Below are 57,671 nucleotides of genomic sequence, written 5' to 3'. Positions count from 1 at the left end.
CTCGGCCGCGCGCAGGCCCAGCAGGTCGCAGGCCACGGGGTTGGCCAGAATGATGGTGCGGTGCTCATCAAGCAGCAGCAGGCCTTCGTCGAGGCTGCGCACCAGGCTGTCCATGCGGTTGCGCTCGGCGAAGAGGGCGGCCAGCGTGGCGCGGCGCTCGTTCTGGGCCTGGCTGAGTACCCGGTTCACGGCGGTGGCCACGGAGCCCACCTCGTCGCGCCGGCCCACGCCCACGCGGGTGGCGGGGCCGGGGCCGGCCACGCGCTCCACGTCGGAGGTAAGGCGGCGCAGCGGGCGCACCACAATGCGCGGCAGCCGCACCATCATCACCACGCCCACGGCCGTGCCGGCCGCCAGAAACGCCAACACCGTGGAGCGGGCCAGGTTGAAATCGGCCTGCTCGATGCCGTGGGCGCCGTGCTCGAGGTAGCTGATGGTGAGAAAGGCGTAGCCGCCCAGCCCCAGCAGCAGCAGCAGGAGCACGAAGACGCTAAGGCGGATTTTGAGTTTGAGGGACATGAGCAAGCAGCTGGAATCAGAAAGCCCGCGCAAAAGCGCGGCGGCCAGCCCGGCCGCGAAGCTAGCGCCGGCGCGGGCCCGCACCAGCAATGGCTTCGCGCCGGCCACGGCCGCCGGGCAGGAAGAGTGCCCGCAAATGATAAATAGCACCACGGCTAAAAATATTACAGTTGGTTATCTCTGCTTGGGGTTTGACCTTTGTCGAACTGCCGGGCCTGCTCCGACGTGGGCGCTAGCTGGGAGTTGCCCGCGCCGCAGGCTGCCGGCACCACACGCGGCGTATTCCACGTTCTGGCCATGAAAACAACCCCTTCTGCCGTTGCTGCCGAGTGGGCCGCCCGCGTGGAGCAAGAACGCGCCGGCCGCGAGCAGGCCCAGGCCGCGCTGGTCGAAGCGCAGGCCCGCGTGGCCGCCCTGGAGCAGCAGCTCGCCGCCTCGGCAGAGCGCGCGCGCCGCGAGCACGCCCAGCACCAGGCCCTGGTGCAAAACCTGCGCCTGGGCCTGGTGCTGGTAGGCCCCGACGGCCAGATTCAGTTCGTGAGCCAGCACTTCTGGGAGCTGTTTGGCCTGCCACCCGTGTCCGGCCCCGCGGCGGGAGGGCCGCCCATTTCCTACCAAGCCGTGCACATCGACGAGGCGTTTGCCGACCCGGCGGCCTTTCGGGCGCGGGCCGTTGCGCTGCACCGCGCCGGCCGCACCGTGCTACAGGAGGAATTTGTGCTCGTCGACGGCCGGGTGGTGGAGCTGGACTACCTGGTGCTGGACACGGTGGGCGCCGGGCGCCTGATTTGCTACCGCGACGTGACCGAGCGCCACCGCCGCGACGAGGAAATCCGCACCCTGTCCTACATCCCGGCCCAGAACCCCAACCCCATCCTGCGCGTCACGCCTGCTGGCGAAGTTGTGTACGCCAACCCCGCCGCCGCTCCACTGTTGCGGGCCCTGCGGGCCGACGCCCCGCGCGCCGTGCCCGCGGAGCTGCTGGCTCTGGTGCAAGAGGCCCTGCGCACGGCCGAGCAGCGGCAGCAGGCCTTGGCCCTGGGCGGCCAGCATTACCTGTCCACGGCGGTGGCCGTGCCGGGGCAGCCTTTTGTGTCGCTCTACCTCACCGACGTGACCGAGCGCTACCTGGCCGAGCAGCAGCTCTTCGCGCAGCGGGCTTTTTACGAAGGCGTGCTGGAGCAGGTGCCCTCGGCCGTGGCCGTATTCGACGCGGAGCACCGCTATTTGTTTGTGAACCCCGCCGTGGAGCCTGACCCCGCCACGCGCGCCTGGATGCTGGGCCGTACCAGCGCCGAGGCCTGCGCCCACCGGCAGCGGCCGGCGGCCGTCAGCCTGCGCCGCGACGCGGCCTTTGCCACTGCCTTGCGCACCCAGCAGGAGCAAGCCTGGGAGGAAACCCGGCCCGGTCCCGACGGGCCGGTGCACCTGCTGCTGCGCTACCGGCCGGTGCGCCTCGCCGACGGCTCGGTCCGGGTCATCAGCTCCGGCGTCGACATCACGGCGCGCACGCGAGCCGAAGAAATGCTCTCGCGGCAGCAGGCCTTCTACGAGTCCATTCTGAACCTGCTGCCCGTCGACGTGGCCGTGTTCGACGCCGAGCATAGGTTCTTGTTTGTAAATCCGGCTTCGATTTCGGACCCCGCCGTGCGCCGGCAAGTCATCGGCCTCACCAACGACGAATACTTCGCCCTGCGCAAAACGCAGCAGCCCGCGGGCATCCGCCAGCAGCGGGAACAGTACTTTGACCTGGCCGTGCGCACCCGCACCGACGTGACCTGGGAAGAAATGCGCCTCGACAAAAAGCAGCGCCCGCAGCTCATGCTGCGCCACCTGCGGCCTGTGTTCGAGGCCGACGGCACCCTGCGCGTGGTGGTAGGAGCGGGCATCGACATTACGGCCCGCTACAACGCCGAAAAGCTGCAACAGGAAGTGCAGGTAATGCTGCGGGCCCAGGAAAACTTTGTGCGTCAGATTATTGATGCCCTGCCCAACGTCATCTACATGAGCGACCCCGACGGCAGTGTGTCTTTCGGCAACGAGGCTTTCCGGACCCTATCGGCCCAAACCAAACACCAGCAAGCGCTGGCCCGCAACCCCGTGGTGGCCGAAGAGGCGCGACAGCTCCAGGAGCTGACCACGCTGGTACGCACCACCCGCCGGCCCCAGTCCCGGGAGCTGCCCTGCACCCTCAACAGCGGGGAAACCCGCTTCTTTCAGGTGGAGAAACGGCCAATGCAGCGCCCCGACGGCCAGCTGGGCGTGCTTACCATCGGCACCGACGTCACGGCCGTCAACCAGGCCCGCCAAGAGCTGGAGCGCCGCCAGAAACAGTACCACGACCTGGTGTACTACTCGCAGGCCCTGATTTGCACCCACGACCTGCAGGGCCGCATTTTGTCGGTGAATCCGGCCATTGAACGCCTGATGGGCCGGCCCGCCGAGCAGTTGGTGGGCAGCAACCTGCGCGAGGCCGTGCCCCCCGGCTACCACGCCGAGCTGGCGGCCTACTTCGCCGGCGAAACGCTCCAGGAAGGGACCGACCGCGTGATTACCGTGCAAACCAAGGCCGGCGAGCGCCGCTACCTGCGCTACTACACCTACCGCGTGACCGAGGAGGGCTACCCGCCCTACGTGGTGGCCTCGGGCTACGACGTGACGCAGGAGGTTCTCGCGCAGCGCGCCCTGCAGCAGGCCAAGCGCGAAGCCGAGGAAAATGCCCAGGCCAAAGAAGCCTTCCTGGCCCGCATGAGCCACGAAATCAGGACGCCCCTCAACGGGGTGCTGGGCATGGCCGCCCTGTTGCAGAAAACGTCGCTCACCGACCCGCAGCGTGAGTACCTCACCACCATGCAGCACGCCGGCCGGCACCTGCTGGCCCTGCTGAACGATGTGCTCGACATGGCCAAAATCACCACGCGCAACCTGGAGCTCAACCACGCCCCCTTCGACCTGGCCGTGGCCCTGCAGGGCGCCGGGCAAACCGTGGCCGCCCTGGCGGCCGAAAAAGGCCTGCACCTCGAAATTGAGCTGCCGGCCCCCACCGGGCCCCGCGTGCTGGGCGACGCCTACCGCCTGCACCAGGTGCTGCTCAACCTGCTCTCGAACGCCATCAAGTTCACGGAGCGCGGCAGCGTGCAACTGGGCGCGGCCGTGCTGCACGAAACGGAACAAGAACTGCTGCTCAAGTTTTGGGTGCAGGACACGGGCATCGGCATCGCCCCCAACCAGCAGGCCCACATTTTTGAGGCCTTTGCCCAGGCCAGCGCCGAAACCAGCCTGCGCTTTGGCGGCACCGGGCTGGGCCTGGCCATCAGCCGGCAGCTGGTGGAGCAAATGGGCGGCCGCCTGCAGCTCTACAGCGAGCCCGGCCTGGGCACCACGTTTTCTTTCCAGGTGGTGCTGCCCCGCGTCGCCGAAGCCCCGGCCATTCAGCCGCCCACGCCCGCCGAGGTGTCGTACGAGGGCCTGCGCGGCCTGCGCGTGCTGCTGGCCGAAGACAACGCCGTGAGCCAGCGCATAGCCGTGGCCGTGCTGGAGCACTGGGGCGTGCAGGTGCAGGCCGTGGGCAACGGCCTCGACGCGCTGGCCCAGCTGCTGCAGCAGCCCTTCGATGCCGTGCTGCTCGACATCCGCATGCCGGGGTTGAGCGGGCTGCAGGTCACGACCGCCTTTCGTCGGCACCCCGACCCGGCCCGCGCCAACGTGCCCATCATCGCCCTCACCGCCAATGCCTTCGAAGCCGACCGCGCCGCCTACCTGGCCGCCGGCATGAACGCCTGCCTCACCAAGCCCTACGAGGAAGCCGCCCTCTGCCAGCTGCTGCTCGAATTGACGAAAGCACCCCCCGGGTTGACCGCGCCGGGCGCTCTGCCCGCTTGAAGCAAGCACCGCGAGAGCACCTACGACATCCGGCCTGCCGTCACCCGTCCAGCCCGTACTCCTGCAGCTTGCGGTAGAGCGTGGTGAGGCCGATGCCCAGGCGCTTGGCTACGTCGGGCTTGTTGCCGTCCAGCTCGCGCATCAGTTTCTCGATGTGGCGGGCTTCCAGCGCCCGCAGGCTGTCGTCGGCCGCGTCGGCGCCGGGGCGGGCGGCCTGGCCCAGGGCGTGAAACTCATCGGGCAGAAAATCGCCCGTCAAGGGTTCGCCGTTCGGGGCCAGAATGGCGGCGCGTTCGAGCACGTTTTTCAGCTCGCGCACATTGCCGGGCCAGGGGTAGCGCTGCAGCAGGGCCAGGCACTCGGGCTCCAGGCCGGGCAGGCGCTTGCTGAGGCGGGCGGCGAAGTAGTGCAGGAAGTGCTGGGCCAACGGGGGCACGTCGGCGGGCCGGTCTTTGAGGGCCGGAATGCGGATGGTGAACACCGAGAGGCGGTAGTAGAGGTCGGGGCGGAAGCGGCCTTCGTCGGCTTCGAGCTTGAGGTTGCGGTTGGTGGCGGCCACCAGGCGGAGGTTGACCTTGGTGGGCTTGGTGTCGCCGAGCTTGGTGAAGGTCTGGCTTTCGAGCACGCGCAGGAACTTGGCCTGCACGTTGAGCTCCAGCTCGCCGATTTCGTCCAGAAACAGGGTGCCGCCGTTGGCTTCTTCCAGCAGGCCTTTCTTGTCGGCCAGCGCGCCGGTGAAGGCGCCTTTCTTATAGCCAAACAGCTCGGATTCGAGCAAATCCTTCGGGAAGGCGCTGCAGTTGACGGCCACGAAGGCCTTGCCCCGCCGCCCGCTGGCCTGGTGAATGGCCTGGGCAAAGAGCTCCTTGCCGCTGCCGGTGGGCCCTTCGAGCAGCACGGTGCTGTCGGTGGGCGCCACTTGCCGGGCCAGTTGCTGCACCCGCTGCAGCTCGGCCGAGGCGCCTATCATGGACTCGAAGCGGTACTGCTCGCCCACGCGGCGCTCCAGCTCGGCCACGCGCTGGCGCAGGCGGGCTTTTTCGGCGGCGCGCTCCACCACCACCACCAGCTGCTGCTCAAAATCGCCCTTGGTGAGGTAGTCGAAGGCGCCGAGCTTCATGGCCTTCACGCCGTCGGGGATGGTGCCGAAGGCGGTAAGCAGCACCACTTCGGCGTCGGGGGCGGCGGCTTTGTAGCGGGGCAGCAGGTCCACGCCGTGGCCGTCGGGCAGCTTCACGTCGCTCAGCACCAGGAGCACGTCGGCGGCGTGTTGCTGAAGCAGCTCCAGGCCGCGGCGGGCGTCGGGGGCTTGCAGCACGGTGTAGCCTTCCAGCTCCAGCACCTGGGCCAGCAGCTGGCGCAAGCGCGCTTCGTCGTCGATGATGAGGAGGGTTCCGGTGGGCATTTGTTTCGTTAGAAGGTTGCGGCGACAAAGAACGGTCAGCTTCGGCAGCTACTTTTGAAGCGGTTTACCCAAACACTAATTAGATGAGCGAAGAAAGCAAACGCGTAGAATGCAGCACGCATGGCGACCGATACCCGGCCTACGTTTGCCAGCACCTGAACCTGAAAAAGCCCGTGGGTTTTTACGAGCCCTTCGCTTCTGACCCAAGTGTGGTTTATTCGGACGATGAACTCAACGCTTGGTGTGATGCCTGCGATGAAGTGCTGACGCGAGTTGGCGAATGGAACGAAGAATCGGAAAGCTTCGCGAGAATCAAACTCGTTTGTGACGTGTGTTTCTTCGATATGAAGCAATTAAATACTGGCAGTAGAAACGGATAAATCTGCTGTGCCTATCCATTCAATTACTGTATTTTTATGATGAAAAATCTGGCTGTTGTAGTGATTATTCTGCTTGTAGCTTTTTCTAAAGTGACTGCTCAGACTTCTGTGCCAAAAGAAACTGTCGCAACTACAAGTGTCAAATTGATAAAGACAGATTCAATGTTTGGAGAATGGACAAGATGCTCCTTTACATGGACAGAGCACAAACGTATTTCCAAATTTAAGTTTGTTGATACAGAACACAGAGTGACAGCTAATGAATGCCCAAGAATCACCTTTAATGCTGATTATACAGGTTATTTCAAATTTGCCGATGGAAGCTTGAAACAGTTTAAATGGCAATTAGAAACCAATAAGCTGGCAATTTTAAATAGCGGTTTCCAAAATAATGGCGATGGAGTTGTCAGTATTTTAAAAGATGGAATTTATAAAGTGACAGCGCATCCTGAAGAGTTACGCTATAACAAAATCGTATTGACGGATAGTCAAGGAGTAAGTCACACTTTAGGTAAATAGTCTCGCCTAACTCCCCCGAATCTCATTCTTGATGTGCTCGACGAACTGGGCGAATTCGGGTTCGGCTTCGACGTTTTCGTGCCAGGCGAGGCCCATTTCGGCCAGGTTGTATTGGTGCTGGGGGCTGATGGTGGCGCCCGGCACGAGGGCCCCGGCCGCGTCGTGCTCGTAGCCAAGCAGCCAGAGGCGGTCGGCCAGGGCGGTGGTGGCCACGATGTCGTGCGAGACGATGATGACGGTGTTCAGCTCGTCCATGGTGGTCACTTCCACTATTATTCGTTTCAACTCGTCAATCATGGCCACGTCGAGGCCGGAGAAGGGCTCATCGAGCAGGATGAGGTGGTCGGAGCAGAGCAGTTGCTGGGCGATGGCCGCCCGCTGGCGCTGCCCGCCCGAGAGCAGGGCCGGATATTTGCGCCGGTGCGGGGCCAGGCCGAAGCGTTCGAGGTAGGCGTCGACGTGCTGGCGTGCTTCCGTGGGGGCGTGCTTGCGCTGGGCGGCCACCAGCAGGTTGTCGTGCAGGGTGCGGTGGTCGAACAGCGGGTAGCGCTGCTGCACGAAGCCCACCATGCCGGGCGCCACGGGCTGCTGGGCGAGGCCCACTTCCACGGTGCCGGCGCTGGGGGCGATGAGGCCCGCCATGATGCGACAAAGGACCGACTTGCCGATGCCCGAGCGGCCGTAGAAGCCCACGACTTGGCCCTGGCGCATGTTGGGCCGGGTCACGTCGAGGATTTGGGCGTTGATGTCGCGCAGCACGGGCTCGCCGTGGAAGGACATAGAGATGTTTTCCAGGGTGAGGATGGGGTCGCGGTAGTTGAAGGGGAGAGCAGTCATGGTCGTTCTGGTGGGCGCCTCACCCCCCGGCCCCCTCTCCCAAAGGAGAGGGGGTGCCACGGCGGCGCGGGCGAGCTAATTCGGGTTGGAGGGATGACGAGAAGTCGGCAGGCACCCCCTCGCCTTTGGGAGAGGGGGCCGGGGGGTGAGGCGCCCGCTAGGCGGATGTTCCTAAAGAAGAATATGGAAAAAACACTTTCCGCAGCAGCACAAATACATAGTCCTGCGCCGCCCCGGTCGCCAAAATCACCAGCTGAATGGCCAGCACGCCATCCAAATGCAGGTAGCGGTTCTGCTTGTAAAGCAGCAGGCCGATGCCGCCTTCGGACTGGTAGAGCGTTTCCACCAGCGTAATCATGGTCCAGATGATGGCGAAGTTCTGGCGCACCACTTCGAGCATGTCGTCGAGTTTGCCCAGCACCACCACTTCGTAGAAGCTGCGCCACTCGCCCATGCCCAGGGTACGGGCGTGGTCCATTTCCTCCTGCGTGGTGGTCAGAATCACGCTCGTCATGCCCGTGACCAAGTACACCGTGGCGCCAAAAATGAGCACCGACAGCTTCACCTGGTGGCCGGAGCTCACCATCAGGGCCATGAAGAAGGTGAGGCCGGTGAGGGTGAGGTAGCGCATCTTGCTGGCCGCGTAGGCAATGGGCCGGAAGAAAGGCAGCGCCGTGAGGTAGGAAATGCCCAACGCCAGCACCGTGGCCACGGCCAGGGCTTCGAGGGCCGTGGTCATGCTGGCCCACAGCTCCTGAATGAGGCCCTGCGTGGTAATAAGGTCACCGAGCGCGCGGAAGACCTCTCCCAGGCTGGGGAACAGCTGCAGGGGGTAAAACAGCCATAGCAGCAGCAAAACGGCGGCCTGGCCGATGACCATCGTGGTGAACACGAGGCGGGCGGGCTGGGCGTTGGGGGCGAAAAGTGATTTCATGGGGAAGTAGGTTTTTGTCATTGCGAGCGCAACGAAGCAATCCGTCCTGTTCTCAGCGCTAAGCCTTCTAATGTGATGAAGCCTTTTTATTATACAGCTGGGGCTTGTCGCGAAAGAAAGTGTCTGGTTTTGACAGGACGGATTGCCGCGTTTCGCTGCGCTTCACTCGCAATGACAGGCGGGATTTAATTGCCCAGCACTACCTCCACGCGGCGGTTTTTGGCTTTACCGTCCGGCGTGGCGTTGCTGGCTACCGGCTCGGTGGCGCCGTGGGCGTACACCTGCACGCGGCCATCGGGGAAGGCGCTACGGCTTTTGGTTTCGAGCCAGTGCTGCACAGCCATGGCGCGGTCTTCGGAGAGCTGCTGGTTTTTGGCGGGGTCGCCGGTGTTGTCGGTGTGGCCGTGCACGGCCACTTTCAGGCGGCCGGCCACCACTAGGTCGTTGAAGAGCTGGTTGAGGTCGCGCTCGGCGGCGGGGGTGAAGGTGCTCTGGCCGCTGTTGAAGGCGATGTTCCAGGCCCGCTTGCTCACGCTCTGGCGGATTTCATCGTCGGCGGCAAACTGCTGGTTTTCGGCCGGGGCCACGGTTTTGCCTTTGTATTGGGCCTGCAGCTTTTTGAGGGGCGTCAGGTCCAGCATCTGGTCGAGGGGCACGTAGTTGGGCAGCTCCTTGGGGTACAGCTTCTTCTGCACGTCGCCGAAAGTTTTGTACACGGCGGCGTACACGTTGGTGCCGCCTTCGTCGAGGCCAAACAAGCTCAGGTTGTCGCTGAAGTTGAAGGCTTTGCTCCCGCCCAGTTCCACCACTTCGCCGTTGCGGTCGGCTTCGCTCACGCCCTTGTAGTACTTCAGCCAGTAGGCGCCGGGCTTGTCCTGGTCGCCGTACACGGTGGCCGAAATATCGGCGGCGCGGGTCAGGGCTTCGGGGTGGGCTTTCACCTGGTCGCCGGCCACGGCAAAGGCCGTCATCAAACCCAGCACTTCTTTCGGGTGGGCATCGTACCAGCGCTTGGTCGTCACCATGATGTTGGGCATCTGGTTGGAGTAGTCCTTCGTGCTCACAATGTTGACGAGGCCACCGCGCTGCTTGGCGATGTTCACGTCGCCGGGCGTCCAGGTGGCCACGGCGTCGGCCACCACGTCCACTTTCACGCCGGTGTTTTTGCCGTTCACCACTTTGGTGCGGGCCTCGGGCTTGCCGAGGATGTACTTCTCGGCGGCTACCAGGAAGTCGCTGGCGGCCATGAAGTTCACGGCTTCGGGGTCGTAGGTGGTTTCGTCGGGGTTCACTTTCAGGCCGTTGTCGGCGCACCATTTCAGGGCGATGTTCTGGTCGCCGTCGCGCAGGTAGCAGGCAATGGTTTTGCCCAGCGCGGTTTTGGGGTTATCCAGCCACTCCTTCGGGCCCATCAGCTTGTCTTCGCCAAAGGATTTGCCCACCGAATACGGGATGAGTTGCAGCTGCGTGCCGGTCTTCTGCAGCTCGGCTTGCACGGCCGAGAAGGCCGGCAGGCCGTCGCCCATGATGCTCACAATCAGGCCGGGCGTGGCGGGGTTGCTTTGCAGGTCCACGGCGTTTTTCACCAGGTCGGCCTGCATCTTGCTCACGTCGTCCTGGCGCACAATCTGCAGGTCGAGGCCGTTGGCGGCCAGGGCCGAGCCCATGGTGGTGCGCGGGCCGCCGTTGGCCAGCATGCCAGCCATCTGGCTGTTCCAGGCCATCACCTCCCACACCACGGGCGTGCCCTTGTCGGCGGGAGCGGTGCCGGGCAGCGGCGCCAGGGGCACCACCACGGTGGCGCGGTTGCCGCCGGTGACGGCCGGCAGCTCGATGGAGTTGAGAAGTACCGATTCGGTTTCGGCTTTCTTGAAGATGGCACCGCTGGCAATCAGCTTGTTGATGCCGAAGTAAAGAGCCGCCACAATGAGCAGGCCGATTACGATTTTACCACGTGTTGTCATTTGAGTAAAGGCAAAGGAGGGGTGAGGCGCCTGTTGAGGCGCGTTGATTTTGGGGTTGTTGTGGGGGCAGGCGTCTACCTCACCCCCTGACCCCCTCTCCAAAAGAGAGGGGGCACCGGCTATGCGCTGGCGTTAGGCTCCCCCTCTTTTTGGGAGAGGGGGCCGGGGGGGGAGGTGCCGGGCGAGCGAGATGCCTTGGCTGTGCTCGGCATGACGTTCGACCGAAGCGGCATGAGGCACCACCGTCACCGGCGCCGGCTGGCCCAGCAGGCCCACCAGGCCGCAGGCCAGCAAAAAGCTAATCAAGCAGGCTAGAATAGGCATCGTCGGAGGCTTTTTTGGTGGCGGCGAAGGATTGTTGAGCTTGCGGTTTTTCGTTGAGCACGGCGTTGAAATCGCCGTTCTGGTACTTGGTGAGTAGGGCCTGTCCCTTCTCGCTCATCACGCCGTTCTGGATGTCCATCTCTTTCACGAACTCCTGCGAGTAGCGCATGGCCTGCTTGATTTGGCCAAGCTGCTGGGCCATGTCCTGGGCCACGCGGTCGGTGGCCAGGTCGAAGAAGTACTTCTTGTCCGGGTCGCCGCGCAGGATGTTCATGGCGGCGCGCATGCCGGAGCTGGTGCGTTTCACTAGCTCGTATTCGTCTTTCAGCAGGTTGACCTTGAACTTGCTGCCGTCAATCTGGCGCAAGGCGGCTTTCAGAATCTGGCGCATTACCACGCTCACGTTGGCGGTGGTGGTGGCCATGGGCTGCAGGCGCTTATTGTAGTCTTCGAGCTGGGCAGCGCGGCTGGCGTAGCTCTCGGCCATGTCCTTTTCGTTTTGGCGGGTGGCGGAGCTGGCCAGGGCCAGGTACTCTTTCATCTGGGCGGTGTTGGCGGCCAGCTTGCGCTTCACCAGCTCGTGCGCGCCTTCGATGTTGGTCACTTCGGCGTCCATCTTGCGGGCTTCCTGCTCGGTGTTCTTGATGTAGTCCTGCATGATGCCGATGGGGTCGGTGTTCACGAAAATCCCGGCCACGGAGCGCAGCACCCGCTGCCCGGCGTACCACAGCCCGGCCTGAATGCGCTTGTTCGTGACCAGCAAAAACAGCACGAACAGTGCCCCCAGCCCGATGCCCAGCTTCACGCTGTTGAACACCATGTCGACCAGGAAGGGCAGAATCACGCCCCAGTAGTACACGGCCGCGCCGGCCAGGCCCAGCAGCACCACGCGGCCGGCTATTTTCTCCGGCTTCTGCCACTTGGGCAGGCCGGTGTCGGTATCAGAAGTAGTTGTGAGCAACGTGTTCATGGGGTTAGGCGTTTGAAGAAGGGGTGGAAGGAGAGGGATTAAGGAAGTTTTGGGCGGCCTGGCGGTGGGCCTGCAGCTCGGCCGCGGCGGCGGCGTTGGCCAGCTCGTAGGAGGCCAGCGCGGCCTGCGTTTTCTGCTTTTCGGCCTGGGCCTGCTGCTGGATTTCGCGCAACTGTTGGCTTTTCTGCGTCAGCTGCTCCGTGAGGGAGGCCACCTCCGCTTGCAGCTGCGTTTCGCGCTGGTGCAGCAGGGCCAAGGGGCCGGGCGGGGCTTTGGTGTCCGGGCTTTCGCCCATCTTCTCGCGGTGGCGCTGCAGCACCCGGGCCCGGTCCTCGGCCAGCTTGTGGGCCAGCTGCTCGGCCGAGGCCAGCAGCGCCGCCTGGTTGGTGCCGGTGAGGGCGGCGAAGGCGTTGAAAGCCGTTTGGTAGAGCAGCGGGCCGGTGAGGCCGCTGCCGGCCATGCTGTTCACCATCTTGGTGTAGGCCCCGAAGTCCTTGCCGTCGCCGGCCAGCAGGCTGGCAATGTGGTCGAGGTGGCGCTGCTCGGCCTGGGTGACGGCGGGCGCCGGATTGGCGGCCGGCGGCCCAGCCTGGGCGGGTTGCGCCGCGGCAAGCGGGGCCGGAGCGGGCGCTTGGCGGGCCGCGCCATCGTCTTCGATGAAGAAATCCTTCGCGGCTTTGGTGAGGTTATCAAGAATGGCCATGGTGGCGTGCGTTTGGTGACTCGCACCTACTGCCAATACCAGTGCCGACTCGCCGGGCTTTTTTGAGAAAAGTGCTCTTATTGTTGATTGATAGAAAGTTAAATAAAAATGCCCTGCCGCGCACGAAGCGCAGCAGGGCTATATTTTTTCAAAATGGAAAGCCTATTTTTTCAATTCAACAATGCAAAAGGCGCCGCACAGCTTGGGGCGCCACCTGCCTAGATGCTCAGCCGGAACAAGTCGCCTTCGCCTTTCAGCGACGACTGCCGAATAATCAAATCGCCGGCAATGACGAAGGTGCGGGGCTGAAAATTCTCTTTCTGCTGCACCTGCTCCAGAAACAGGCGGGCCGCCTGCTGGCCGATGCGGTAGGGGTGGAGGTCGACGGTGGTGAGGCCGGGCTCAATCATGGCGGCCATGAACTCGTCGCCGTAGCCTACCACGGCCATTTGCTGGGGCACGCGCACGCCGCGTTTCTTCAAGGCCACCAGCAGGTCGAAGGCGTTGGTGTAGTTGATGGCGAAAATGGCGTCGGGCGGCTCGGGCAAGGCCAGCCAGGCGTCGAGGGTGGCCTCGGCTTCCTCGGTGCGGAAGTCGATGTGCACCTCGTACTCCGGCCGCAGCGGCAGCTGGTAGCGCCGGAGGGCATGCTGGTAGCCGGCCAGGCGGTTGCGGCTGATGAGCAGCGACTCGGGCCCGGCCAGGATGGCAATGCGGCGGGCGCCCTGCTGAATGAGGTGCTCGGTCACGTTGTAGGCGCCGTTCCAGTCGTCGAGGATGACCTTGGCGCTGTCCACTTCGTTGCTCACGCGGTCGAAGTGCACCACCGGAATGCCGCGGCAGGCCGCGGGCTTCACGTGGTCGAAGTTCTCGGTTTCGCGCGAGTGGCAGATGAGCAGGCCGTCGACCTGGCTGGCCACCAGCGCCTGCACGTTGCTGACTTCGGTGCGGTACGACTCCTTCGACTGGCAAATCATCACGCGGTAGCCGGCCTCGGTGGCCACCGCCTGAATGCCGCTCACGGCCGTGGCAAAAAACGGCCGTTCCAGGTCTGGGATGAGCACGCCTAAGGTGTGGGTTTCACGGCTTTTGAGGCTCTGGGCCAACAGGTTGGGCTGGTAGTCGAGCTGCCGGGCCGCGTCGAGAATGGCTTGCCGCGTGACGGGGCTGATGTCGGTGTGCCCGTTCAGGGCCCGCGACACCGTCGACGAAGCCACGCCCACGGCCTTGGCCACGTCGCCGATGGTGGTTTGGGTGCGGCGGCGGTCCGGGCTGGGGCCGGTTTTCTCCTCCGTGAAGTGGTAGTCGCAGGTTTTACAGAGGTAGCGCTGCTTTCCTCGCACAAATCCGGCCTTCAACACCGTATCAGAAAGCTTGCATTTGATGCAGGTAGCCATTGAGAATTGTATTTAGTGGAGAAAAACGGCTTTGGATGCGTGAGGGAGACGCGCCGCTGTGAGTACTCACTCAAATATAACGCACAAAAAAAATTTTCGGCGAAAGAAATGCAAAGTTATCTATCGGCATCGTTTCCGGAAACGATGCCGATAGTTTTGTTGCCAATGCACGAAAATTTGGCCGATTTTGGCAGAATCAATTTGAGGTTTCTCGTTCTACATTCGGGGGTAAGTCAGCCAAACGACCTATCTGCCGCATTTACGGTAATCGCGGAGGTAGATTAGTCTGGGTATAACACAAATTGTATTTTACCTAACAGTTGCCATGCTGCACACCATGCGCTGGTTCGGTCCGCACGACCCCGTTTCGCTCTTCGACATCCGGCAGGCCGGGTGCGCCGGCGTGGTGACGGCGCTGCACCAGCTGCCGGTGGGCGCCGTGTGGCCGGTGAGCGAAATCCGGGCGCGCCAGCAGCTCATCGAGGCCGACAACGCCACCCACGCGCCCCTGCACTGGGCCGTGGTGGAAAGCCTGCCGGTGCACGAAGACATCAAGAAGGGCCGCCCCTCGCGCGAGCTGTATATAGACCACTACAAGGCCTCGTTGCGCAACCTGGCCGCCTGCGGCATTCGCACGGTGTGCTACAACTTCATGCCCGTGCTGGACTGGTCGCGCACCAACCTCCGCTACGAAATGCCCGATGGCTCGCGGGCCCTGCGCTTTGTGTGGCAGGACTTCGCCCTGTTCGACCTCTGCATTCTGAAGCGGCCCGGCGCCGCGGCCGACTACGAGCCCGCCGTGGCCGAAGCCGCCCGCCAGCAGTTTGCGGCCATGAGCGCCGCCGAAGTGGCCGCCCTCACCAATACCGTGCTGCTGGGCCTGCCCGGCTCTGAAGAGGCGTTTGAGCTAACCAGCTTCCAACGCCTGCTCGACGAGTACGCGGCCATCGATGCGGCTGCGCTGCGCGAAAACCTGCACTACTTCATTCAGCAGGTAGCGCCGGTGGCTCAGGAGCTGGGCATGGGCCTCTGCATTCACCCCGACGACCCGCCCTATCCGCTGCTGGGCCTGCCCCGCGTGGTGAGCACCGCCGACGACCTCGCCCTGCTGTTTGGGGCCTGCGACGTGCCGGCCAACGGCCTCACGTTCTGCACGGGCTCCTTGGGCGTGCGGGCCGACAACGACCTGCCGGCCATTGCCCGGCGCTTTGCCGCGCGCATCCACTTCATCCACCTGCGGGCCACCAAGCGCGAAGAAAACCCGCGCAACTTCCACGAGGCCGACCACCTGACCGGCGACGTGGACATGTACGCCGTGGTGCGCGAACTGGTGCTGGAAGAACAGCGCCGCGCCGCCAGCGGCGAAGGCGTCGGCGCCATTCCCATGCGCCCCGACCACGGCCACCAGATGCTCGACGACCTCAAGAAGAAAACCTACCCCGGCTACTCGGCCATTGGCCGCCTGCGGGGGCTGGCCGAGCTGCGGGGCCTGGAATACGGCATCCGACGCGGCCTGGCGGCCGAGTCGCCGCCCCGGGCGCGGCACGCCGAAGCCCCGCAACTCGCCTAAGTCCTCACCCTCCCTCCCCAATCCCACCCATGTTGCTCCGGTCGCTTTTGTTGTTGCTAGCCGTGGTTGCCGCCGCGCCCCAGTGCGTGGCCGACGACGGCTACCGGCTGTGGCTGAAGTACGACCGGGTGGCCGATGCCGCGCGGCTGGCGCAGTACCGCGCCGCGGCCCAGTTTGTGGCCGCCGGTGGGGGAGACGCGGTGCTGACAACCGCCGCGGCCGAGCTGCAGCGCGGCCTACAGGGCCTGCTGGGTCAGGCCGTGCCGCGGCTGGCGGCGCCGGCCAGCACTAAGCGCGGCATCCTGCTTGCGATTGACCCATCTGCAAACGTTCCCGGTAGCCCGACCAGCCGCGACGGCTACCAGATTTCGACGCAGGGCAAGAACCTGGTAGTGAAGGGCAGGAGCGGGGCCGGTGTGCTCTATGGGGTGTTTGCCTTGCTGCGGCAGTTGCAAACGGGGCAGTCCGTGGCCAACCTGTCGCTGACCAGCAGCCCCCGCATTCAGTACCGCCTGCTCAACCATTGGGACAACCCCAACGGCACCGTGGAGCGGGGCTACGCGGGCAGCAGCATCTGGAAGTGGAACGAGCTGCCCCAGCGCCTCGACCCGCGCTACACCGACTACGCCCGCGCCAACGCCTCCATCGGCATCAACGGCGTGGCCATTAACAACGTGAACGCCAGCGCGCGCTACCTCACGGCCGAATACCTCGACAAGGTGAAGGCGCTGGCGGGCGTGATGCGGCCCTACGGCATCCGGGTGTACTTGTCGGTGTTTTGGGCCGCGCCCAAAGTCATTGGCGGCCTGAAAACGGCCGACCCGCTCGACCCCCAGGTGCAGCAGTGGTGGAAGGCCAAAACCGATGAGATTTACCAGGCCATTCCGGACTTTGGCGGCTTTCTGGTGAAGGCTAACTCGGAGGGGGAGCCCGGCCCGCAGGACTACGGCCGCAACCACGCCGACGGCGCCAACATGCTGGCCACGGCCCTGGGCACCCACGACGGCATTGTGATGTGGCGCGCTTTCGTGTACAAAGCCGGCAGCGACGACCGGTTCAAGCAGGCCTACGAGGAGTTCAAGCCGCTCGATGGGAAGTTCTCGCCCAAGGTGCTGGTGCAGGTGAAAAACGGGCCCATCGACTTTCAGGCCCGCGAGCCCTTCCACCCGCTGTTTGGGGCCATGCCGCGCACCCCGCTGGTACTGGAAGTGCAGATTACGCAGGAATACCTGGGCATGGCCACGCACCTGGTGTACCTGGCGCCCATGTTCAAAGAGTGCCTCGACGCTGATACCCAGACCAAGGGCCCCGGCTCGACGGTGGCCCGGGTGGTCGACGGCAGCCTCGACCAACACCGCCTCAGCGGCATTGCCGGCGTGGCCAACATCGGCACCGACCGCAACTGGACCGGCCACCCCATGGGCCAGGCCAACTGGTACGCCTTCGGCCGCCTGGCCTGGGACTATACCTTGCCCTCGGCCGCCATTGCCAAAGAATGGACTCAGATGACCCTGACCCGCGAGCCCAAGGCCGTGGCCACCATTGTGGAACTGATGGACCGGTCGCGCGACGTGTACGTGCGCTACACCACGCCGCTGGGCCTGCACCACATCATGGGCCAGAACATTCACTACGGCCCCGAGCCCTGGCTGGCCCAGGCCGGCCGCGCCGACTGGACGGCCGTGTACTACCACAAGGCCGACTCGCTGGGCCTGGGCTTCAACCGCACGGCCACCGGCTCGAACGCCCTGGCCCTGTACTCGGCCGGCGTGCAGCAGCAGTGGGGTACCCCAGCTACCTGCCCGCTCAACTACCTGCTCTGGTTTCACCACGTGGGCTGGAAACAGCCGCTGCGCACCGGCCGCACGCTCTGGAACGAGCTGGTGACGCGCTACTACACCGGCGCCGACTCGGTGACCTGGATGCAGCAGCGCTGGGCCAGCGTGCAGCCCGCCGTGGACCCCGCCCTGCACGCCGACGTGGCCGCCCGTCTCGCCATTCAGCGGCGGGAGGCCCTGTGGTGGCGCGACGCCTGCGTGCTCTACTTCCAGACCTTCTCCAAGCAACCCATTCCGGCCCCCTTTTCAACTCCCACGCGCACGCTGGCCGATGTCAAGACCCTGGTGGACCTCTACCAGCTCAAGTAATTCTTCCCCGCTAATGCCCTCGACATGAACAAGCTGTCGCACTCCCCCGGTCATTCCACTTCTTCCAACGGCGTCGTCACGGCCGCGCAGCAGCGCCACGCCGACGTGTTTTCGCTCGACGGCAAGCTGGCGCTGATTACCGGCGGCGGCACCGGCATCGGGCTCGAAATAGCCCGCTGCATGGCCGAAGCGGGCGCCACGGTGGTCATCACCGGCCGGCGCGAAGCGGTGCTGCAGGACGCCGTGGCCGACCTCGGCGACTCGGTGGAGTACCTCGTCAACGACATCACCGACCTGGGTTCCATCGACGGGATGGTGGCGCACGTGGAAGCCACCTACGGACCCCTCGACATCTTGGTGAACAACGCCGGTATCAATCTCAAAAAGCCGGCCCTGGAAGTCACGGACGAGGAATTCAGCCGCATCCTGCACACCAACCTGCACTCGGTGTTTGCCCTCACGCGGGCCTGTGCCGCCCGCATGGTGGCCCGCCGCAAGGGCGTCATCCTCATGATTTCGTCGATGGCGGCCTACTACGGCATCGACCGCGTGGTGGCCTACGCGGCCTCCAAGTCGGCGGTGGAGGGCATGGTGAAGGTGCTGGCCTCGGAGTTTTCGGGCCGTAACGTGCGCGTGAACGCCATTGCGCCGGGCTTCATCGAAACCGAGATGAGCCGCACGGCCATGAACTCCGACCCCGACCGCCGCGACCGCGCCATGCGCCGCACGCCCATGGGCAGCTTCGGCAAGCCCGAGGACATCGGGCACGCGGCCGTGTTCCTGGCGTCTGACGCCGCCCGCTACATCACCGGCGCCTCGCTGCCCGTCGACGGCGGCAACTCCATCGGCTTTTAGGCGGCGCCAGGGCCCGCCTCCCGCTTTTCACTTAACGCAACCACTTACCCACCAAAAACCCACTCAAATCCATGCAACTACTTTTATCAAACGCTGCGCCGCGCCCAGTCCGGCGCTGGGCGCAACTCTTCGGAGCCGCGGCGCTGCTGCTGGGCGGCATGATGCCGGCCGAGGCCTGGGCCCAGGCCGGCCGCACGGTGACGGGCACGGTCACGTCGGACAACGGCGAGCCGCTGCCGGGCGTGACGGTTATTGTGAAAGGCACTACCGTGGGTGCCACCACCAACGCGGCCGGCGAATACACGCTGACCGTGCCCGAAGGGGGCAACACGCTGGTCATTAGCTCCATTGGCTACGAGAAGAAGGAGGTGCCGGTGGGTGCTTCCGGGGCCGTGAATGCCCGCTTGGCCACCGAGGCCCAGGCCCTGAACGAGGTGCAGGTGGTGGGCTACGGCGTGCAGAAGAAAAGCCAGGTGACGGGCGCCATCTCGTCGGTTGACGAGCAGGCCCTGCGCGACGTGCCCGTGGCCAACGTGGGCCAGGCCCTGCAGGGCCGCGCGGCCGGCGTCAACATTTCGAGCAACGGCACGGCGCCGGGCCAGGCGCCCACCATCCGCATCCGGGGCAACCGTTCGCTTTCGGGCAGCAACGACCCCCTGCTGGTGGTGGACGGCGTGCCCTACGACGGCAGCCTGAACGACTTGAACCCCGACGACCTGACCGGCGTGGAAGTGCTGAAAGACGCCTCCTCGACGGCCATTTACGGCGCCCGCGGCGCCAACGGCGTGATTTTGATTACGACCAAGCGCGGCAAGAACGGCGCCGCCAAAGCCACCTACAGCGGCTACTACGGCCAGAAGCGGATTTACGACCGGTTTGACCTGCAAAACGGCGAGCAGTACTACAACTACCGCCTGGAGGCGTTCCGGGCGCAAACCCCCACCTTCAACCCAGCCACCGCAACCACGTTCCTGACCAACGACGAGCGGGCCAACTACGCCGCCGGCAAAACCACCGACTACCAGAGCCTGCTGTTCCAGAACGGCCACATCCAGAACCACACGCTGGGCCTGACCGGGGGCACCGAGCAAACGCAGTACTCGGCCTCGCTGGGCTACTACGACGAAACCGGCATTGTGCCGGTGCAGCGCTTCCGGCGCTACTCGGTGCGTGGCACGCTCGACCAGAAAATCGGGGGCCGCGTGAGGGTGGGGGTGAATAGCCTGAACACCTTCACCGACGAAAATGACCCGAACGTGAACGTGCTGTACCAGATTCTGACAACCAGCCCCCTGGCGTCGACCACCGGCCCCGACGGCCAACTTGTGCTGTACCCCAACGGCGACCAACTTTCCAACCCCCTGACGCTGTACGCGCCGAACGCCCACCTGGACCGTCGCCGTCGCTTGCGCAGCTTCAACAGCCTCTACGGCCAGGTGAACATCGCAAAAGGCCTGGACTACCGCCTCAACGTGGGCCTTGACGGCCGCACGCAGGCCGACGACAGCTTCTACGCCTCGGTAACGCCGAACAACAACGCCGGCCTCAACACGGCCAGCAGTTCGTCGAGCATTGCCTACAACCTGCTGGCCGAGAACATCCTGACATACAACCGCACCTTCGCCGACAAGCACGACTTAAACGTGACGGCGCTCTACAGCCGTCAGACGTATCATGCCGATGGCTTTGGCGGTTCGGTGCAGGGCACCCTGGCCGACTACCAGCTCAACACCAACCTGGGCGCCGGCACCCCCAACTCGGTGCGCAACACCACCCAGCCCATCGATTGGGCTCTGGAGTCGTACATGGCCCGCATCAACTATTCGTTCGATAACCGCTACTCGGTGACGCTGACCGCGCGCAACGACGGGTCGTCGCGCCTGGCGCCCGGCAACAAGTACAAGTGGTTCCCCTCAGCCGCCGTGGCCTGGAACATTGCCAACGAGTCGTTCCTGAAAGGCCAGGACTGGCTGAGCGTGCTGAAGCTGCGCGCCAGCTTGGGCCGCGTGGGCAGCACCGCCATCAACCCCTACCAGACGCAGGGCTCGCTGGGCGCCGGCCTGGGCAACGGCTACTACAACTGGGGCGCCACCGGGGCCGTGGGCGTGGTGCCCAACAACATTCCGAACCCGGCTCTGGGCTGGGAATACACCACCACCACCAACGTGGGCCTGGATTTCGGCTTCTTTAATAACCGCCTGACGGGTAGCGTGGAAGTGTACCAGCAGCGCACCAGCGACCTGCTGCTGCCCGATGCCCTGCCCCAGGCCAGCGGCTACGGCTCGTTCATCCGCAACGCCGGCCAGACCCAGAACCGCGGCATCGAGATTTCGCTGACCACGGCCAACGTGCGCTCGGCCAATGTCAACGACTTTGAGTGGAGCACCGACTGGAACTTCACCGTGAACCGCGAGAAGCTGCTCGACCTGAACCTCTACGACGCCAACGGCAACCCCCGCGATGACATTGGCAACCAGCGCTTCATTGGCCAGCCGCTGTATGTGTTCTACGACTTCAAGAAAGTGGGCATCTGGCAAACCTCTGAGGCCGACGAGGCGCGGAAATACGGCACCAAGCCGGGCCAGATTAAGGTAGAGGACGTGAACAGTGACGGCAAGATTGACGCCGCCGACCGCCAGGTGATTGGCTCGCGCCAGCCCCGGTTTGAGGCCGGCCTCACCAACCGCTTCCGCTTCAAGGGCTTCGACCTGAACATTGTGGCCCTCACCCGCGTGGGCGCCACGGTGGTCGACCCGTATTCCTTCGGCCCCAGCTACTACGCCACCAACACCGGCCGCCGCAACCAGCTGAACTTCGACTACTGGACGCCCACCAACCCCACCAACGAATACCCCCAGCCCGACCAGACGGCCCGCGCCAACGAGTGGCCCACCTACGGCTCGACCCTGGGCTACCACAGCGGCACGTTCATCAAAATCCGCAGCATCGACCTGGGCTACACCATTCCGGCCGCCTGGGCCAAGTCGGCCTTCCTGAGCTCGGCCCGCATCTACCTGCAGGTGCAGAACCCCTACATCTGGGCGGCCGACAAGTTCTACCAGCGCAACAAGGCCATCGACCCCGATGCCCTCTCGTACTCGACGCGCTTCAGCAACACGGGCACGGCGTCGGCCAACCTCGATTTCCAGGGCGGCAGCAACTACCCCGTTACGCGCGCCTTCATCGCGGGTGTTAACCTGGGCTTCTAGGAGCAAGCTCCTTATCGGTTGACCGGGCGGCAAGCTCGAGGGCAGTGCCCCCAACCGATGAACAAGCGCCCCTTCCCATTCCCTTCAAATCAGCAATCAACATGAAAAAGATAGTTCTAACGCTGGGTGCCGCGCTGTTTCTGGCAACCACCGGCTGCCAGAAAGACATTCTGGAAGAAAACCCGCAATCGGTGCTCACCCCCAGCTTCCTCAAAACCGCCCAAGGCGTAGAGGCCGGCGTGACGGGCGTGTACTCGGGCCTGCGCCAGCTCTATGGCAACGACTCGGGCTTCTTCACCACCGAGGCCGGCACCGACCTGTTCACCAACGGCATTGCCAACAGCAGCGGCCTGAGCGACTACGGCCCCAACGACCTGACCCCGCTCAACGACGGCTCGCATTCGTTTATCTGGACGGTGTGCTACACCCAGATTAACAACGCCAACGGGGTGCTGCAGTACGGCCCGCAGGCCCAGGGCATTGCCCCGGCCCGCCAAACCCAACTCCTGGCCGAAGCCAAGCTGCTGCGTGCCAACTATTACTTCCGGCTGGTGCAGGACTTCGGCGACGTGCCGCTCATGCTCACCTTCGTCGATTCGCCCACCAAGGACATTGTGCGCGCGCCCATGGCCAGCGTGTATGAGCAGATTATCAAGGACCTGACCGAGTCCCTGGCGGCCATTGCCGACAAGCCCGCCCAGCCCGGCCGCGTGACGCGTGCCACGGCCCTGCACCTGCTGGCCAAAGTGTACCTGACCCGCGCCACCGCCATTCCGGCCGGGGCCACCGCCGACTACACGCTGGCCGCGCAGTACGCCAAAGAACTCATCGACAACCAGACCCGCTACGGCCTGGGCCTGGAAGCCACCCCTGGCGCCGTGTTTGCCAACGGCAACGAAAACGGCAAAGAGGTGATTATGAACGCCCAGTTCAACGGCGATGCCACGTTCTCGCGCATCGATGGCTTTACCTTCGGCGGCGAAAACGTGGGCGCCTTCCAGTTCCGCAGCCGCTACGACCTACTGCCCAACATGGCCCGCGACATTGCCAACGGCCGTCCGTTTGCCCGCCACTCGCCCACGTACTTCCTGCTGGATTCCTACATTCTGCGCGATGCCAGCGGCGCCCCGCTGGAAGCCGACGCAGCGCTCCGCACCACCGACACGCGCTACAACAGCTGGTTCACCTCGGTGTACCGGGTAAACAACCCCGGCGGCAACGGCGGCACGACCCGGGCCGTGGTGGGCGACACCTCCATTTGGTACTCGGGTCGGCAGTTGTCGGCCGCGCGCCTGGCGCAGATTGCCAACCGCACGCCCGCTCCTTACCGGGTGTTCCAGCCCAACCAGATTACCACCGAGTTCTTCCCCACGCTCAACAAATACGACTCGCCCACCCGCACCTCGGTGAACGGCTTTTCCATTCGGCCCAACATCGTCTACCGCTTGGCCGAAACCTATCTGATTGCGGCCGAGGCGTATTTCTACCTAGGCAACTCCGCCCAGGCCCGCGACTACATCAACGTAGTACGCCGCCGCGCCGCCGCGCCCGGCCGGACCACGCAAATGGAAATCACGTCGGCTCAAGTCACCATCGACTTCATCCTCGACGAGCGGGCCCGCGAGCTGGCGGGCGAAATGCACCGCTGGCACGACCTGAAGCGTACCCGGACGGCCACCGGCGCCAGCGAGCTGCTGACGCGCGTGCGGAACACCAACTACGCCCCCGCGCTGCGGAGCCAGGGCGGCGGAGTGTACGGCTCCAACGCGGCCATCAACATCAAGGATTTCCACGTGCTGCGGCCCATTCCGCAGACGGAGATTGACCGCACCAGCGGCAAAATCACCCAGAACCCCGGCTACTAACAGCCTGCGATTTTGCCACCTGAACAAGCCCCGATTTCGCTCCGAAATCGGGGCTTATTTATGAGAGGGTACCGGTTTTGGCCTTCTTCGCCCTTACTCAGTTGCTATGTCTATGAAAGCTAATACGTTTGCCCTTGCACTGCTGCTAAGCTTGCCGGTTGCGCGCCAGGCGGCCGCCCAGGTGCGCCTGCCCCGCTTGGTGAGCGACGGCATGGTGCTGCAGCGCGACGCCGACGTGGCCGTGTGGGGCTGGGCCAAGCCCGGCGAAGCGGTATCGGTGGCTTTCCTGGGCAAAACCTACAAGGCCACCACCGGCCCCGACGGCCGCTGGCGCGTGCAACTGCCCCGCCTGAAAGCGGGCGGCCCGTTTGAGATGAACATCAAGGCCAGCAACCAGGTGGCCGTGAAAGACATCATGGTGGGCGACGTGTGGCTGTGCTCGGGCCAGTCGAACATGGAAACGCCCATGAGCCGCCTGCGCGACAAGTACCCCGACGTGGTGGCCCAGGCCGCCAACCCCAACATCCGCCAATACGAAGTACCCCTGACCTACAACTTCCAGCGCCCCCAGCAAGACCTAACGGGCGGCAAATGGATTGCGGCCGACCCGCAAACGGTGCTGAAGTTTTCGGCGGTGGCGTACTTCTTCGCCAAGGAAATCAACGCCAAATACAAGGTGCCCGTGGGCATCATCAAAGACGCCGTGGGCGGTTCGCCGGCCGAAGCCTGGCTGAGCGCCGAGGGACTGAAGCAGTTCCCGACCTACGAGCAGCAGCTGGCCAAGTACAAAGACAGCACGGTGGTGTTGGGCATCCGGCAGCGCGAGGGCGCCGCGGTGGCCAACTGGTACCAAACCCTCTACAAAACCGACCAAGGCGAGGCCAGGGGCCAGCTGAAATGGTCGGCGCCTGACTACGACGCCAGCAGCTGGCCCACCATGCCGGTGCCCGGCTTCTGGGCCAACCAAACCCCGCTGGGCCCCGTGAACGGCGTGGTGTGGTTCCGCAAGGAAGTAGACGTGCCGGCCGCCATGGTGGGCCAGCCCGCCCGTCTGGAGCTGGGCACGCTGGTCGATGCCGACTCGACCTATATCAATGGGCAATTAGTAGGCAGCACCGGCTACCAGTACCCGCCCCGCAAGTACGACGTGAAGGCCGGCGTGCTGCGGCCCGGCAAAAACGTGGTGGTGGTGCGCCTCATCAGCAACGGCGGGCGCGGCGGCTTCACGATGGACAAGAAATACGAGCTGACGGCCGGCGGCCAGACGCTCGACCTGCGCGGGCCCTGGCAGTACAAACTGGGCGCCACCATGCCGCCCACACCCGGTACCACTACCTTTCAGTACACGCCGGGCGGCTTGTTTAACGGCATGATTGCCCCGGTGCTGCCCTACGCCATCAAGGGCGTGCTGTGGTACCAGGGCGAGAGCAACGCCGGCCGCACCGGCGACTACCAGGCCCTGTTCAACGGCATGATTGCCGACTGGCGCCAGCAGTTCAAGCAGCCCAACCTGCCGTTCCTGTACGCGCAGCTGCCCAATTTCATGGCCGCGAAAAAAGAGCCCTCGGAAAGCGGCTGGGCCGTGGTGCGCGACGTGCAGCGCCGCGGGCTGGCGCTGCCCCACACCGGCATGGCCGTGATTCTGGACGCCGGCGAGTGGAACGACATTCACCCGCTGGACAAGCAGACCCCTGGCCACCGCCTGGCCCTGGCGGCCCAAAAAGTGGCCTACGGCGATGCCAAAGTGGTTTCCTCCGGCCCGCTCTACCAGAGCATGCAAACCAATGGTAACAAAGTCACGCTGAGCTTCACGGGCATTGGCAGTGGCCTGGTGGCCAAGGGCGGCGAGCCGCTGAAGGGCTTCGCCATCGCGGGGGCCGACAAGAAGTTTGTGTGGGCCCAGGCCCGAATTGAGGGCAACAAGGTGGTGGTCTGGAACGACCAGGTGCCCAACCCCGCCGTGGTGCGCTACGCTTGGGCCGACAACCCCGAAGGCGTAAACCTGTACAACAAAGAAGGCCTGCCGGCCTCCACCTTCACCACCGAGCCGGAGGTGCCCGGCGCCACCAGCCGCCTCTGATGCCCGTTCGACTATAGCAAGTCCGTTGATTATTCTATTTCCATGAAATACCTCCTTGGCTACGACATCGGTAGCTCTTCCATAAAAGCCTCCCTGCTGGACATTGACACCGGCAAGTGCGTGGCCGCCGCTACGTCTCCCAAACAGGAGATGGAAATCACCGTGGCCCAGGCCAACTGGGCCGAGCAGCGCCCCGAGCGCTGGTGGCAAGAAGTGGTGAACGCCACCGCCGAACTGAAGGCCACCTACGGCTTCGATACCTCGCTGGTGGCCGGCATCGGCATCACCTATCAGATGCACGGCTTGGTGCTGATAGACCGGGCCGGCAAGGTGCTGCGCCCCGCCATTATCTGGTGCGATAGCCGCGCCGTAGATTTTGGCAACCAAGCATTTGAAGAGCTGGGCGAAGAGTTTTGCCTGAGCAATTTTCTGAACTCGCCGGGCAACTTCACGGCTTCCAAGCTGAAGTGGGTGCGCGAAAACGAGCCCGACGTGTACGCCCAGATTCACAAAATTCAGCTGCCCGGCGACTACATCGCCTTCAAGCTGAGCGGCCAGTTGCAAACCACCATTTCCGGCTTGTCGGAAGGCGTGTTCTGGAACTTCAAGCGGCAGGCCGTTGCCCAGGAGCTGCTGGACTACTACGGCATCAGCGCCGACTTGCTGCCGGAGGTGGTAGATACCTTCTCGGTGCAGGGCCACCTGAGCGCCGAGGCCGCGCAGGAGCTGGGCCTCACGGCCGGCACGCCCATCAGCTACCGGGCCGGCGACCAGCCCAACAACGCCTTCTCGCTCAACGTGCTGAACCCCGGCGAAGTGGCGGCCACCGGGGGCACCAGCGGCGTGGTCTACGGCATCAACGAGACCAATACGCCTGACCCTCGCTCCCGCGTCAACTCCTTCGTGCACGTGAACAGCACGCCCGCCCAGCCCCGCAACGGCGTGCTGATGTGCCTGAACGGCACGGGCATCCTGAACAGCTGGCTGCGCAAAATCGTGGGCGAGCTGCCCTACGACCAAATGAACCAACTGGCCGCCCAAGCGCCGGTAGGGGCGGAGGGGCTCGTGTTTTTGCCCTTCGGCAACGGCGTGGAGCGCATCCTCGAAAATCGCCCGGCCGACGCTGAACTGCGCGGGCTGAACTTCAACATCCACCACCAGCCCCACGTGCTGCGGGCGGCGCAGGAAGGCATTGTGTTCGCCCTGAACTACGGCATGGACATCATGCGGGCCAGCGGCGTGCAGGTGCGCAAGGTGCGCGCCGGCAACGCCAACATGTTCCTGAGCCCGGTGTTCCGCGAGGCTTTCGTGAACAGCGGCAACGTGGAGCTGGAACTCTACAACACCGACGCGGCCCAGGGCGCGGCGCGCGGCGCGGGCATTGGCGCCGGCGTGTACGCCAGCCCGGCCGAAGCCTTCGGTGGCCTCGAACGCATTCTCACCGTGGAGCCCACTCACCAGCTCCGCGAACAATACCAGGCTGCTTATGGCCGCTGGCAAGACGCTTTATCTCACCGTATTCCCAATTCAATCACCACCCCTTCCTATGTCTAGCAACACGCTCTCCAAGACAGAATTTTTTACGGGCATCGACACCATTCGCTTCGAAGGTCGCGAGTCGGACAACCCGCTTTCCTTTAAATGGTACGACGAAAACCGCGTGGTGGCCGGCAAGACCATGAAGGAGCATTTGCGCTTCGCCGTGTCGTATTGGCATACCTTCACCGGCACCGGCGGCGACCCATTCGGTCCCGGCACCAAGCAGTTTGCCTGGGATTCGCACCACGAAATCATCGGCCGCGCCAAGGACAAGATGGACGCCGCGTTTGAGTTTTTTACCAAGCTCGGCACGCCGTACTACTGCTTCCACGACATTGACCTGGTGGACGAAGGCGACTCGCTGGCCGAGTACGAGCGCAACCTGGCCACCATCGTTGACTACGCCAAGCAGCACCAAGCCGACTCCGGCGTGAAGCTGCTCTGGGGCACGGCCAACGTGTTTTCGCACCCGCGCTACATGAACGGCGCCAGCACCAACCCCGACTTCCAGGTGGTGGCCCACGCCGCCACCCAGGTGAAGAATGCCATCGACGCGACCATCGCGCTGGGCGGCGAAGGCTACACCTTCTGGGGCGGCCGCGAAGGCTACATGACCCTGCTCAACACCGACATGAAGCGCGAGCAGGCGCACTTGGCTAAGTTCCTGACCATTTCCCGCGACTACGCCCGCAAGCAGGGCTTCACCGGCAAGTTCTTCATCGAGCCCAAGCCGGCCGAGCCCACCAAGCACCAGTACGACTTCGACGCGGCCACCGTCCTCGGCTTCCTGCGCGAGCACGGCTTGCAGGACGACTTCATGCTAAACCTGGAAGTGAACCACGCCACCCTGGCCGGCCACACCTTCCAGCACGAGCTGCAAGTGGCCGCCGACGCCAACCTGCTGGGCAGCATCGACGCCAACCGCGGCGACTACCAGAACGGCTGGGACACCGACCAGTTCCCCAACAACCTGAACGAGCTGACCGAGTCCATGCTCATCATCCTGGAGCACGGCGGCATCTCGCCCGGCGGCATCAACTTCGACGCCAAAACCCGCCGCAACTCGACGGATTTGGAGGACATCTTCATCGCCCACATCGCCGGCATGGACACTTTCGCCCGCGCCCTGGTGGTGGCCAACGACATCCTCGAGAAGTCGCCCTACCGCAAGTTCCGCCAGGAGCGTTACTCCTCGTTTGACTCCGGCCAGGGCGCCGAGTTCGAGCGCGGTGGCCTGACCCTGGAAGACCTGCGCACCATCGCCCACAAGTCGGGCGAGCCGACCCCCAAGAGCGGCAAGCAGGAGTGGCTCGAAGCCATCATCAACCAGTACATCTAGGAAAAAAGAACGTCATGCTGAGCGCAGTCGAAGCATCTCTACCACGACAGTAAACCCCTTCGCTGCAACGGAGAGATGCTTCGACTGCGCTCAGCATGACAAGCCAATAAGTGTAGAAGCAAAAAAGCGCGTCGGGCTGGGCCCGGCGCACTTCGAAAAAACGGAACCGGCCGGCCGCCGAGTGGTGGGAATAGCAAGGCGGCTGGCTGGGGAAGTTTTGCCGACGGCTGCGGGCTCTAGACGAGCCCGCGGTCCGAGGCGGCTCCGGCGTTCCGGCACGAAGATAGGCTCGTTGGTGAGCGGGCCAAACTTCAGGTGGGCCATTGTGCCCGCCGGCCGGAACGCCGTTTTGCCGTCCGGCGCGACAAGTAGATGTTAACCGGTATTTGTCCCGCCACTTGACCCCATTATTCGACATGAAATTCCCAACGCATCTCGCCGCTTTTGCGGCCGCTAGTCTTGCCCTTTCTACGGGGGCCACTGCCCAAACCGTGCAAATGACCGTGCAGGCCGGCGACCCCAAGCTGCAAATCAGCAAGCACATCTACGGGCACTTTGCCGAGCACCTGGGCCGCTGCATTTACGGCGGCTTCTGGGCCGACAAGGATTCGAAAGCCCCGCAGCAAGGCCGCATCCGCATGGACATTGTGGAGGCGCTCAAAAAAATCAAGGTGCCCAACTTGCGCTGGCCCGGCGGCTGCTTTGCCGACACCTACCACTGGCACGACGGGGTGGGCCCCACGGCCCAGCGCCCCAAAATGCTGAACCTGTGGTGGGGGAACACGCTGGAGGATAACAGCTTCGGCACCCACGAATTTCTGGAGCTGTGCAGCCTGCTCGGCACCGAGCCCTACCTGGCGGCCAACGTGGGCAGCGGTACGGTGCAAGAAATGAGCAACTGGATGGAGTACCTCAACTCCAACGAGGACACGCCCATGGTGCTCGAACGCCGCCAAAACGGCCACCCCGAGCCCTACAAAGTGAGCTGGTGGGGCATCGGCAACGAGAGCTGGGGCTGCGGCGGCAACATGACCGCCGAGTACTACACCGACGTGTACAAGCGCTACGCCACCTTCGCCCACAACTACCCCGGCACCAACCTGAAAAAGATTGTGAGCGGCGCCAACGGCGACGACGCCCACTGGACCGAGACGTGCATGCAGCGCATTCCGCTCAACCAGATGTGGGGCCTCACGCTGCACCAATACACGCTGCCCACCGGCAGCTGGAGCGGCAGCAAGGGCAAAGCCACCGGCTTTGGCGAGGACCAGTACTTCAGCACCCTGCGCAACTGCCTGAAAATGGACGCCGTGGTAAGCAAGCACGCCGCCATCATGGACAAGTACGACAAGGACAAGAAGATAGCGCTACTCGTGGACGAGTGGGGCGTGTGGACCGACGTGGAGCCCGGCACCAACCCCGGGTTCCTGTACCAGCAAAACTCCCTGCGCGACGCGCTGGTGGCCGGCACCACGCTCAACATCTTCAACAACCACTGCGACCGGGTGCGCGGCGCCAACCTCGCCCAGGCCGTGAACGTGCTGCAAGCCGTCATCCTCACCGAGAAGGACAAGATGCTGCTCACGCCCACCTACCACGTGTTTGACCTCTACCAGGTGCATCAGGACGCGCAGTACCTGCCGCTGCAGTTCAGCAGCCCGGACTACGCGTTTGGCAACGAGAAAATCCCGGCCCTTAACGCCTCGGCCTCGAAAGACGCCAAAGGCGCGGTGCACATCTCCCTCGTGAACCTGGACCCCAACAAAGCCATCAAGCTGGAAACGGCGCTGGCCGGCGTGACCTGGAAAACGGTGACGGGTCGGCTGCTCACTTCGGCCAAAATCAACGACTACAACACCTTCGACCAGCCCAACACGGTGAAGCTAGTGGCTTTTAACGGCGCCAAAAAGCGCGGCGACAAGCTGGCCGTGGAACTGCCGGCCAAGTCGGTGGTGGTGCTGGAGTTGAAATAAATATTCTTCGAGGTAGCCGGGTTTGTACCCGGCCGCTCCCTACAGTCAGACCGTTTTATGACCCCCCAGAAAGGATTTGTGTACCTCGCGCTGGCCAGCCTCGGCTTCGGGCCGAAAGCGGACGTGCCGTTGAAAGAGGCGTTTAAGAAGGATTTTTACGTGGGGGCTGCCCTCAACTACCGCGTGACGAGCGGCCGCGATGCCAAAACCGCGGCGCTGGTCCAGCAGCAGTTCAACACCATCAGCCCCGAGAACCTGCTGAAGTGGGAGGCCGTGCACCCGCAGCCCGACCAGTACAATTTCAAGCCCGCCGACGACTACGTGGCCTTCGGGCAAGCCAACAAGATGTTCACCATCGGCCACACGCTGATGTGGCACCAGCAAACGCCCAAGTGGGTGTTTGAGGACGGCGCCGGCAAACCCGCCAGCCGCGAGCTGCTGCTCAAGCGCCTGGAGGAACACATCAACACCGTAGTGGGCCGCTACAAAGGCAAAATCGCGGGCTGGGACGTGGTGAACGAAGCCATCGACGACCAGCAGGGCGACCTGCGCAAAACGAAGTGGCTGGAAATCTTGGGCGAAGATTTCGCGGCTAAAGCTTTTGAATACGCCCATAAAGCCGACCCGAAAGCGGAGCTGTACTACAACGACTACAGCCTCTACCGCCCCGAAAAGCGCGAGGGTGTGATTAAGCTGGTGAAGAGCTTGCAAGCCAAGGGCATCAAGGTGACTGCCATTGGCATGCAGGGCCACTACGGCCTCACCAAACCGACCATCGAGCAGGTAGAAGCCAGCATTGTAGCCTTCTCGAAGCTGGGCGTGCACGTCAATTTTACGGAGCTCGACATTGACGTGCTGCCCAACCCGAGCCGCCGCCAGGGGGCCGACATTGCCGAGACTTTCGCGGTCGATGCCAAATACAACGTGTACACCACGGGCCTGCCCGATTCGGTGCAGCAAAAGCTGACCAAGCGCTACGCCGACCTGTTTGCCCTGTTTCACAAGCACCGCGACGTCATCGACCGCATCACGCTCTGGGGCGTGACCGACGCCGACTCCTGGCTGAACGACTGGCCCATCCGGGGCCGCACGAGCTACCCGTTGCTGTTTGACCGCAACCACCAACCCAAACCGGCGGTGCAAGCGGTGCTGCGGGCCGCCAACTAAGCCTTTTCGCAAAATTGTAGCGTGGACTCTGCGAGTCCGCGCCAGGGCGAAGTTCTGCAAAGCGCGGACTCGCAGAGTCCACGCTAATCATTCCTCTACGCTATGAAAATCATATCCTTCCGCCAGACACTGCTGCCACTGGCGCTGCTGTTCGCGGCCGTCGGGGCGCAGGCGCAGGCCACGCTCCCCGTGGGCGCAACCACCGTGTCGGCCACCAAAGGCAAGGGCGCTTTCACCCTGGCCGCGGCCGGCAAAACCGCGCCCATCTTCGCCAGCGCCGGCGACTGGCCGGGCGTGCTGCGCGCCGCCAAAGACCTCCAGGCCGACGTGCAGCGCGTGACCAAGGTGTTGCCCGCGTTCGGCACCAGCAAGCCGGCCGGGCAGGAGGTCGTGCTCATTGGCACCATCGGCAAGAGCCCGCTCATTGACCAGTTGATTAAAGCCAAAAAGCTGGACGTGAAGGCCGTGGCCGGCAAGTGGGAAACCTTTGTGCGGCAGGTGGTGGAGCAGCCCCTGCCCGGCGTGGCCCGCGCCCTGGTGATAGCCGGCAGCGACAAGCGCGGCACCATTTACGGCATCTACGACCTCTCGCAGCAAATGGGCGTCTCGCCCTGGTACTGGTGGGCCGACGTGCCGGTGAAGCCCCAAACGGCCCTGTACGTGGCGCCCGCTCGCTACACCCTGGGCGAGCCCAAGGTGAAGTACCGCGGCATCTTCATCAACGACGAGGCGCCGGCGCTGTCGGGCTGGAGCCGGGAGAAGTTCGGGGGCGTGAACTCGAAGATGTACACCCACATGTTTGAGCTGATACTGCGGCTCAAGGGCAATTACCTGTGGCCGGCCATGTGGGGCAACATGTTCAACGTGGACGACCCTAAAAGCCCCGAGCTGGCCGATATGTACGGCATCGTGATGGGCACTTCGCACCACGAGCCCCTGACCCGCGCCCACGAGGAATGGAAAGCCTTCGGCCACGGCACGCCCTGGAACTACCAAACCAACGACACCACGCTGCGGCGCTTCTGGCGCGGCGGCATGCAACGCATGGGCACCCGCGAAAACATCGTGACCGTGGGCATGCGCGGCGACGGCGACGAGCCCATGAGCCGCGAAAGCAATACCGCCCTGCTCGAACGCATCGTGGCCGACCAGCGCAACATCATTGCCGACGTCACCGGCAAGCCCGCCGAGCAAACACCCCAAATGTGGGCCCTCTACAAAGAAGTGCAGGAGTACTACGACAAGGGCATGCGCGTGCCCGACGACGTGACCCTGCTGCTCTGCGACGACAACTGGGGCAATATCCGCAAGCTGCCCAAGCTGGGCGAGAAACCCCGCAAGGGCGGCTACGGCATCTACTACCACTTCGACTACGTGGGCGGCCCGCGCAACTACAAGTGGCTGAACACGAACCCGCTGCCGCGCATCTGGGAGCAAATGCACCTGGCCCACGAGTACGGCGCAAACCAGATTTGGGTGGTGAACGTGGGCGACCTCAAGCCCATGGAGCTGCCCATCAGCTTCTTCCTGGACTATGCCTGGAACCCCGACCGCATTCCGGCCACCGGCGTGGCGGCCTATGCGCAACGCTGGGCGGCCCAGCAGTTTGGGACGAAGCACGCCGCCGAGATAGGCGACATCCTGGCCAAGTATGCCAAGTACAACGCCCGCCGCAAGCCCGAGCTGCTTTCGCCCGATACTTACGGCCTGGCCACCGGCGAGTGGGCCAACGTCGTGGCCGACTACCAGCAGCTGCTAACCCGCGCCGAAGCCATCAACCAGCAGCTGCCCGCCGCCGACCGCGACGCCTATTACGAGCTGGTGCTGCACCCCGTGCAGGCCTGCGCCAACCTCAACGAGCTGTACTACACCGTGGCCCGGAACCGCGAGGCCGCCAAAACCAACCAGCCCACCACCAACGAGCTGGCCTCAACCGCCCAGGCCCTGTTTGCCAAAGACGCCGAGATTTCGAAGCGTTACAACGGCATCGCCGGCGGCAAATGGAACCACATGATGGACCAGATGCACATCGGCTACAAAACCTGGCACGACGAGCCCAGGGACGTGATGCCCGAGGTGATGACCTTGCCCGCGGGCGCGGTGGCGGCGCCTGCTCCGGCGCCCGGCCCAGCCGCCTCGGGCAGCTATGTGGCCCTCGAAGCCGAGCACTACACTCAGGCCGTGAATGCCGACCCCATCACCTGGCAGCGCCTGCCCGATTTGGGCCGCACGCTGGGCGCCGTCACCACGTTTCCGGTAACGGCGGCGCCCACGGCCGCGCCGGGCGGCGCCAGCCCGCACCTGGAGTACCACATCACGCTCGCGCAGCCGGGCCCCGTGACCGTGCAGGCTTACCTGGCGCCCACGCTGGACTTCACCAACACCACCGGCCTGCGCTACGCCGTGTCGCTCGACGACGAAGCCCCGCAACTCATCAACCTGCACACCGGACTAAATCCCGATAATGGCAACAGACCATGGGAGAAGGCCGTGGCGGAAAACATTATCCTGAAGACCTCGCAGCACAACGTGGCCGCGGCCGGCCCGCACGTGCTCAAGTTCTGGCGCGTCGACCCCGGCGTGGTGCTCGAAAAACTGGTGCTGAGCCAGGGCGCGGTGCCGGCCAGCTACCTGGGCCCGCCCGAAAATGCACCGGCCGCCACGCCAGCGCCCAAAAGCAACAAGGGCAGCCTTGGGCAGCGCTAGCACCACGGCACTTGCATCGACCCTAAAAAAGAATCCTGAGCAGGCGAATTCCCCGATTTGCCCCAACCGTCAACCTCCCTCCGCGCAAATGACCTCCGACCCGCATGCTGGCTGCCCGGCCCATTGTCTCACTGTCCGTTTTGTCGTCCCGAAGCTGAAACGCTGGGCGGCCTCGCTGAGCGTGGCGGCGGCCCTGCTGCTGCCTGCTTTGGGGGCAGTTGCACAATCGATTGAGTTGGTAAATCCCATCCTAAACGGGTTTTATCCCGACCCCAGCATCGTGAAGGTGGGGGCGGACTATTACCTGGTCAATTCCACGTTTTCCTACTTCCCGGGCATTCCGGTGATGCACAGCCGCGACCTGAAAAACTGGAAGCAAGTGGGCAACGTCATCAGCCGGCCCTCGCAGATGAACTTCCTGGGCGACCGCATGACGCGGGGCCTGTTTGCGCCCGCCATCGAGTACCACAACGGCACGTACTACGTCACCTGCACGCTGATTGACCACAAGGGCAACTTCGTGGTGACGGCCAAAAACCCCGCCGGGCCGTGGAGCGACCCCACTTTCCTGCCCGAAGTAAAGGGCATCGACCCGTCGTTGTATTTCGAGGGCGACAAGGCCTACGTCATCTACAACAGCGACCCACCCGACAACAAGCCGCTCTACGAGGGGCACCGCTCCATTAAGATGATGGAGCTGAACCCGCGCACGCTGCAAACCGTGGGCGAGGCCAAAATCGTGGTGAATGGGGGAGTGGACATTAGCAAAAAGCCCGTCTGGATAGAAGGCCCGCACCTGATGAAGCGGGGCGACTGGTACTACCTCTACGCGGCCGAAGGCGGCACCTCGGTGAACCACACGGAGGTGGTGTTCCGCAGCAAAGCGGCCCTGGGCCCGTTTGTGCCCTACGACAAGAACCCCATCCTCTCGCAGCGCGAGCTGCCCAAAGACCGCAAAGACCCCATCACCTCGGCCGGGCACGCCCAGTTTGTGGAAGGGCCCGATGGGAAGACTTACGCCATTTTCCTGGCCGTGCGGCCCTATGAGGGCAATTTCTACAACACCGGCCGCGAGACCTTCATCGTGCCCGTGGTATGGAAGGACGAGTGGCCCGTGATGGACCCGGGGCCCAACGGCGTGCAATACCGCTACCAGGCCAACTTCCCGGAGGTGAAGCAGCCCGGCGCCCGGCCCCAGAGCGGTAATTTTGGCTACACCCTCACCTTCGAGAAGCAGCTGGACCCGGCGTTGCTGCTGCTGCGCACCGTCGACAGCACCAGCTTTGCCCTGAGCAAAGCCAAAGGCCTCACCCTAAAGCTCAAGCCCGAAACCTGCGCCGAAACCGGCAATCCGGCCTTCATCGGCAAGCGGCAGCAGCACCAGTTTTGCACCGCCGAAACCGAGCTGACCTTCGCGCCGAAAGCCGCCACTGAACAGGCGGGCCTGGTCATCTTTCAGGACGAGAAGCACTTCTACTTCCTCGGCAAGTCGGTGGACCAGGGCAAGCCCGTGCTGCAGCTGTACAAGAGCACCCCCGAAGCCAAGCGCATGGAGCTGCTGGCGCAGGCGCCGCTCAAATCGGCCGCGGGCGGCGTGCAGCTGCGCATTCAGGCCCAGGGCGACGCCTACAGCTTTGGTTTCTCAGAAAACGGCAAGGCCTGGACGGTGCTCAAGGACAAGGTGGACGGCAAATTTCTAAGTACCCAGGTAGCCGGTGGCTTCATCGGCTGCCTGTTTGGGATGTACGCCACTTCCTCGGGCCAGCCCACCACCAACACGGCCTCCTTCAAGTGGTTGAAATACGAGGGCAACGACCCCATGTACCGGAAGTAATGCCGATGGGCGGGCGCCGGGGGGCCGTTGCGCGCTGGCTCGATTTGCCACCTGTTGTCTTGATTATCATGCGAGTGACTCTCTTTTTTTGCGCCTTGATGCTAGCCGCTTCCGCTGCCCGGGCCGCGGGGCCCGTAGTGGTCAGCAGCCCCGACGGAGCCGTGCGGGTGAGCGTGGCCGTCGATGCCCAAGGGCAGCCCACCTACGCCGTGCGCTACCGCCAGGCCGAGCTGCTGCGCCCCTCGCGCCTGGGCCTGCAGCTGGCCGGCGCCGACCTTTCGAAGGGACTGAAACTGACGCAAGCCGGCAAGGTCACGGCCGTGGCCGACGACTACCAGCTGGCCACCGACAAGCGGGCCAACTGCCGCTACCGGGCCAACCGCCGCGTGGTGCATTTTGCCGGCCCGGCCGGGGCGCCCACGCTGAGCGTGGCGTTTCAGGTATCGAACGACGGCGTGGCGTTTCAGTACCTCGTCGAAGGCAACAGTGCCGACGTGCAGCGCATTACTACCGAGGCAACTACGTTTCATCTGCCCGCCGGGGCCAGGGGCTGGCTGCACCCGCACGCCAAGGCCCAGACCGGCTGGGCCAACTCCCAGCCCTCCTACGAGGAATATTACCAGCGCGGCATTGCGGCCGGCACGCCTTCCACGCTGGGGCAGGGGTGGTCGTTTCCGGCGCTGTTCCAGACGGACGGCCATTGGGTGCTGCTCACCGAGGCGGGCATGGGCCGCAGCTACTGCGGCAGCCACCTGGCCCACGCCGCGCCCGATGCCGAGTACCGCATCGCCTTTCCGCAAGCCCCGGAAAAGACCACGCCCGACGCGGCGCTGCTGCCCGAAAGCCGCCTGCCCTGGCGTTCGCCCTGGCGCGTCATCGTGCTGGGCAATTCGCTGGCGCCCATCGTAGAGTCGACGCTGACCACCGACGTGAGCGCGCCCGCCCAAACGCCCGTGCTCACGGAGGCGCCCGGCAAGGCGTCGTGGTCGTGGGTGCTGATGGGCGATAAGAACACGACCTACGACGTGCAGCGCCGCTTCATCGACTACGCGGCCGCCATGGGCTGGCGCTACTGCCTGGTCGATGCCCTGTGGGACAAGCAAATCGGCTACGACAAGCTGGCCGAGCTGGCCCAGTACGCCCGCGCCAAAAACGTGGGGCTGCTGGTGTGGTACAACTCCAACGGCAACTGGAACGAAGCGCCCCAAACGCCCACCAAGGTGCTGTTCGACGCCGAAAGCCGGCGCCGGGAGTTCGCCCGCATCAAGCAAATGGGCGTGGCGGGCGTGAAAATCGACTTCTTCGGCGGCGACGGGCAGTCGTTTATGAACTATTACCAAGACCTGCTCACCGATGCCGCCCAGGCCGGCCTGCTGGTGAACTTCCACGGCGCCACCCTGCCGCGCGGCTGGCACCGCACCTACCCCAACCTGATGACCATGGAAGCCGTGAAGGGCTTCGAGTTCCTGACCTTCGACCAGGCCAACACCGACCAGGAGGCTACGCACTGCGCCACGCTGCCCTTCACCCGCAACGCCGTGGGGCCGATGGACTTCACGCCCATGGCGTTTTCCGAAATCAACGGCAAGCAGCGGCGCACCTCCAACGCCTTCGAGCTGGCGCTTTCGGTGCTCTTCCAGTCGGGCATCCAGCACTACGCCGAGGTGCCCGAGGGCATGGCCGCGCAGCCCGCCTACGTGCAGGACTTCGTGAAAAAGCTGCCGCCGCGCTGGGCCGAGGTGAAGCTGCTCGACGGTTTCCCCGGCGAATACGCGGTGCTGGCCCGCCGGGCGCCGGGCGGCGCGTGGTACGTGGCCGGCATCAACGCCACCGACGCGCCCAAAACCATTCAGCTCGACCTTGGCAAGCTGGGGCTGGCCGGTGGCACGCTCATCACCGACGGCGCCACCAACCGCAGCTTCAGCACCCGGGCCGTGGGCGGCGCTGGCCTCAGCGTGACGCTGCCGGCGCGGGGTGGCTTCGTGGTGCAGCCCTAGGCGGTGCTTGCCCGTGAAAAAGAACAGATGCAGCCCCTGCGGCGGGTAATGGCCTGCCGAAAACTCCGTTGATGAACCCACCTGACGCCATGAGAAACGCCTTTTCCATCCTGCTGCTTGCCGTCGCCGCCATGAGCATCGGCACGGTCTCGGCGCAAAAAATAGCGCTGGAAGCTCCCAAAGGCTTCGACCAACCCACGGCGGGCAATGCCACCGGCCGCATCGACAGCATCCGCTATGCCTCGAAAACGGTGGGCACGGTGCGCAAGGCGCTGGTGTACACGCCGCCGGGCTATTCCAAAAAGCAGAAGTACCCGGTGCTCTACCTGCTGCACGGCATCGGCGGCGACGAGAAGGAATGGCTCAAAGGCGGCCGTCCGCAGGTTATTCTGGACAACTTGTACGCGGCCGGCAAGCTCAAGCCCATGCTGGTGGTGATGCCCAACGGCCGGGCCATGCCGGACGACCGCGCCGTGGGCAACATCTACGGCCCGGACAAAGTGGCCGCGTTTGCCAACTTCGAAAAGGACCTGCTCACCGACCTCATTCCCTACGTGGAGAAGACCTATCCGGTGCTCCGGAACCGCGAGAGCCGGGCCCTGGCCGGGCTGTCGATGGGAGGGGGGCAGTCGCTGAATTTTGGGCTGGGCAACCTGGATGCCTTTGCCTGGGTGGGCGGCTTTTCGTCGGCCCCCAACACGAAGCAGCCCGAGCAGCTGGTGCCCGACGTAGCCAAAGCCAAAAAGCAGCTTCGGCTGCTCTGGATTTCGTGCGGCGACCAGGACGGGCTGCTGCCCATCAGCCAGCGCACGCACGACTACCTCTACGAGCACCGCGTGCCGCACGTGTACTACCTCGAAGCCGGCGGGCACGATTTCAAGGTGTGGAAAAACGGGCTGTACATGTTCTCGCAGTTTCTGTTCAAGCCCGTGGACGTGGCCGCGCTGCCGAGCTACACGGTGCTGGGCACGCCGGCGGCCACCAATGTGCGCAACGCCAAGTATCCCCAGATTTTGCCGGACAACCGCGCCCTATTCCGCCTGAAAGCCCCCGGCGTGCTGCAAGCCCAGCTGGACCTCGGCCGCAAATACGACCTGGTGAAAGACAGCACCGGCACCTGGACCGTGACGACCGACACCCTGAGCCGCGGCCTGCATTATTACTCGCTCGTGCTCGACGGCCTGCCCATTGCCGACCCCGCCAGTGACACCTTCTACGGCATGGGGCGCATGGCCAGCGGCATCGAAATTCCGGGCCGCGGCACCAGCTTCTACGCCCTGAAGGACGTGCCCCACGGCGAGGTGCGGGAGCGGCGATTTTTCTCCAAAGTCACCAATTCGTGGCGCCGGTTTTTCGTGTACACACCGCCCGGCTACGATGCCAATACCGCCGCCAGGTACCCGGTGCTGTACCTGCTGCACGGTGGCGGCGAAGACGAAACCGGCTGGGCCAAACAGGGCAAAGCCGATTTGATACTCGACAACCTGATTGCCGAGAAAAAGGCGAAGCCCATGCTCGTGGTGATGCTCGACGGCAACCTGGGCGGCCCCGGCGGCCTGGCCGGCTTCAACGAAGGCACGCTGCAGCGCTTCGAAAACGAGCTGAAGCAAACCGTGCTGCCGCTGGTGGAAAGCAGCTACCGGGCAGCGGCCGGGGCCCCGAACCGGGCACTGGCGGGCTTGTCGATGGGCGGCCTGCAGACGCTTTACGCTGGTCTCAAAAACACCGACCTGTTTGCCGCGCTGGGCGTCTTCAGCTCGGGCTTTTTTGCCAATAACCCGGCCTTGTCCGACCCGCAGTACGCCTTCATGAAGGCCAACGCCGGCACCATCAACACCAACCTGAAGCAACTGTGGCTCTCGATGGGCGGGCCGGCCGACATCGCCTACGCCAACAACAAGGCGATGCGCGCCAGGATGGATGAGCTGGGCATCAAGTACGTGTACAGCGAGTACCCCGGCGGCCACACCTGGCCCGTGTGGCGGCACGACTTGTACCTGTTTGCCCAGGGCCTGTTTTAGGCTGGGTGGCAGCTTCCGCCTCATCAGCCCTGGCCTGTGCAGGGCTTTCCTTCTTTTGCCCAAGCTCCATGAAAACTACTTTGCTTGTCGTCCTGCTGGCCCTTGGGGCTTACCTGCCCATGCGGGCGCAGAACCCCATTATTCGGAATGTGTTCACGGCCGACCCAGCGCCGCTGGTGTACCACGACACCTTGTTTCTGTACACCGGGCACGACACGGCTTCGGTGAGCGAGACGAACTACAAGATGCCCGACTGGCGCATCTACTCCACCACCGACCTAGTGCACTGGCAAGACTACGGCAAGCGCCTCTCGCCCCGCACCTTTGCCTGGGCCACCGGCGATGCCTACGCGGCTCAGTGCGTGTACCACAAGGGCAAGTTTTACTGGTTTGTGGCCACCTTCCACAAGAAGGACGACCAGAGCCAGGGCGGCGCGGCCATTGGCGTGGCCGTGTCGGACCGGCACACCGGCCCGTTCCGGGACGCCATTGGCAAGGCCCTTATCACCAATGAGATGACCACGGACAAGCCCCACGCCTGGGACGACATCGACCCCACCGTTTTCGTCGACGACGATAAGCAGGTGTACATGTACTGGGGCAACTTAAGCTGCCGCTGGGTGAAGCTCAAGGACAACATGACGGAGCTGGCGGGCCCCATCACGGTGATAAGTCCCAAGAACTACATCGAAGGCCCCTGGGTGTACAAGCGTAAAAAGCTCTACTACCTCGTGTACGCCGGCGCCGGCACCAAGCCCGAGATGATAGAGTACTGCACGGCGCCCAGCGCCGCCGGGCCGTGGACGTACCGGGGCATCATCCAGGAAAACGTGCCGAATAGCTTCACCACGCACCCCGGCATCGTCGACTACAAGGGCAAGAGCTACTTTTTCTACCACAACGGCGCCCTGCCCACCGGCGGCAATTACCGGCGCTCCATCTGTGTGGACTACCTGCACTATAATCCGGACGGCACCATCCAGCCCATCGTGCAGACCACCCGCGGCGTCGCTCCGGCCAAATGAAGCTTTCCCCACCATTCCTTCCGCCCCGCGCGGGCTTCTTCATGCCGAAAACCACTTTCTGCTTCTCAGGCCTTGGCTGGCGGGCTTGCCTGCTGGCGCTGTGCCTCGTGCACCTGCACGCTGCGCACGCCCAAGCACCGGCCCCGGCGCGCCCACCGGCTGGCAAGGCGGCTTTCTATACCAACGTATACCCCAACCTGTTTCGGGAAGCGGGCTACCGCCAGGCCGACATCGACAAGAAGGTGGCCCAGGCCTACCACGACGTGTTTGAGGGGCCCAATAAGGTGTATTTCGAGGTGGGCGACTCCATGGCCTACGTGTCGGATGTGAAGAACGAGGACGCCCGCACCGAAGGCCTTTCCTACGGCATGATGGTGGCCGTGCAGCTCAACAAGAAGCAGGTCTTTGACCGGCTCTGGCGCTGGTCGAAGAAGTATTTGCAGCACCAGCGCGGCCCGCTGGAAGGCTACTTTGCCTGGAGCTTCAACCCCGCCACCATGAAGCGCAATTCCGAGGGGCCGGCCTCGGATGGCGAGCTGTATTTCGTGACCAGCCTGCTGTTTGCGGCCAACCGCTGGGGCAACGCCACCGGCATTGACTACTACCGCGAAGCCCGCCGCATTCTGGACGCCTCGTGGGAAAAGGACGGCACCGGGGGCGTGTACAACCTATTCAACACCAAAGCCAAGCAGATAAGCTTCGTGCCAACCGGTGACATGTACACCTGGACCGACCCCTCGTACCACGTGCCCGCTTTTCTGGAAGTGTGGGCCGAATACGCCAAGGACGGGCACGAGCAGTTTTACCGGGACTGCGCCGATACGTCGCGGGTGTTTCTGCACCGGGCCTGCGCCGCGCCCACCGGCCTCAACTACGACTACACCGAGTTCAGCGGCCAGCCGCACGCTACCCGCTGGGCGCCGCCGGCCTTTCGCTACGACTCCTGGCGTGTGCCCATGAACCTGGCCATGGACTACGTATGGTTTGGCAAGGACCGGCGCTGGCAGCAGCAGTACGCGCAGCGCTTCCAGGGTTTCTTGCGCCGCAAGGGTGTCAACACTTTCGAAGACCAGTTCAACGTGGACGGCTCGCGGCCGGAGTTCATTCTGCCGGCCGGCAAGGTGAAAAAGCTGCGCCACTCGCTCGGGTTGGTGGCTACGTCGGCCGCGGCCTCGCTCATGCGCCCGGCCCCGCCGCAACTGGATTTTGTGCACGCCCTCTGGAATGCCAAGCTGGCGCCCTACGACGACGGCTACTTCGACCCCTACTACGACGGCCTCCTGTACCTCTTCAGCCTGATGCACCTGAGCGGCAAGTACCAGGCGATAAAGCCCCAAACGCATTAATCAAGCAAGGTTCGTGATGAAAATCTATCCGTTGCTGTTGGTTGGGGCTGCCCTTGTGGGGGCGGCCGCGCGCGCCCAGACCCTGCCGGCCCACAACCCCGTGGTGCACGCCGACGTGCCGGACCTGTCCATCATTCGGGTGGGCAAAACGTACTACATGAGCAGCACCACCATGCACATGAGCCCCGGGGTGCCCCTCATGAAATCGACGGATTTGGTGAACTGGAAACTGGTGGGCTACGCTTACGATACCCTCTCCGGCAACGACGCCATGACGCTTGCCAACGGCCGGAGCACCTACGGGCGCGGCTCCTGGGCCAGCAGCCTGCGCTACCACCAGGGCACCTACTACGTGAGCACCTTCGCCCAGACCACGGGCAAAACCCACGTCTATTCCACTAAAAACATCGAGAAAGGTCCCTGGAAAGCGGTTTCCTTCCGGCCCAGCCTGCACGACCATTCCTTATTTTTCGACGACGATGGCCGCGTGTACATGGTGTACGGCGCGGGCAAAATCCAGCTGGCCGAGCTCACCGCCGACGCCTCGGGCCTGAAGCCGGGCACCACTTCGCAGGTCATCATCGAAAACGCCAGCGCCCCCGCCGGCCCCAACCTTGGCCTGCCGGCCGAGGGCTCGCAGCTGTTCAAACTCAACGGCAAGTACTACCTCTTCAACATCACCTGGCCCAAGGGCGGCATGCGCACCGTGGTGGTGCACCGGGCCGATAAGATAGGCGGGCCCTACGAAGGCCGGGTGGTCCTGCAGGACCTGGGCGTGGCCCAGGGCGGCCTCATCGACACGCCCGACGGCAAGTGGTACGCCTACTTATTCCGCGATTTTGGCGCGGTGGGCCGCATTCCGTACCTGGTGCCGGTCCAGTGGGAGGGGGGCTGGCCGGTGCTGGGCAGTCCGGCGGGCAAAGTGCCCGAAACGCTGCCGCTACCCGCGAATAAAAGTCTGATTCCGGGCATCGTGGCTTCCGACGAGTTTACGCGCCGGGCGGGCGAGCCGGCCCTGCCGCTGGTATGGCAATGGAACCACAACCCCGACAACCGCCTGTGGTCGGTGGCCAAGCGGCCGGGCTACCTGCGCCTCACCACCGGGCGGGTCGATACCTCGTTCCTGCTGGCCCGCAACACCCTCACGCAGCGCACCATAGGACCGGTTTGCGCCGGCATTACGGCCTTGGACGTGTCGCACCTGCAGCCCGGCGATTTTGCCGGCCTCGGGGTGTTGCAGCGGCGCTACGGCTTGGTGGGCGTGCAGGCCAGCCCGGGCGCGAAAGCCATTGTAATGGTGAGCGCCGAATCGGAAAAGCCGGTGGAGCTGCAGCGCCTGCCGCTCAGCCAGGACAAGGTATATCTGAAAATCGAGTGCGATTTCCGGGACCGCAAGGACGTGGCCACCTTCTTCTACAGCCTCGACGGCAACACTTGGCAGCCCGTGGGCAAGCCCCTCAAAATGGCCTACACGCTGCCGCATTTCATGGGCTACCGGTTGGCCCTCTTCAACTACGCCACCCAAGCGGCGGGCGGCTACGCCGACTTCGACTATTTCCGCATCACTGACAAGCTTACCAAATAGGAATCCACCCCGCGCTTTCAATCGCAAAAATCCCATGCGCATAAGAATCCTTTTCAGGCTGCTGGCGGCTCTCTGCCTGGTTTGCTTCCAGTCCGCCCACGCCCAAAACCCCTTCATCACCAATCAATTCACGGCCGACCCCACGGCCCGCGTGTTCGGCGGCCGGGTGTACGTGTACCCCTCGCACGACATCCGGGCTACTCCGGGGCACGGGCGGGCCGGCTGGTTTGTGATGGAAGACTACCACGTTTTCTCCTCCACCAACCTTACCGACTGGACCGACCACGGCGTCATCGTGACCCAAAACAAGGTGCCTTGGGTGAAGCCCAACAGCTACGCCATGTGGGCGCCCGACTGCGTGCAGCGCAACGGCAAGTACTATTTCTATTTCCCCGCCACGCCCCAGGACACCACCGGCGGCCGGGGCTTCCGCATTGGGGTGGCCGTGGCCGACAAGCCCACCGGCCCCTTCGTGCCCCAGCCAGCGCCCATCGCCAACGTCCGCGGCATCGACCCCAACGTGTTCATCGACCAAAACGGCCAGGCCTACATCTACTGGTCACAGGGCAACATTTACGGCGCCAGGCTCAAGGCCAACATGCTGGAGCTGGCCGAAGAACCCCACACCCTCGGCGAGCTGCCCACCAAAGGCCTGAAGGAAGGCCCCTATGTATTCGAGCGCAAGGGCATTTATTACCTCACGTATCCCCACGTGGCAAACAAGACCGAGCGCCTCGAATACGCCACCAGCAGCAGCCCGCTCGGGCCGTTCACGGTGCGCGGGGTAATCATGGACGAGTCGCCGACCGGGTGCTGGACCAACCACCATTCCCTGCTGCAGCTCAATAAGCAGTGGTACCTGTTCTACCACCACAATGATTTGTCGCCGAAGTTTGACAAGAACCGCTCCGTTAGAATCGACAGCTTGTCCTTCGCGGCCGACGGCTCGATTCGGAAAGTGACGCCGACTCTGCGCGGCGTGGGCCACACCGATGCCCGCCAGAAAATCCAGCTCGACCGCTACAGCCGCCTGAGCCAGCAAGGCGCCGCCATTGCCTTTCTGGACACCGCCAATACGTTTCGGGGCTGGAAAACCGTCTTCGCCGGTAACTCGGGCTGGGTGCAGTACAATGGCGTCGCATTTGGCGCGCAAAAACCGAAGACTGTGATGCTCCGAAGCATGTCGGCCGCCGGTGCCACCCTGCAAATCCGGCTGGATAACGCGGCGGGGCCGGTTATCGCCGAAATCACCGTGCCCAAGGGCAGCGCCTGGCAGGAAGTAAAAGCGCCAATGCGGGCCTTCCGTCCCGGCACGCACGCGCTGTACGTCGCGCCGAAGCCGACGTCCTCAGCGGCGGCTGTGGAGGTCGACTGGGTCCGCTTCGAGTAAGCTCCCCGTGCAACGGCCGCACGGCTGGCACTCCGCCCCGTAGCGGCTCAAGTAACTAATAAACGCTTTTCCCATCCTCTTTATGAAGCTTGCTACTGCTTTACTCGGCCTATTCCTGCTCAGCAGCGGGGCCCAGCCGCCGGCCGCCCCGGCTGCGGGGCCGGTGGCCGAATTCCCGTTCCAGAACCCCGACCTGCCCGTCGACCAGCGCGTGGATGACCTGGTGGGCCGCCTGACGCTGCCCGAAAAGGTGTCGCAGATGCTGAACGCCTCGCCGGCCATCGACCGGCTGGGCATTCCGGCCTACAACTGGTGGAACGAGGCCCTGCACGGCGTGGCCCGCACCAGCCTAAAAACCACGGTGTTTCCGCAGGCCATCGGCATGGCCGCCACCTTCGACAAGGACGCCATGCTGACCATGGCCACCATGACCTCCGACGAGGCTCGCGCCGTGCACCAGGAATACGTGCGGCGCGGCGAGCGCGGCATCTACCAGGGCCTCACGTTCTGGACGCCCAACATCAACATTTTCCGCGACCCGCGCTGGGGCCGGGGCCAGGAAACCTACGGCGAAGACCCTTACCTGACCGGGCAGCTCGGCAGCGCGCTGGTGAAGGGCTTTCAGGGCGACGACCCCAAGTATTTGAAAATCACGGCCTGCGCCAAGCACTTCGCCGTGCACAGCGGCCCGGAGTCGTCGCGCCACGAGTTCAACGCCCAAATCAGTGACTACGACCTGTGGGATACCTACCTGCCGGCTTTCCGCGACCTGATTGTGGACGCCAAGGTGGCCGGCGTGATGTGCGCCTACAACGCCTACGCCGGCCAGCCCTGCTGCGGCTCCGACAAGCTGATGAACGAAATTCTCTACGATAAGTGGAAGTTCAAAGGCTACGTCACGTCCGACTGCGACGGCCTGAACGACTTCTGGCAACACCACAAAACCGACCCCGACGCCGCCACGGCCGCTGCCAACGCCGTGCTGCACGGCACCGACATCGAATGCGCCACCGGCAAGCTCTTTACCTACAATTCGCTGCTGGAATCGGTGCAGAAAAAGCTCATCACCGAAGAGCAGCTCAATACCTCGGTGAAGCGGCTCTTCAAAATTCGTTTCCAGCTGGGCATGTTCGACCCGGCGGCGCGCGTGAAGTACGCCCGCATTCCGATGAGCGTGGTGGAAAGCGCCCCGCACCAGGCCCACGCCCTGAAGATGGCCCGCGAGTCGGTGGTGCTGCTCAAGAACGAGAAGAACACGCTGCCGCTGCGCAAAAACTTGAAGAAAATAGTGGTGATGGGCCCCAATGCCGACAACGAAAGCGTGCAGCTGGGCAACTACAACGGCTTTCCCACCGACATCGTGACGCCGCTCGAAGGCATCCGGGCCAAGGCCGGTCAGGGCACCGAAGTGGTGTACATGCAGGGCGTGGACTACGCCAGCAACACGGTGTACGAACCGCTCAGCCTCAACCAAAACCTGGCCTACCAGGGCCAGCCGGGCTTCAAAGCCGAATACTTTAAAGGCACCAACCTGGAGGGCGCGCCCGTGGCCACGCGCCAGGAAGCCGGACTTGACCGCTACCTGGCCAACGTGAAGATGGAAGTGGCGCCCGGCCTGCTCGCCGAGAACTTCTCGGCCCGCTACCAGGCCACGTTCACGCCTTCGACCACCGAGGAGCTGGCCTTGCAAATCAGCGGCGACGACGGCTACCGGCTGTTCGTGGACGACAAGCTGGTCATCGATAACTGGAAAGGCCGCGGCTTCTCCACCAACCAGCACGTGCTGAACGTGACCGCCGGCCAGAAGCTGAACCTGCGGCTGGAGTACTTCCAGGTCGACCGCCGCACCATCCTCAAATTCACGGGCGCCAAAGTGGTGCCCATGAACGCGGCCAACATCCTGGCCCGGGTGAAAGATGCCGACGCCATCGTGTTTGTGGGGGGCATCTCGCCCCGGCTCGAAGGCGAGGAAATGAAGGTGGACGTGCCCGGTTTCAGCGGCGGCGACCGCACCACCATCGGCCTGCCCCAGGTGCAAACCGACCTGCTGAAGGTGCTGCACGGTTCCGGCAAGCCCGTGGTGCTGGCCCTGATGACGGGCAGCGCCCTGGCCACGCCCTGGGAGGCCCAGCACCTGCCGGCCATCCTCAACCTGTGGTACGGCGGGCAGGCGGCCGGTACCGCGCTGGCTGACGTGCTGTTTGGCGACTACAACCCCGCCGGCCGCCTGCCGGTCACGTTCTACAAATCAGAAACCCAGCTGCCGCCCTTCGACAACTACGACATGAAGGGCCGCACCTACCGCTACTTCACCGGCGAGCCGCTGTTCCCCTTCGGCCACGGCCTGAGCTACACCACCTTCAAGTACAGCAACCTGAAAGTGCTGTCGAAGCCGGTGACCGGCCAGCCCATTCGGGTGAGCGTGGACGTGCAGAACACCGGCGCCCGGGCCGGCGACGAAGTGGTGCAGCTCTACGTGCGCCACGCCGGCGCCTCGGGCCGCGTGGCCCGGCACGCGCTGGAAGGCTTCCGCCGCATCAACCTGGCGCCCGGCGCCCGGCAAACGGTGGCCTTTACGCTCACGCCGCGCCAGCTTTCGCGCCTCACCGAGCAGGCCAAACGGGTGGAAATGCCCGGCACGGTGCAGGTGTATGTGGGCGGTGGACAGCCGATGGCTGCAGCCGTTGCGGCCAATAAGGTGGTCAAAACCGTTGTGCAGCTGACCGGCGCGCCGGTGGCGATTGACTGACCGAATGTAGAGACGCATACTTGCGTCTCGGCGTTGAACGGTGTGGGTGAACGATGCTCGAACGGGGCGGATGCCCAGACGCAGGTATGCGTCTCTATATCGGTCAGCCGGGCCCGCGGGCTACTGCCGAATCAACATCAGCGCCGAGCTGCCCGGTACCTGCACGCCGCTCATCACCTCCAGCACGTCGAAGCCTTCCTGGTTGATTTGGTCGCCGCGCAGCACCACGGTGTAGGTGCCGCGGGGCAGGGTCACGCTGTCGGCGGAGCGGTTGCCGTTGAAAATGACGATGATGTCCTGCCAGGCGTCGCCGCCGGCGTGGTTTTTCAGCTGGTAGGCAATAACGCCGGGGTGGGTGTTGGGCAAAAACTCCAGGTGCTGCTGCACCAGCTCGGCGGTGGGCAGGCGGAAGGCGGGGTGGGCCCGGCGCATGGCAATGAGCTTGCGGTAGAACTCGTACACGCCGGCGTATTTGGCCTTGCGCGCCCAGTCAATCTGGTTCACGCTGTCGGGCAGGTTGTAGGAGTTGTGCGAGCCGCCTTTGGTGCGCAAAAACTCGTCGCCCACCGGCAAAAACGGGATGCCCTGCGAGGTAAACACGATGGTGTTGCTCAGCACATCCATTTTGATAAGGTCGGCTTCCGAAACGCCCTTGTTCGAGGCCTTGAGCTTGTCCCAGAGCACCATGTCGTCGTGGCAGGCCACGTAGTTGATGGCCTGGGCGGGCGAGTTGGCCCACGCGGCTTTCGAGTAGTTCACCTTGGCGAAATCGAGCTGCGGGTGGGCCGTGGCGGCCACGATGCCAAACTTCACGCTCTCTTCCAGGCCGGGCTGGCCGCTGGCGAAGCCGGGCTCGGTCTGGCGGGCGTAGTGGCCCTTCACGCCGTCGCGCAGTTCGTCGCCGAAGGCCGCGATGCGGTCAATCTTGCCCATGTTGGCCTTCACGGCGCGCTTGGCTTCGGGCAGGGGGGAGGGGCCGGCGGTCCAGCCCTCGCCGTATAGCAATATGCTGTGGTCCTGCAGGTCCAGGGCCACGCGGATGGCGCGCATGGTTTCGATGTCGAGCACGCCCATGAGGTCGAAGCGGAAGCCGTCGGCGTGGTATTCCTGGGCCCAATACACGACGGATTCCACGATGAGCTTGCGCACCATGGGCCGCTCCGAGGCCACTTCGTTGCCGCAGGCGGTGGCGTTGCTCAGGGTGCCGTCGGGGTTGTGGCGGTAGTAGTAGCCGGGCACCAGCTGCTCGAAAGAGCTGCGGGCGGCGTTGGCGGTGTGGTTGTACACCACGTCGAGCACTAGGCGCATGCCTTGGCTGTGCAGGTTTTGCACCAGCTGTTTGAACTCGCTGATGCGGGTGCTGGGATTGGCAGCGTTGGTGGCGTACGAGCCTTCGGGTACCGAATAGTGCAGCGGGTCGTAGCCCCAGTTGTAGCGGTTGGCGCTGGCGGGCGCGGCCTCGTCGATGCTGGCAAAGTCATTGGTGGGCAGCAGGTGCACGTGGGTCAGGCCCAGCTCCACGAGGTGCTCCAGGCCGGTGGTCACGCCTGCGGGGCCGCGGGTGCCCAGCTGGGCCACTCCCAGGTACTTGCCCTTGCGGGTGATGCCCGACTGCGGGTGCATGCTCAGGTCGCGCACGTGTGCTTCGCCAATCACGACGTCGGTGGGCTGTTTCAGGGCCGGGCGCAGGTCGTCGGCCCAGCCGGGCGGGGCCACGGCGGCGGGGTTGAGCACGGCCCCGCGCTGGCCGTTGAGGCCCACGGCGTGGGCGTAGGGGTCGGCCACTTCGGCCATTTTCTTGCCCGCAATAGTGGCCTGCACCGTGTAGAAGCCGGTGGTGCCGGCGGGCAAGGCGTACAGCCAGGTGCCGTCTTCGGCCTTGGCCATGGCGTAGTCGGCGGTGGGCGCGCCGCCGGTGCCGGCCGCGTACAGCTTCAGGTGCAGGGCCTCGGCGGTGGGGGCCCACACGCGCAGGGTGGCCTGGGGGCCGCGCCAGGTCAGGCCCAGGTCGGGGCCGCGGTACACGGGGTAGCTGCCGAAGTCGGGCAGCGGCGGTGCCGCCGGAGATTTGGTGGTAGATAGCAGCACCAGTAATAGCAGGGAGCGAATCATGACGGCAAAGTTCGGGAATTGTACGTAATGAAGAGTAGCCGCGGCCGGCAATCTACAAAAAAGCCATCTTGCCCTACGCAGCGCCCAATCTGGCTTGCGGCAGCAATTCCAACGATTGGATTAGTTGAAGCACACCAGACGCCTTGGCTGCGCTTGGCAGCACGGCCTTTCCCTTTTTAAGACGATGCCCGCTTGGCCCTTGCAGGCTTCTTGCCGGCCGATGAAACGGCCCCCGCCGTCGATACAATTCCGGTTACGGTCGGTTTGGCCGGGTTTTGGAAATCGGAGCGGGTATGTTTGTTTCGCTTTCCTCATGTGCTATGGCCGTCCTCACCCCCCGGCGCTACCTCGCTCCGCTCATTCATGTGCTGGTGTGGGGCTTGTTCGGACTCACGTTTTTGTTGTTTCAGCCGCTCACCGGCCGGCTCACCATGCCCCCGCAGTTCTGGCTGAAGCAGGGCCTGATGTTCTGCGTGTGGGTGGCCGCTTTCTACCTCACCGCCAAGGTGCTGGTGCCCCGCCTGCTGTTTCAGGGGCGCACGGGCTGGTTCATTCTGTCGTTGGTGGGCATCACGCTGGGGGTACTGGTCTTCAGCAAGTTTCTGGAGTCGGCCCTCAACCTGCCCGAGCTCATGAACAAGGCGTTTGAAGCCGTGGCGGGCCGCCCGCGCCTCAACCCCCGCGGCTACCGCTTCGATTCCATGGGCCTGCTCACCACCATGTTCGTGCTGGGCATCAGCACCTGCATCACGGTGGTGCAGAAGTGGCAAAAGGACGCCCAGCTGCGCCAGACGCTGGAGCAGCAGCGCGTCAGCTCCGAGCTGTCGATGCTCAAGGCCCAGATTAACCCGCACTTCTTCTTCAATACCCTCAACAACATCTACGCCCTCACGCTGCTCGATGGCGAGCAGGCTCGCACGGCCATTCACCGCCTCTCGCGCATGATGCGCTACGTGCTGTATGACACGGCCGGCGGCATGACCCTGCTCAGCCAGGAAATCGCCTTCGTGCAGGACTACATCACCCTCATGCAGCTGCGGCTCGACGACCGGGTCACCGTCACCTTTGAGCGGCCCGAGCCCGTGCGCGACGTGCCCGTGGCCCCCATGCTGCTGCTGCCCTTCCTCGAAAACGCCTTCAAGCACGGGGTGGCGGCCACCGAGCCCAGCCGCATCTACGTGGCCATTCGCCAGCCCCGGCCCGACGTGGTGGAGCTCGAAGTGCGCAACAGCCGCCTCGCGCTGCCTTCCACTGACCTGGCCGGCAGCAACGGCATCGGCTTGGCCAACACCCGCCGCCGCCTCGACTTGCTCTACCCCGGCCGCTTCCAATTGGTGGTCGACGACCACACGCCGGCCAACGAATTCCTGGTGCACCTCACCCTGACCGTGGGGGAGGGAAGTGCCGTAAGCCTGCCCGAGCCTGTTTCCGTCCTGTCATCCTGAGCATTCTGCGGTTCAAGCAAAATCTTCAGGATGACAGTATTTTCTTAACCAACGATTCCCTACATGAGCCAACCCGCCCTGCCGCCCCTGCGCACCATCGCCGTCGACGACGAACCCCTGGCCCTGGGCCTGGTGGTGTCGTTCATTCAGAAAACGCCGTTTCTGGAGCTGGTGGGCAAGTTTGGCAGCGCCGTGGAAGCCCTCAAGTACCTGCACGAGCACCCCGGCGCCGTCGACTTGGCCTTCCTCGACATTCAGATGCAGGAACTCAACGGCCTGGAGTTGGCCCGGGTGCTGGGCCCCACCGGCCCGCGGGTCATCTTCACCACGGCCTTCAGCCAGTACGCGCTGGACGGCTACCGCGTCGACGCCCTCGATTACCTCGTCAAGCCCTTCAACTACGAAGAATTCCTGCGCGCCGCCGGCAAGGCCCGCGCCTACGCCGAGCTCACCTCCCAGCACGCCAGCGCCCCCGCGGCCACCGGCCCCGAGGAGGAAGAGTACCTGTTCCTGAAAGCCGAATACCAGCTGGTGCGCGTCGCGCTGAGCGACATTCTCTACGTGGAAGGCCTGAAGGACTACGTGAAAGTGCACCTCAAAAGCACGCCCCGCGCCCTGCTTTCCCTCATGAGCCTCAAGGCCATGGAGGAAAAATTGCCCACCCGGCGCTTCATGCGCATCCACCGCTCGTTTATCGTGGCGCTCGACAAGATTGAGGCCGTGCGCCGCCTCACCGTCCAGATTGGCGCCATCACCATCCCGGTGGGCGACCAGTACAAGGACGCCTTCCTGCAGTTCCTCAGCCGCTGGACCTGATACCGAATTCGTGTTAATGGCACGTCAGTCGAGCGCAGCCGAAGCAGCTCGCAGGAGTCGTCCTACCGTGACGCCTCACCCCCTGACCCCCTCTCCCCAAGGAGAGGGGACACCGGTTTTGCTCCGAGCGAAATCGTCAGGCTCCCCTCTCCCTGTGGAGAGGGGCCGGGGGTGAAGCGTCACGTCACAACGAAGCACGCGAGCTGTCTCGGCAAGCTCGACATGCGCTCTAACCGCTACTGCCCTCGCCCTTCCGCTTTCTGCCGCGCTGCCCGCTACTCTTTTCCTGTCTTTCTGAGCTATGACCCCACACTTCATCACCGGGAACTCCGTTCTCGGCCGGGACGCCCGTGCCCCGGAATCGCGGCCGCAGCTCGCGGTGCTTTGCCTCTCCGGCAGCCTGGGCGGCCTCGAACTCAACAGCCTGAAGTTTACCGGCTGGATGCAGGAGCGCGGCTGGCGCATCACCTTCATTGCGCCGCCCGCCACGCCGCTCGCCCACTGGGCCGAAGAATGGTTTGTGCCCTTCGAAACCCTGCGGGTGCGCCGCGGGCTGGCCATGCCCCTGGCCGCCTGGGAGTTGAAAGTGCTGCTGGAGCGCCTGCAGGTTGAGATGCTGGTGGTGACGCAAAACAAGGACCTGGCCCTGGCCACCTTGGTGAAGGGCCTGATGGGCGGGCGCCTGCGCGTCATCTACCAGCAGCACATGCAGCTGGGGCGCCCCAAGCGCGGGCTGGTGCACACGCTGCGCTTTCGCCAGCTCGATGCCTGGCTGACGCCCTTGCCCGGCCTGGCCCGCGAAGTGGCCCGCCGCACCCGCCTCGACGCCCGCAAGCTGCACGTGGTGCCGTTGGGCCTGCCGCTGGAGCAGTTTGCGCCGCACCGCCGCACCGCCGCCGAAGCCCGGCAGGAGTTGGGCCTGCCCACAGAAGGGCCGCTGCTGGGCATCCTGGGCCGGTTCGATGCCGGCAAAGGACAGGATTTTGTGATTGAGGCCCTGCACCACCTGCGCACCCAGCTGGGCCGCAAGGCCAGCCTGGTCATCATGGGGGAACCCACCCGCAACGAGGGCGACGCCTACCTGCGCCAGCTGCAGGCCCAGGTAAAGCGCCTGGGCCTGGAAGGTCAGGTGCATTTTCGGGGCTTCCGGGCCAACCCGGTGGTGTTCTACCAAGCCATCGACGTGTTTGTGCTGGCTTCCGAAAACGAAACCTACGGCATGGTGACCCTCGAAGCCATGGCCACCGGCGTGCCCGTGGTGGCCGCCGCCACCGGCGGCACCGTGGAGCTGGTGCAGCACGGCCACACCGGCCTGCTCTACCTGCACCGCGACGTGGCCGCCTGCGCCCGCTCCATCCGCCGCTGCCTCGACGACGCCCCCGCCACCCGCCAGCGCGTGGAGCGCGCCCGCCTCGACCGCTGGCGCTACTCGCACCAGCGCCAGTGCGCCCTTACCGAAGACGTGCTGGCCGAGCTTGGCCAGCACGCAGCCACTGCGCCCGCGCTGCCCACAAGCCGGCGCGGGGCCGCGTTGCACACGGCCTTCACGCGAGAAGTGCCGACAACAAAAATGCGCACATTATCAAACGTTTAATGGCCTAAGTCCTGCCATTCTCAACCGGATGGGCCCGTGGGGTGTGGCCACCCACCCAGCGGATTGCCGCCGCTGGCAGCAGCGCCCCGCCCAACCACCGGAGCCGGAATGGCAGGCACAAACGTTTGGAACACTGGCCGGCGCCTGTTGCCGCCAAACTGCTTTGGCCCAGAAAGCCTCCGCGACAGCGGAGGCTTTTTTTATTGGTAATATTTTAAAATGGATTATGCCTTTATAGGGTTTCGCTGCCGGCGCATCGCGGCATTTTGGTTTGCACTGCGTGAGTTTGTAACGTTTTGGTAACGCCTTGCATGGGGGCAGTCCTATAAAGTCCCCCTAATTTTACAGGCAGTGCGCCTAGCCAAAAGTGTTTTTTTAGATACCTAAAACCCTGTTACTTATGCAGCCACCCCGTACTCTTTTTACCTCTTTTTTCAGCCGCGGCGTGGCGCTGCTGACGACGCTTCTGCTACCGCTGGTAGGGTGGGGGCAAGTGTCTTTGCCAACCAATAGCGCTGCAGTTACGCAGGATTTTAGCGCCTTGGCTGCTCCAACGACTGTTACAAGCAGTACAATGCCAGCAGGCTGGGTATTTGTTGAAAGCGCTACTAATGCCAACACCACTTACACAGTTAGCGACGGAAGCTCGACTACAGGTGAGACGTATAGCTTTGGTGGAACCAGCGCTGCAACTAAAGCTGACCGAGCACTGGGTTCAATTGCAAGCAGTAATTTAGGTTCCTCATATGGTGCTTCCTTTACCAACAACACTGGAGTCACGATTACGCAGTTAGCGGTAACGTACACTGGCGAACAATGGCGGCTTGGCGTCACCAATGCTTCGCGTGTTGACCAAATTACTTTTGCTTACAGCACTACCGCCTCAAGCCTGACTGGCTCAGGCTACACCAGTGTTAGTGCTTTAACATTTGAAACCCCTAACACCACAGGCTCGGCCGGGTCGCGAGACGGTAATGCAGCAGGTTATAAGGCTGTTGTCAGCAGCACTATAACCGGCCTGTCCATTGCTCCAGGCGCCACCTTTTACCTCCGTTGGACTGATGTTGACATCACCGGCAACGATGATGGGCTTGCGATTGACGACGTTTCGGTGACGCCTAACCCGCCCACCATCACCACCCTCACGCCCAATACGGCCGTAGCCGGCAGCGGCGCCGTTGCCCTGACCGTCGACGGCACCAACTTCGTGAGCGGAGCATCTGTTTATTTCAACGGCTCGGCCCTGACTACTACCTACGTATCGGCGACGCAGCTCACGGCTACCATTCCGGCGCCATCGGTGGCCACGGCCGGAGTCTTCCCCGTCACGGTAAAAAACACCACCACGGGCGCGGCTTCAAACGCGGTGAATTTCACCGTGACGGCGGTTGCTGCGTCGAATACGGTCAGCACCACGGCCATTCCGGCCACTACGTATTGCGTGGGGGCTTCGGGCACGGCTGTTTCGGTGCCTTTCACCTCCACGGGCACTTACACCAGTAATACCTACACGGCGTACATCGGCAGCACCAGCATCGGCACGCTGGTCAGCGACTTGAACTCGGGCACCATCAGCGCTACCATTCCCGGCAGCTTGGCGTCGGGTTCTGCGTACCGCATTCGGGTCGATGCCAGCAGCCCCGCCACCACCGGCTCCGACAACGGCGCCAACCTGACGGTGGTAAACTACCAAACCAACAACGTGACGTCGTTTGTGGCCACGGCCGGCAACACCCAGGTGCCCCTGAGCTGGGCCAACCCCACCGGCTGCCTCACCCGCACGGTGGTGGTGGCCAGCGCCGCCACCATCACGGCCGTGCCCAGCGGCACCTTCACCGCCGATGCCGCTTTCGGCAGCGGCACCGACCTGGGCGGCGGTCAGTACGTGGTGTACGACGGCACCGGCACCGGCGTCCCGGTCACGGCTTTGGCCAACGGCACCCCGTATTTCTTTAAGGCTTTCACCTCCAACGGCGACGGCTACAGCACCGGCGCTACGGCCACGGCCACGCCGGTTGCCCCGGTGCCCACGCTCACGGCCAGCACCTCGCCAGCCACCACGCCCACCTCGGTTAGCCTGGCCACCACGTCGCAGGGCACCCCCTCGGTAGCCAAAACGTACACCCTGGCCGGTTCCAACCTGGGCACTGCCGACGTGACCGTGACGGCCCCCACGGGCTTTCAAGTGTCTACCACGGCCGCCTTCACCGGCATTACCACCGACGCCAATAGTCTGACCCTTACGCCCGGCAGCGGCAGCCTCAACCAAACGGTGTATGTGCGCCTCTCGGGTTTGGTGGCTGGGGCCCTGTCCGGCACCGTGGCCAACACCAACGGCACCCTCACGGCCAACGTGCTGGTGTCGGGCGCCGTGACGGCCACGGCCGCCGAGCCCACCGCGCAGCCCACGGTAGCGGTGAGCAACGTCGGCTTCAGCCAGGCCGACGTCACGCTCAGCGGCGGCAACGGGCAAAAGCGCCTGCTGGTGGTTCGGGCCAACTCCGCCACCAACTCGCTGCCCGTTGACAACACCACGTACACGGCCAGCACGGTGCGGGGCAGCGGCACCCAAATTGGCACCGGCAACTACGTGGTGGTGGCCGACGGCACCACCACGGCTTTGACCCTCACGGGCCTTTCTTCTAATGCGACCTACGTGCTGTCGGTGTATGCCTACAACGATGACGCCGTGGCGGGCCAGGAAAACTACCTGACCAGCACCCCCGGCACGGTCAGCTTCACCACGCCGGCCATCCCGGCCGTGTTCTACTCCAAAGCCTCTGGCGACCTCAACCTAACCAGCACTTTCGGTTCCAACCCCGATGGCACCGGCGCGTCGCCGTCCAACTTCACGGCCGCCGGCAAAACCTATTCGGTGAGCGGCACGCACACCCTCTCCGGCAACTGGGTGGTTTCGGGCACGGGCTCGAAAGCGGTGCTCACCACGGGTTCCAGCCTCACGGTGCCTGCTACTGCCAATTTTACCGGCACCCTCGACATGCAGGGCACGGCCTACCTCACGGTGCTGCACACCAGCCCCGGCATCGCCTACGGCAGCCTGAACGCGTCCAGCACCGTAGAATTTGCCCAAACCAGCGGCACCTACGTGGTGCCTTCGCCCACCAACGGCTACGGCAACCTCAAACTCAGCAACGCAACCAAGCAGTTTGCCGACGGCCTCCAGCCCGACACGTACGTGTACGGCGACCTCACCATTCAAAACGTGACCAACGTGGGTGGTTCGAGCACTTCGGATTTTTCCTACGTGTCCTTGCTTGGCAACCTGTCTCTGCTCGGCACCACCACCTTCAACACCACCAGCACCCGGAAAATCACGCTGGCGCTGGAGGGCATAAGCCCGCAAACCCTGTCCGGTAACGGCAATACGCTGCGCCTGTTCCGCTTGCTGGTAGACAACAGCGCGGTGCTGGCGGATGCTGCCGGCGGCACTCCGGTCGAGCTGGGCAACACCA

General features: G+C 64.0%; 35 protein-coding genes (2 of these 35 cut by a window edge). 26 read left to right on the top strand and 9 right to left on the bottom strand.

The window, feature by feature from the left end; all coding sequences use genetic code 11:
* Positions 1-672, bottom strand: the start of a protein-coding gene (locus JAO73_RS17800; protein ID WP_198978487.1) for a sensor histidine kinase. 936 nt of this gene lie to the left of the window's left edge; only the first 672 of its 1,608 coding nucleotides appear in the window; its start codon is at positions 670-672; the stop codon falls past the left edge of the window.
* 144 nt (positions 673-816) lie between these two features.
* Here JAO73_RS17800 and JAO73_RS17795 point away from each other — a divergent pair, with 144 nt between their 5' ends.
* Entirely contained in the window at positions 817-4,401 is a 3,585-nt protein-coding gene (locus JAO73_RS17795) for a PAS domain S-box protein (RefSeq protein ID WP_198978486.1), read from the top strand.
* Positions 4,402-4,441: 40 nt separating this feature from the next.
* On the opposite strand, the gene JAO73_RS17790 is transcribed toward JAO73_RS17795, so the two are convergent.
* Positions 4,442-5,806 (bottom strand): sigma-54-dependent transcriptional regulator, encoded by a 1,365-nt coding sequence (locus JAO73_RS17790; RefSeq protein WP_198978485.1) that lies wholly within the window; start codon positions 5,804-5,806, stop codon positions 4,442-4,444.
* Between the two features lie 83 nt (positions 5,807-5,889).
* On the opposite strand from JAO73_RS17790, the gene JAO73_RS17785 reads away from it, so the two are divergent.
* Together JAO73_RS17785 and JAO73_RS17780 are read left to right on the top strand one after the other, a co-directional pair.
* Positions 5,890-6,186: a hypothetical protein gene (locus tag JAO73_RS17785; protein WP_198978484.1), complete on the top strand. Its 297-nt coding sequence runs from the start codon at positions 5,890-5,892 to the stop codon at positions 6,184-6,186.
* A 36-nt stretch (positions 6,187-6,222) separates the two neighbouring features.
* Positions 6,223-6,705, top strand: a complete 483-nt coding sequence (locus JAO73_RS17780; RefSeq protein WP_198978483.1) for a hypothetical protein — start codon at positions 6,223-6,225, stop codon at positions 6,703-6,705.
* Between the two features lie 6 nt (positions 6,706-6,711).
* Here JAO73_RS17780 and JAO73_RS17775 read toward each other — a convergent pair whose 3' ends face one another.
* From JAO73_RS17775 to JAO73_RS17750, 6 genes are all read right to left on the bottom strand, one after another.
* On the bottom strand, positions 6,712-7,542 hold the full coding sequence (locus JAO73_RS17775; protein ID WP_198978482.1) for an ATP-binding cassette domain-containing protein: 831 nt from the start codon (positions 7,540-7,542) through the stop codon (positions 6,712-6,714).
* Between the two features lie 157 nt (positions 7,543-7,699).
* Entirely contained in the window at positions 7,700-8,476 is a 777-nt protein-coding gene (locus tag JAO73_RS17770; protein WP_198978481.1) for an ABC transporter permease, read from the bottom strand.
* A 185-nt stretch (positions 8,477-8,661) separates the two neighbouring features.
* Complete coding sequence (locus JAO73_RS17765; protein ID WP_198978480.1) at positions 8,662-10,440, bottom strand: OmpA family protein; 1,779 nt, start codon at positions 10,438-10,440, stop codon at positions 8,662-8,664.
* A gap of 298 nt (positions 10,441-10,738) precedes the next feature.
* Positions 10,739-11,734, bottom strand: coding sequence for a hypothetical protein (locus tag JAO73_RS17760; RefSeq protein ID WP_198978479.1), 996 nt, complete (start codon positions 11,732-11,734; stop codon positions 10,739-10,741).
* Positions 11,735-11,738: 4 nt separating this feature from the next.
* On the bottom strand, positions 11,739-12,437 hold the full coding sequence (locus tag JAO73_RS17755) for a hypothetical protein (RefSeq protein ID WP_198978478.1): 699 nt from the start codon (positions 12,435-12,437) through the stop codon (positions 11,739-11,741).
* Positions 12,438-12,655: 218 nt separating this feature from the next.
* The gene (locus JAO73_RS17750; protein WP_190923924.1) at positions 12,656-13,834 is read right to left on the bottom strand and encodes a LacI family DNA-binding transcriptional regulator; all 1,179 of its coding nucleotides are present in this window, start codon (positions 13,832-13,834) and stop codon (positions 12,656-12,658) included.
* 325 nt (positions 13,835-14,159) lie between these two features.
* On the opposite strand from JAO73_RS17750, the gene uxuA reads away from it, so the two are divergent.
* From uxuA to JAO73_RS17655, 19 genes are all read left to right on the top strand, one after another.
* Positions 14,160-15,404 carry a mannonate dehydratase gene (gene uxuA / locus JAO73_RS17745; protein WP_233169268.1) on the top strand — a complete coding sequence of 415 codons (1,245 nt, stop codon included), beginning with the start codon at positions 14,160-14,162 and terminating at the stop codon, positions 15,402-15,404.
* Positions 15,405-15,433: 29 nt separating this feature from the next.
* Entirely contained in the window at positions 15,434-17,551 is a 2,118-nt protein-coding gene (locus JAO73_RS17740) for an alpha-glucuronidase family glycosyl hydrolase (protein ID WP_198978477.1), read from the top strand.
* Positions 17,552-17,575: 24 nt separating this feature from the next.
* On the top strand, positions 17,576-18,406 hold the full coding sequence (locus JAO73_RS17735) for an SDR family NAD(P)-dependent oxidoreductase (RefSeq protein ID WP_198978476.1): 831 nt from the start codon (positions 17,576-17,578) through the stop codon (positions 18,404-18,406).
* A 71-nt stretch (positions 18,407-18,477) separates the two neighbouring features.
* A complete protein-coding gene (locus JAO73_RS17730; protein ID WP_198978475.1) occupies positions 18,478-21,615 on the top strand; it encodes a SusC/RagA family TonB-linked outer membrane protein in 3,138 nt (1,045 codons plus the stop codon).
* 101 nt (positions 21,616-21,716) lie between these two features.
* Complete coding sequence (locus JAO73_RS17725; protein WP_198978474.1) at positions 21,717-23,480, top strand: RagB/SusD family nutrient uptake outer membrane protein; 1,764 nt, start codon at positions 21,717-21,719, stop codon at positions 23,478-23,480.
* A 112-nt stretch (positions 23,481-23,592) separates the two neighbouring features.
* Positions 23,593-25,560, top strand: coding sequence for a sialate O-acetylesterase (locus JAO73_RS17720; RefSeq protein WP_233169267.1), 1,968 nt, complete (start codon positions 23,593-23,595; stop codon positions 25,558-25,560).
* A gap of 42 nt (positions 25,561-25,602) precedes the next feature.
* Positions 25,603-27,114, top strand: a complete 1,512-nt coding sequence (locus JAO73_RS17715) for a xylulokinase (protein WP_198978472.1) — start codon at positions 25,603-25,605, stop codon at positions 27,112-27,114.
* Positions 27,107-28,438 (top strand): xylose isomerase, encoded by a 1,332-nt coding sequence (gene xylA / locus JAO73_RS17710; RefSeq protein ID WP_198978471.1) that lies wholly within the window; start codon positions 27,107-27,109, stop codon positions 28,436-28,438. The genes JAO73_RS17715 and xylA overlap by 8 nt, the downstream gene beginning before the upstream one ends.
* Positions 28,439-28,854: 416 nt before the next feature.
* Complete coding sequence (locus tag JAO73_RS17705; RefSeq protein ID WP_198978470.1) at positions 28,855-30,411, top strand: alpha-N-arabinofuranosidase; 1,557 nt, start codon at positions 28,855-28,857, stop codon at positions 30,409-30,411.
* Between the two features lie 57 nt (positions 30,412-30,468).
* Positions 30,469-31,578 (top strand): endo-1,4-beta-xylanase, encoded by a 1,110-nt coding sequence (locus JAO73_RS17700; protein ID WP_198978469.1) that lies wholly within the window; start codon positions 30,469-30,471, stop codon positions 31,576-31,578.
* A 102-nt stretch (positions 31,579-31,680) separates the two neighbouring features.
* Positions 31,681-34,284, top strand: a complete 2,604-nt coding sequence (locus JAO73_RS17695; RefSeq protein WP_198978468.1) for a glycosyl hydrolase 115 family protein — start codon at positions 31,681-31,683, stop codon at positions 34,282-34,284.
* An 88-nt stretch (positions 34,285-34,372) separates the two neighbouring features.
* Positions 34,373-36,118 carry a glycoside hydrolase family 43 protein gene (locus JAO73_RS17690; RefSeq protein WP_198978467.1) on the top strand — a complete coding sequence of 582 codons (1,746 nt, stop codon included), beginning with the start codon at positions 34,373-34,375 and terminating at the stop codon, positions 36,116-36,118.
* Between the two features lie 98 nt (positions 36,119-36,216).
* Positions 36,217-38,115, top strand: a complete 1,899-nt coding sequence (locus tag JAO73_RS17685; RefSeq protein ID WP_198978466.1) for a glycoside hydrolase family 97 protein — start codon at positions 36,217-36,219, stop codon at positions 38,113-38,115.
* Positions 38,116-38,204: 89 nt separating this feature from the next.
* Positions 38,205-40,136, top strand: coding sequence for an alpha/beta hydrolase-fold protein (locus tag JAO73_RS17680; RefSeq protein WP_198978465.1), 1,932 nt, complete (start codon positions 38,205-38,207; stop codon positions 40,134-40,136).
* A 68-nt stretch (positions 40,137-40,204) separates the two neighbouring features.
* Positions 40,205-41,161 carry a glycoside hydrolase family 43 protein gene (locus tag JAO73_RS17675; RefSeq protein ID WP_198978464.1) on the top strand — a complete coding sequence of 319 codons (957 nt, stop codon included), beginning with the start codon at positions 40,205-40,207 and terminating at the stop codon, positions 41,159-41,161.
* Positions 41,162-41,202: 41 nt separating this feature from the next.
* Positions 41,203-42,507, top strand: coding sequence for a family 8 glycosyl hydrolase (locus JAO73_RS17670; RefSeq protein WP_198978463.1), 1,305 nt, complete (start codon positions 41,203-41,205; stop codon positions 42,505-42,507).
* A 16-nt stretch (positions 42,508-42,523) separates the two neighbouring features.
* Entirely contained in the window at positions 42,524-44,092 is a 1,569-nt protein-coding gene (locus JAO73_RS17665; protein WP_198978462.1) for a glycoside hydrolase family 43 protein, read from the top strand.
* A gap of 34 nt (positions 44,093-44,126) precedes the next feature.
* The gene (locus JAO73_RS17660) at positions 44,127-45,482 is read left to right on the top strand and encodes a family 43 glycosylhydrolase (RefSeq protein ID WP_198978461.1); all 1,356 of its coding nucleotides are present in this window, start codon (positions 44,127-44,129) and stop codon (positions 45,480-45,482) included.
* 82 nt (positions 45,483-45,564) lie between these two features.
* Positions 45,565-48,231, top strand: coding sequence for a glycoside hydrolase family 3 C-terminal domain-containing protein (locus JAO73_RS17655; protein ID WP_198978460.1), 2,667 nt, complete (start codon positions 45,565-45,567; stop codon positions 48,229-48,231).
* A 120-nt stretch (positions 48,232-48,351) separates the two neighbouring features.
* Here JAO73_RS17655 and pulA read toward each other — a convergent pair whose 3' ends face one another.
* Positions 48,352-50,343, bottom strand: coding sequence for a type I pullulanase (gene pulA / locus JAO73_RS17650; RefSeq protein ID WP_198978459.1), 1,992 nt, complete (start codon positions 50,341-50,343; stop codon positions 48,352-48,354).
* Between the two features lie 320 nt (positions 50,344-50,663).
* On the opposite strand from pulA, the gene JAO73_RS17645 reads away from it, so the two are divergent.
* From JAO73_RS17645 to JAO73_RS23395, 4 genes are all read left to right on the top strand, one after another.
* Positions 50,664-51,788, top strand: a complete 1,125-nt coding sequence (locus JAO73_RS17645; RefSeq protein ID WP_198978458.1) for a sensor histidine kinase — start codon at positions 50,664-50,666, stop codon at positions 51,786-51,788.
* A 63-nt stretch (positions 51,789-51,851) separates the two neighbouring features.
* Positions 51,852-52,604: a LytR/AlgR family response regulator transcription factor gene (locus JAO73_RS17640; protein WP_190923973.1), complete on the top strand. Its 753-nt coding sequence runs from the start codon at positions 51,852-51,854 to the stop codon at positions 52,602-52,604.
* A 301-nt stretch (positions 52,605-52,905) separates the two neighbouring features.
* Positions 52,906-54,198 carry a glycosyltransferase family 4 protein gene (locus JAO73_RS17635; protein ID WP_198978457.1) on the top strand — a complete coding sequence of 431 codons (1,293 nt, stop codon included), beginning with the start codon at positions 52,906-52,908 and terminating at the stop codon, positions 54,196-54,198.
* Between the two features lie 1,111 nt (positions 54,199-55,309).
* On the top strand, positions 55,310-57,671 hold the 5' portion of the coding sequence (locus JAO73_RS23395; protein WP_198978456.1) for a beta strand repeat-containing protein. It continues 1,679 nt past the right edge of the window; 2,362 of the gene's 4,041 nt are visible here — the first part of the coding sequence; its start codon is at positions 55,310-55,312; its stop codon lies off the right edge, out of view.

The organism is Hymenobacter miniatus, assembly GCF_016427455.1.
Lineage (GTDB): Bacteria > Bacteroidota > Bacteroidia > Cytophagales > Hymenobacteraceae > Hymenobacter > Hymenobacter armeniacus.
Note: the sequence above shows the minus strand (reverse complement) of the source record. Positions and strands in the feature narration are given on the sequence as shown.

Excerpts from the sequence above, each read along its gene's own strand:
- JAO73_RS17795 (WP_198978486.1), top strand. The coding sequence starts at position 817 with ATGAAAACAACCCCTTCTGCCGTTGCTGCCGAGTGGGCCGCCCGCGTG.
- JAO73_RS17790 (WP_198978485.1), bottom strand. The coding sequence starts at position 5,806 with ATGCCCACCGGAACCCTCCTCATCATCGACGACGAAGCGCGCTTGCGC.
- JAO73_RS17785 (WP_198978484.1), top strand. The coding sequence starts at position 5,890 with ATGAGCGAAGAAAGCAAACGCGTAGAATGCAGCACGCATGGCGACCGA.
- JAO73_RS17780 (WP_198978483.1), top strand. The coding sequence starts at position 6,223 with ATGATGAAAAATCTGGCTGTTGTAGTGATTATTCTGCTTGTAGCTTTT.
- JAO73_RS17775 (WP_198978482.1), bottom strand. The coding sequence starts at position 7,542 with ATGACTGCTCTCCCCTTCAACTACCGCGACCCCATCCTCACCCTGGAA.
- JAO73_RS17770 (WP_198978481.1), bottom strand. The coding sequence starts at position 8,476 with ATGAAATCACTTTTCGCCCCCAACGCCCAGCCCGCCCGCCTCGTGTTC.
- JAO73_RS17765 (WP_198978480.1), bottom strand. The coding sequence starts at position 10,440 with ATGACAACACGTGGTAAAATCGTAATCGGCCTGCTCATTGTGGCGGCT.
- JAO73_RS17760 (WP_198978479.1), bottom strand. The coding sequence starts at position 11,734 with ATGAACACGTTGCTCACAACTACTTCTGATACCGACACCGGCCTGCCC.
- JAO73_RS17755 (WP_198978478.1), bottom strand. The coding sequence starts at position 12,437 with ATGGCCATTCTTGATAACCTCACCAAAGCCGCGAAGGATTTCTTCATC.
- JAO73_RS17750 (WP_190923924.1), bottom strand. The coding sequence starts at position 13,834 with ATGGCTACCTGCATCAAATGCAAGCTTTCTGATACGGTGTTGAAGGCC.
- uxuA (WP_233169268.1), top strand. The coding sequence starts at position 14,160 with ATGCTGCACACCATGCGCTGGTTCGGTCCGCACGACCCCGTTTCGCTC.
- JAO73_RS17740 (WP_198978477.1), top strand. The coding sequence starts at position 15,434 with ATGTTGCTCCGGTCGCTTTTGTTGTTGCTAGCCGTGGTTGCCGCCGCG.
- JAO73_RS17735 (WP_198978476.1), top strand. The coding sequence starts at position 17,576 with ATGAACAAGCTGTCGCACTCCCCCGGTCATTCCACTTCTTCCAACGGC.
- JAO73_RS17730 (WP_198978475.1), top strand. The coding sequence starts at position 18,478 with ATGCAACTACTTTTATCAAACGCTGCGCCGCGCCCAGTCCGGCGCTGG.
- JAO73_RS17725 (WP_198978474.1), top strand. The coding sequence starts at position 21,717 with ATGAAAAAGATAGTTCTAACGCTGGGTGCCGCGCTGTTTCTGGCAACC.
- JAO73_RS17720 (WP_233169267.1), top strand. The coding sequence starts at position 23,593 with ATGAAAGCTAATACGTTTGCCCTTGCACTGCTGCTAAGCTTGCCGGTT.
- JAO73_RS17715 (WP_198978472.1), top strand. The coding sequence starts at position 25,603 with ATGAAATACCTCCTTGGCTACGACATCGGTAGCTCTTCCATAAAAGCC.
- xylA (WP_198978471.1), top strand. The coding sequence starts at position 27,107 with ATGTCTAGCAACACGCTCTCCAAGACAGAATTTTTTACGGGCATCGAC.
- JAO73_RS17705 (WP_198978470.1), top strand. The coding sequence starts at position 28,855 with ATGAAATTCCCAACGCATCTCGCCGCTTTTGCGGCCGCTAGTCTTGCC.
- JAO73_RS17700 (WP_198978469.1), top strand. The coding sequence starts at position 30,469 with ATGACCCCCCAGAAAGGATTTGTGTACCTCGCGCTGGCCAGCCTCGGC.
- JAO73_RS17695 (WP_198978468.1), top strand. The coding sequence starts at position 31,681 with ATGAAAATCATATCCTTCCGCCAGACACTGCTGCCACTGGCGCTGCTG.
- JAO73_RS17690 (WP_198978467.1), top strand. The coding sequence starts at position 34,373 with ATGACCTCCGACCCGCATGCTGGCTGCCCGGCCCATTGTCTCACTGTC.
- JAO73_RS17685 (WP_198978466.1), top strand. The coding sequence starts at position 36,217 with ATGCTAGCCGCTTCCGCTGCCCGGGCCGCGGGGCCCGTAGTGGTCAGC.
- JAO73_RS17680 (WP_198978465.1), top strand. The coding sequence starts at position 38,205 with ATGAGAAACGCCTTTTCCATCCTGCTGCTTGCCGTCGCCGCCATGAGC.
- JAO73_RS17675 (WP_198978464.1), top strand. The coding sequence starts at position 40,205 with ATGAAAACTACTTTGCTTGTCGTCCTGCTGGCCCTTGGGGCTTACCTG.
- JAO73_RS17670 (WP_198978463.1), top strand. The coding sequence starts at position 41,203 with ATGCCGAAAACCACTTTCTGCTTCTCAGGCCTTGGCTGGCGGGCTTGC.
- JAO73_RS17665 (WP_198978462.1), top strand. The coding sequence starts at position 42,524 with ATGAAAATCTATCCGTTGCTGTTGGTTGGGGCTGCCCTTGTGGGGGCG.
- JAO73_RS17660 (WP_198978461.1), top strand. The coding sequence starts at position 44,127 with ATGCGCATAAGAATCCTTTTCAGGCTGCTGGCGGCTCTCTGCCTGGTT.
- JAO73_RS17655 (WP_198978460.1), top strand. The coding sequence starts at position 45,565 with ATGAAGCTTGCTACTGCTTTACTCGGCCTATTCCTGCTCAGCAGCGGG.
- pulA (WP_198978459.1), bottom strand. The coding sequence starts at position 50,343 with ATGATTCGCTCCCTGCTATTACTGGTGCTGCTATCTACCACCAAATCT.
- JAO73_RS17645 (WP_198978458.1), top strand. The coding sequence starts at position 50,664 with ATGGCCGTCCTCACCCCCCGGCGCTACCTCGCTCCGCTCATTCATGTG.
- JAO73_RS17640 (WP_190923973.1), top strand. The coding sequence starts at position 51,852 with ATGAGCCAACCCGCCCTGCCGCCCCTGCGCACCATCGCCGTCGACGAC.
- JAO73_RS17635 (WP_198978457.1), top strand. The coding sequence starts at position 52,906 with ATGACCCCACACTTCATCACCGGGAACTCCGTTCTCGGCCGGGACGCC.